The 55,562-nt window shown below is 64.7% G+C and carries 57 protein-coding genes (1 of these 57 cut by a window edge); 26 read left to right on the top strand and 31 right to left on the bottom strand.

Features of this window, described 5'->3' with window-relative positions; all coding sequences use genetic code 11:
* The 4 genes from J2X38_RS14690 to J2X38_RS14675 form a co-directional block, all read right to left on the bottom strand.
* Positions 1-922: the 5' portion of a S41 family peptidase gene (locus J2X38_RS14690; protein WP_310255173.1), read on the bottom strand. 188 nt of this gene lie to the left of the window's left edge; the window shows 922 of its 1,110 coding nt (coding positions 1-922); it begins with the start codon at positions 920-922; its stop codon lies off the left edge, out of view.
* A gap of 82 nt (positions 923-1,004) precedes the next feature.
* On the bottom strand, positions 1,005-1,202 hold the full coding sequence (locus J2X38_RS14685) for a hypothetical protein (RefSeq protein ID WP_058537391.1): 198 nt from the start codon (positions 1,200-1,202) through the stop codon (positions 1,005-1,007).
* A gap of 10 nt (positions 1,203-1,212) precedes the next feature.
* Positions 1,213-2,346, bottom strand: coding sequence for an acyltransferase family protein (locus J2X38_RS14680; RefSeq protein ID WP_310255172.1), 1,134 nt, complete (start codon positions 2,344-2,346; stop codon positions 1,213-1,215).
* A gap of 113 nt (positions 2,347-2,459) precedes the next feature.
* Positions 2,460-3,977 carry a carboxyl transferase domain-containing protein gene (locus J2X38_RS14675; RefSeq protein WP_310255171.1) on the bottom strand — a complete coding sequence of 506 codons (1,518 nt, stop codon included), beginning with the start codon at positions 3,975-3,977 and terminating at the stop codon, positions 2,460-2,462.
* A 20-nt stretch (positions 3,978-3,997) separates the two neighbouring features.
* Between J2X38_RS14675 and J2X38_RS14670 the strand changes: the two genes are divergently transcribed.
* The 3 genes from J2X38_RS14670 to J2X38_RS14660 all read left to right on the top strand — a co-directional run bounded on the left by J2X38_RS14670 (position 3,998) and on the right by J2X38_RS14660 (position 6,410).
* Positions 3,998-4,522: a thioredoxin family protein gene (locus J2X38_RS14670; protein WP_310255170.1), complete on the top strand. Its 525-nt coding sequence runs from the start codon at positions 3,998-4,000 to the stop codon at positions 4,520-4,522.
* A gap of 10 nt (positions 4,523-4,532) precedes the next feature.
* Positions 4,533-5,312: an SDR family oxidoreductase gene (locus J2X38_RS14665; RefSeq protein WP_310255169.1), complete on the top strand. Its 780-nt coding sequence runs from the start codon at positions 4,533-4,535 to the stop codon at positions 5,310-5,312.
* Between the two features lie 195 nt (positions 5,313-5,507).
* The gene (locus J2X38_RS14660) at positions 5,508-6,410 is read left to right on the top strand and encodes a DMT family transporter (RefSeq protein ID WP_310255168.1); all 903 of its coding nucleotides are present in this window, start codon (positions 5,508-5,510) and stop codon (positions 6,408-6,410) included.
* 103 nt (positions 6,411-6,513) lie between these two features.
* On the opposite strand, the gene J2X38_RS14655 is transcribed toward J2X38_RS14660, so the two are convergent.
* Complete coding sequence (locus J2X38_RS14655) at positions 6,514-7,461, bottom strand: L-threonylcarbamoyladenylate synthase (protein ID WP_310255167.1); 948 nt, start codon at positions 7,459-7,461, stop codon at positions 6,514-6,516.
* 51 nt (positions 7,462-7,512) lie between these two features.
* Here J2X38_RS14655 and J2X38_RS14650 point away from each other — a divergent pair, with 51 nt between their 5' ends.
* From J2X38_RS14650 to J2X38_RS14610, 9 genes are all read left to right on the top strand, one after another.
* Positions 7,513-9,255, top strand: coding sequence for an acyl-CoA dehydrogenase (locus J2X38_RS14650; protein ID WP_310255166.1), 1,743 nt, complete (start codon positions 7,513-7,515; stop codon positions 9,253-9,255).
* A gap of 114 nt (positions 9,256-9,369) precedes the next feature.
* Positions 9,370-11,661, top strand: a complete 2,292-nt coding sequence (locus J2X38_RS14645; RefSeq protein ID WP_058537399.1) for an EAL domain-containing protein — start codon at positions 9,370-9,372, stop codon at positions 11,659-11,661.
* Positions 11,662-12,384: 723 nt separating this feature from the next.
* Entirely contained in the window at positions 12,385-14,343 is a 1,959-nt protein-coding gene (locus J2X38_RS14640; protein WP_310255165.1) for a ribonucleoside-diphosphate reductase subunit alpha, read from the top strand.
* Positions 14,318-14,557, top strand: coding sequence for a hypothetical protein (locus J2X38_RS14635; protein ID WP_310255482.1), 240 nt, complete (start codon positions 14,318-14,320; stop codon positions 14,555-14,557). The genes J2X38_RS14640 and J2X38_RS14635 overlap by 26 nt, the downstream gene beginning before the upstream one ends.
* A gap of 28 nt (positions 14,558-14,585) precedes the next feature.
* A complete protein-coding gene (locus J2X38_RS14630; protein WP_310255164.1) occupies positions 14,586-15,650 on the top strand; it encodes a ribonucleotide-diphosphate reductase subunit beta in 1,065 nt (354 codons plus the stop codon).
* A gap of 124 nt (positions 15,651-15,774) precedes the next feature.
* Positions 15,775-15,999, top strand: a complete 225-nt coding sequence (locus J2X38_RS14625) for a hypothetical protein (protein ID WP_039576499.1) — start codon at positions 15,775-15,777, stop codon at positions 15,997-15,999.
* Positions 16,000-16,061: 62 nt separating this feature from the next.
* Positions 16,062-16,886 carry a hypothetical protein gene (locus J2X38_RS14620; RefSeq protein WP_310255163.1) on the top strand — a complete coding sequence of 275 codons (825 nt, stop codon included), beginning with the start codon at positions 16,062-16,064 and terminating at the stop codon, positions 16,884-16,886.
* Positions 16,870-17,766, top strand: coding sequence for a hypothetical protein (locus tag J2X38_RS14615; protein ID WP_310255162.1), 897 nt, complete (start codon positions 16,870-16,872; stop codon positions 17,764-17,766). Before J2X38_RS14620 ends, J2X38_RS14615 begins: the two co-directional genes overlap by 17 nt.
* Positions 17,767-18,046: 280 nt before the next feature.
* Positions 18,047-18,751: a hypothetical protein gene (locus tag J2X38_RS14610; RefSeq protein ID WP_310255161.1), complete on the top strand. Its 705-nt coding sequence runs from the start codon at positions 18,047-18,049 to the stop codon at positions 18,749-18,751.
* A gap of 32 nt (positions 18,752-18,783) precedes the next feature.
* Here the strand turns inward: J2X38_RS14610 and J2X38_RS14605 are convergent, their stop codons facing one another.
* Entirely contained in the window at positions 18,784-19,260 is a 477-nt protein-coding gene (locus J2X38_RS14605) for a hypothetical protein (RefSeq protein WP_310255160.1), read from the bottom strand.
* A gap of 314 nt (positions 19,261-19,574) precedes the next feature.
* On the opposite strand from J2X38_RS14605, the gene J2X38_RS14600 reads away from it, so the two are divergent.
* The 3 genes from J2X38_RS14600 (at position 19,575) to J2X38_RS14590 (ending at position 20,761) form a co-directional block, all read left to right on the top strand.
* Complete coding sequence (locus tag J2X38_RS14600) at positions 19,575-19,850, top strand: hypothetical protein (RefSeq protein ID WP_310255159.1); 276 nt, start codon at positions 19,575-19,577, stop codon at positions 19,848-19,850.
* Positions 19,851-19,926: 76 nt separating this feature from the next.
* The gene (locus J2X38_RS14595; RefSeq protein ID WP_197411555.1) at positions 19,927-20,094 is read left to right on the top strand and encodes a hypothetical protein; all 168 of its coding nucleotides are present in this window, start codon (positions 19,927-19,929) and stop codon (positions 20,092-20,094) included.
* 172 nt (positions 20,095-20,266) lie between these two features.
* Positions 20,267-20,761: a hypothetical protein gene (locus J2X38_RS14590; protein WP_310255158.1), complete on the top strand. Its 495-nt coding sequence runs from the start codon at positions 20,267-20,269 to the stop codon at positions 20,759-20,761.
* A gap of 259 nt (positions 20,762-21,020) precedes the next feature.
* Here the strand turns inward: J2X38_RS14590 and J2X38_RS14585 are convergent, their stop codons facing one another.
* The 7 genes from J2X38_RS14585 to mnmA all read right to left on the bottom strand — a co-directional run bounded on the left by J2X38_RS14585 (position 21,021) and on the right by mnmA (position 25,781).
* Positions 21,021-21,260, bottom strand: coding sequence for a DUF2171 domain-containing protein (locus J2X38_RS14585; protein WP_058539995.1), 240 nt, complete (start codon positions 21,258-21,260; stop codon positions 21,021-21,023).
* 142 nt (positions 21,261-21,402) lie between these two features.
* Entirely contained in the window at positions 21,403-21,954 is a 552-nt protein-coding gene (locus J2X38_RS14580; RefSeq protein ID WP_310255157.1) for a thermonuclease family protein, read from the bottom strand.
* Positions 21,955-22,071: 117 nt separating this feature from the next.
* Positions 22,072-22,392, bottom strand: a complete 321-nt coding sequence (locus tag J2X38_RS14575) for a hypothetical protein (protein ID WP_310255156.1) — start codon at positions 22,390-22,392, stop codon at positions 22,072-22,074.
* Between the two features lie 54 nt (positions 22,393-22,446).
* The gene (locus J2X38_RS14570; RefSeq protein WP_310255155.1) at positions 22,447-23,139 is read right to left on the bottom strand and encodes a DsbA family oxidoreductase; all 693 of its coding nucleotides are present in this window, start codon (positions 23,137-23,139) and stop codon (positions 22,447-22,449) included.
* Positions 23,140-23,643: 504 nt separating this feature from the next.
* Complete coding sequence (locus J2X38_RS14565; RefSeq protein ID WP_310255154.1) at positions 23,644-24,129, bottom strand: NUDIX domain-containing protein; 486 nt, start codon at positions 24,127-24,129, stop codon at positions 23,644-23,646.
* 11 nt (positions 24,130-24,140) lie between these two features.
* Positions 24,141-24,566 carry a hypothetical protein gene (locus tag J2X38_RS14560; RefSeq protein ID WP_310255153.1) on the bottom strand — a complete coding sequence of 142 codons (426 nt, stop codon included), beginning with the start codon at positions 24,564-24,566 and terminating at the stop codon, positions 24,141-24,143.
* 60 nt (positions 24,567-24,626) lie between these two features.
* Complete coding sequence (mnmA, locus tag J2X38_RS14555) at positions 24,627-25,781, bottom strand: tRNA 2-thiouridine(34) synthase MnmA (RefSeq protein ID WP_405053460.1); 1,155 nt, start codon at positions 25,779-25,781, stop codon at positions 24,627-24,629.
* Positions 25,782-25,913: 132 nt separating this feature from the next.
* Here mnmA and J2X38_RS14550 point away from each other — a divergent pair, with 132 nt between their 5' ends.
* From J2X38_RS14550 to J2X38_RS14535, 4 genes are all read left to right on the top strand, one after another.
* A complete protein-coding gene (locus tag J2X38_RS14550; RefSeq protein ID WP_058540000.1) occupies positions 25,914-26,294 on the top strand; it encodes a hypothetical protein in 381 nt (126 codons plus the stop codon).
* 2 nt (positions 26,295-26,296) lie between these two features.
* Positions 26,297-26,596, top strand: coding sequence for a DUF1153 domain-containing protein (locus J2X38_RS14545; protein ID WP_037518529.1), 300 nt, complete (start codon positions 26,297-26,299; stop codon positions 26,594-26,596).
* 78 nt (positions 26,597-26,674) lie between these two features.
* The gene (locus J2X38_RS14540) at positions 26,675-28,138 is read left to right on the top strand and encodes a hypothetical protein (protein WP_310255151.1); all 1,464 of its coding nucleotides are present in this window, start codon (positions 26,675-26,677) and stop codon (positions 28,136-28,138) included.
* 126 nt (positions 28,139-28,264) lie between these two features.
* Positions 28,265-28,552: a hypothetical protein gene (locus J2X38_RS14535; protein ID WP_056368757.1), complete on the top strand. Its 288-nt coding sequence runs from the start codon at positions 28,265-28,267 to the stop codon at positions 28,550-28,552.
* Positions 28,553-28,768: 216 nt separating this feature from the next.
* Here the strand turns inward: J2X38_RS14535 and J2X38_RS14530 are convergent, their stop codons facing one another.
* Complete coding sequence (locus J2X38_RS14530; protein ID WP_310255150.1) at positions 28,769-29,410, bottom strand: GNAT family N-acetyltransferase; 642 nt, start codon at positions 29,408-29,410, stop codon at positions 28,769-28,771.
* Positions 29,411-29,579: 169 nt separating this feature from the next.
* On the opposite strand from J2X38_RS14530, the gene J2X38_RS14525 reads away from it, so the two are divergent.
* The 5 genes from J2X38_RS14525 to J2X38_RS14505 all read left to right on the top strand — a co-directional run bounded on the left by J2X38_RS14525 (position 29,580) and on the right by J2X38_RS14505 (position 34,271).
* Positions 29,580-29,921 (top strand): helix-turn-helix transcriptional regulator, encoded by a 342-nt coding sequence (locus J2X38_RS14525; RefSeq protein WP_310255149.1) that lies wholly within the window; start codon positions 29,580-29,582, stop codon positions 29,919-29,921.
* Positions 29,922-30,164: 243 nt separating this feature from the next.
* Positions 30,165-31,442, top strand: a complete 1,278-nt coding sequence (locus J2X38_RS14520) for a hypothetical protein (RefSeq protein WP_310255148.1) — start codon at positions 30,165-30,167, stop codon at positions 31,440-31,442.
* Positions 31,443-31,518: 76 nt separating this feature from the next.
* Positions 31,519-31,758 carry a hypothetical protein gene (locus J2X38_RS14515; protein ID WP_310255147.1) on the top strand — a complete coding sequence of 80 codons (240 nt, stop codon included), beginning with the start codon at positions 31,519-31,521 and terminating at the stop codon, positions 31,756-31,758.
* 157 nt (positions 31,759-31,915) lie between these two features.
* On the top strand, positions 31,916-33,547 hold the full coding sequence (locus J2X38_RS14510; protein ID WP_310255146.1) for an N-6 DNA methylase: 1,632 nt from the start codon (positions 31,916-31,918) through the stop codon (positions 33,545-33,547).
* Positions 33,534-34,271 carry a hypothetical protein gene (locus tag J2X38_RS14505; RefSeq protein ID WP_310255145.1) on the top strand — a complete coding sequence of 246 codons (738 nt, stop codon included), beginning with the start codon at positions 33,534-33,536 and terminating at the stop codon, positions 34,269-34,271. The genes J2X38_RS14510 and J2X38_RS14505 overlap by 14 nt, the downstream gene beginning before the upstream one ends.
* Positions 34,272-34,301: 30 nt before the next feature.
* Here J2X38_RS14505 and lepA read toward each other — a convergent pair whose 3' ends face one another.
* From lepA to J2X38_RS14485, 4 genes are all read right to left on the bottom strand, one after another.
* Entirely contained in the window at positions 34,302-36,125 is a 1,824-nt protein-coding gene (gene lepA, locus J2X38_RS14500) for a translation elongation factor 4 (protein WP_310255144.1), read from the bottom strand.
* Positions 36,126-36,456: 331 nt separating this feature from the next.
* Complete coding sequence (locus J2X38_RS14495; protein WP_310255143.1) at positions 36,457-37,341, bottom strand: transposase; 885 nt, start codon at positions 37,339-37,341, stop codon at positions 36,457-36,459.
* Entirely contained in the window at positions 37,329-38,399 is a 1,071-nt protein-coding gene (locus J2X38_RS14490) for a HEAT repeat domain-containing protein (RefSeq protein WP_310255142.1), read from the bottom strand. The genes J2X38_RS14495 and J2X38_RS14490 overlap by 13 nt, the downstream gene beginning before the upstream one ends.
* Positions 38,400-38,468: 69 nt before the next feature.
* On the bottom strand, positions 38,469-38,615 hold the full coding sequence (locus tag J2X38_RS14485; protein ID WP_156419673.1) for a hypothetical protein: 147 nt from the start codon (positions 38,613-38,615) through the stop codon (positions 38,469-38,471).
* Between the two features lie 175 nt (positions 38,616-38,790).
* Here J2X38_RS14485 and J2X38_RS14480 point away from each other — a divergent pair, with 175 nt between their 5' ends.
* The gene (locus tag J2X38_RS14480) at positions 38,791-39,741 is read left to right on the top strand and encodes a beta-propeller fold lactonase family protein (protein ID WP_310255141.1); all 951 of its coding nucleotides are present in this window, start codon (positions 38,791-38,793) and stop codon (positions 39,739-39,741) included.
* Here J2X38_RS14480 and J2X38_RS14475 read toward each other — a convergent pair.
* From J2X38_RS14475 to argH, 5 genes are all read right to left on the bottom strand, one after another.
* Complete coding sequence (locus J2X38_RS14475; protein ID WP_310255140.1) at positions 39,738-40,913, bottom strand: aminotransferase; 1,176 nt, start codon at positions 40,911-40,913, stop codon at positions 39,738-39,740. The two genes, J2X38_RS14480 and J2X38_RS14475, sit on opposite strands and share 4 nt — an antisense overlap.
* Positions 40,910-41,680 carry an NAD(P)-dependent oxidoreductase gene (locus J2X38_RS14470; protein ID WP_310255139.1) on the bottom strand — a complete coding sequence of 257 codons (771 nt, stop codon included), beginning with the start codon at positions 41,678-41,680 and terminating at the stop codon, positions 40,910-40,912. The genes J2X38_RS14475 and J2X38_RS14470 overlap by 4 nt, the downstream gene beginning before the upstream one ends.
* 1 nt (position 41,681) lies before the next feature.
* Positions 41,682-42,947 carry a diaminopimelate decarboxylase gene (lysA, locus tag J2X38_RS14465; protein ID WP_310255138.1) on the bottom strand — a complete coding sequence of 422 codons (1,266 nt, stop codon included), beginning with the start codon at positions 42,945-42,947 and terminating at the stop codon, positions 41,682-41,684.
* Between the two features lie 127 nt (positions 42,948-43,074).
* Positions 43,075-43,326, bottom strand: coding sequence for a hypothetical protein (locus J2X38_RS14460; protein ID WP_058539713.1), 252 nt, complete (start codon positions 43,324-43,326; stop codon positions 43,075-43,077).
* On the bottom strand, positions 43,326-44,702 hold the full coding sequence (gene argH, locus J2X38_RS14455; protein ID WP_310255137.1) for an argininosuccinate lyase: 1,377 nt from the start codon (positions 44,700-44,702) through the stop codon (positions 43,326-43,328). The genes J2X38_RS14460 and argH overlap by 1 nt, the downstream gene beginning before the upstream one ends.
* On the opposite strand from argH, the gene J2X38_RS14450 reads away from it, so the two are divergent.
* A complete protein-coding gene (locus J2X38_RS14450) occupies positions 44,662-45,324 on the top strand; it encodes a TlpA disulfide reductase family protein (protein ID WP_310255136.1) in 663 nt (220 codons plus the stop codon). The genes argH and J2X38_RS14450 overlap by 41 nt on opposite strands.
* 78 nt (positions 45,325-45,402) lie before the next feature.
* Here the strand turns inward: J2X38_RS14450 and J2X38_RS14445 are convergent, their stop codons facing one another.
* The 8 genes from J2X38_RS14445 to J2X38_RS14410 form a co-directional block, all read right to left on the bottom strand.
* Positions 45,403-45,741: a hypothetical protein gene (locus J2X38_RS14445; RefSeq protein ID WP_058539716.1), complete on the bottom strand. Its 339-nt coding sequence runs from the start codon at positions 45,739-45,741 to the stop codon at positions 45,403-45,405.
* 112 nt (positions 45,742-45,853) lie between these two features.
* Positions 45,854-46,855 carry an NAD(P)H-dependent glycerol-3-phosphate dehydrogenase gene (locus J2X38_RS14440; RefSeq protein WP_310255135.1) on the bottom strand — a complete coding sequence of 334 codons (1,002 nt, stop codon included), beginning with the start codon at positions 46,853-46,855 and terminating at the stop codon, positions 45,854-45,856.
* A 38-nt stretch (positions 46,856-46,893) separates the two neighbouring features.
* Complete coding sequence (locus J2X38_RS14435) at positions 46,894-47,826, bottom strand: alpha/beta fold hydrolase (RefSeq protein WP_310255134.1); 933 nt, start codon at positions 47,824-47,826, stop codon at positions 46,894-46,896.
* Positions 47,827-47,843: 17 nt separating this feature from the next.
* Positions 47,844-49,112, bottom strand: a complete 1,269-nt coding sequence (locus J2X38_RS14430) for a hypothetical protein (protein ID WP_310255133.1) — start codon at positions 49,110-49,112, stop codon at positions 47,844-47,846.
* Between the two features lie 139 nt (positions 49,113-49,251).
* The gene (locus J2X38_RS14425; RefSeq protein ID WP_310255132.1) at positions 49,252-50,124 is read right to left on the bottom strand and encodes an alpha/beta hydrolase; all 873 of its coding nucleotides are present in this window, start codon (positions 50,122-50,124) and stop codon (positions 49,252-49,254) included.
* A 2-nt stretch (positions 50,125-50,126) separates the two neighbouring features.
* Complete coding sequence (locus tag J2X38_RS14420) at positions 50,127-51,575, bottom strand: DUF3336 domain-containing protein (RefSeq protein WP_310255131.1); 1,449 nt, start codon at positions 51,573-51,575, stop codon at positions 50,127-50,129.
* A 24-nt stretch (positions 51,576-51,599) separates the two neighbouring features.
* Positions 51,600-53,156 (bottom strand): wax ester/triacylglycerol synthase family O-acyltransferase, encoded by a 1,557-nt coding sequence (locus J2X38_RS14415; protein ID WP_310255130.1) that lies wholly within the window; start codon positions 53,154-53,156, stop codon positions 51,600-51,602.
* Position 53,157: 1 nt separating this feature from the next.
* A complete protein-coding gene (locus J2X38_RS14410; RefSeq protein ID WP_310255129.1) occupies positions 53,158-55,497 on the bottom strand; it encodes a glycerol-3-phosphate 1-O-acyltransferase in 2,340 nt (779 codons plus the stop codon).
* Positions 55,498-55,562 lie beyond the last annotated feature (65 nt).

Raw genomic sequence — 55,562 nt, 5'->3', positions numbered from 1 at the left:
AAGTCCGCCCGACCGGAATGAAGGCGCCATAGCCGCCGCCCAGATCCTCGCCGGTGCCGAAGTGATTGGCGCCCGCGGTCGGCGCGCCCACCAGCGTGCCGCGCCCCGTATGCTTCATCGCGAGCGAGAAATGCTCGGCCGCCGACGCGCTCGCGCCCGATGTCAGCACATAGATTTTCGCATCGCGCAGCCGCGTGTCGGCATTCGGCGTCGCCCAATGTTCGCGCGCCACCATGCCCGCGTCGCCCTTCGCCATCCGCATCGAGGCCAGCCCGTCGATCGGCGAGCCGCCGCGCGCATCGACCGAGGCGCGCGTCGCCATCGTCACCAGCCGCGTCGGCTCGGCGAACAACCACGGAAAGATGACATCCATCTGGTCGAGCCCGCCGCCATTATGCGTGCGGATATCGAAGATGATCGCTTTCGCATCGGCATGGTCGGCCATGAATTTCGCGGCCTGCGCCGTCACCGCCGCGTCCATCGGAAAGACGTTGAAGCGAATGAAGGCGATCCCCGGCGCGATCCAGCCCGCCTGTTCGACCGGCACCTTCGGCGGGCGGCGCACGGGCGCGGCGCCACCCGGCGCCGCGGCTGCCGGCGCGCCCGCGGCCTCGGGCGCGCGCAGGCGCAGATGGCCGTCGGGCGCAACCGCATTCACATCGGCATCGATCGCCTCACCCAGCGCCGGGCCCGAAAGCGCCTTATAGCGCCCCGCCGCAATGCCCGCGCGGATCGCCGCGGCATAACGCTTGCCCGTCTCGGGATAGACATAGTCGCGCTCGAGCAAGGCTGCATATTTTTCGGCGACCGCATCGGCGCCCGCCTCGTCCGCGGCATAGGCGGGCGGGGGCGCCAGTACAGGCACGACCACCATCCCGGCAGCGAGCAGCAGCGCGGGCAAAATACGCGAAGAACGAATCATCCTCATCTCCAATCCAGCCCCGGCCGGAGAGGGGTGTATCATATCGGCAATACAGATCAACTACATTTGTAGTCGACTTAGATCATTTCTTCCGCGCGAACCAAAGCAGCACGATTCCGACCACCGCGAGGATCACCCCGTTGCGGGTCCATGTGGTGTCGCCCAGCATGAAGCTGCTCGCCGGCCAGCGCACGATATCGAGCCCCTGCAGCACCCACAGCCCGCCGACGAGGATCGCCGCAATGCCGACGATCGCCAAGACGCCTTTCAATGCCCCCATGTCACCCTCCCTATTTGCGCTGCAATCCGATCAGCGGCCGCAGCCAGCCGATGTTGCGCCCGATCACATAGAATAGCCAGCAGCCGGCTGTCGTCGTCGCAACGAGGACGAGGAACGACGGCAGCGCCGCGACGCCGGCCTGCAGCAGATACCAGCCGACAACGACGATGATCGTCTGATGGATGATGTAAAAGGGGAACACCGCCTCGGCGAGCGTTGTGCGCGACGGGTGATCGCGGTTCCAGTAACGGTCGGCAATCCCGACCAAGGCGACGATCGTCGTCCAGCCCTGCACCAGATGCGCGACATTGAACGGCAGCGTGCCCCAGTCGGCGGGCTGCGCGCCGGTCAGCCAGAGGCACATGATCCATGCGACGACCCCGAACGCGACCACCGCGATGGCCAGCGCCACGCGCCACCAGCGCGCCACCGCGCCGAACAGCTGCGGCCGCACCCGGAGCAGCCAGCCGACAAGAAAGGGGATCAGATAGTGAAGATGCGACGGCCCGTCGTCGAACAGCGCGTGCGTCTCGTCATGGTCGGGGAAAGCGGCATAGATGAGCAGCCACGCCGCGAGCGGCCAGACGAGCAGACCAGCGCCGCCGAGCCACCGCGCCGCGCCGTCGGCGATCCGGGTCCGGATCGCGCCCGGCACCAGCGCCACCAGGATCGCGGCGAGCATCGTATAGACCCACAGATAGACGACGAACCACAGATGCTGCCACGTCGGCAGGACGATCCCGCCCAGCGATCCGAAACGGAAATAGTCGTGCGCCCAGAAATACAGGAAGCCATGGGCATAGCCATGCTGCCCGACGAGCTCGATCCACGGCTGCGGCGGGATGATGACGATGATGCCGAAAGCGAGCGGGATCAGCAGCCGCGCGCTCCGCGACCGCGCAAAGGCGCCGCTGCCGCCCAGCTTCGCGAACAGCGCGGCGCTCGCATAACCCGACACGAGGAACAGCAGCGCGAGCCGCCAGCTGTTCGTCGCGAGCATCGGCAACTGCACCCAGTCGATCGGCTCTGCGATCTTCACATGCCAGCCCCACGGCACGAAATACATGCCGATATGATAGAGGATCAGCAGGCCGAATGCCCCGATCCGCAGCCAGTCCATGCCGTGATGGCGTCCAGCGTTCATGGCAGCCTCTCCCGCCTTCCATTTCGTCATCCCGGCGAAGGCCGGGATCTCACCGTCGCGATCCAAACGCAAGGTCGAGATTCCGGCCTTCGCCGGAATGACGAATAGTTCTGCTATCCCACCACCCGCCACGCCAGCTCGGCAAACTCGCAAAGCAGCGGCCGCGTATCCCTTGGGTCGATGATGTCCTCGACTCCGAATTTCTCCGCCGTCCGGAACGGCGAACGCACACGGTTGAGCCTTTCGCGGATCGCCTCCAGATGCGCCGCCGGATCCTCGGCCGCCTCCAGCTCGCTCTTGTAAGCGACCTCGACCCCGCCCTCGATCGGCAGGCTGCCCCAATCGCCCGATGGCCATGCGAAGCGATACTGGAACCGCTCGGCGTTCGACATCGCGCTCCCCGCGATGCCATAGGCACGCCGCACGACGACCGACGCGAGCGGCACCGTCGCGCGGTAGATCGCGTTCATCGCCTGCACCCCGTACCGGATCGTCCCCGTCCGCTCGGCCTCACCGCCGATCATAAAGCCCGGATTGTCGACAAGGTGGACGATCGGCAGCCGGAACTGGTCGGCCATCTTCACGAAGCGCTCGGCCTTCTCGCTCGTCTTCGCGTCCCACGATCCGCCGAGGTACGACGGATCGCTTGCGAGCACCGCGACCGGATAGCCGTCGAGCCGCGCGAAGGCGGTGATCACCGCCCGCCCCCAGCGCGCGCCCATTTCGAAAAAACTGCCCTGATCGAACACCGCAGCCGTAATCCGCCGCATCGAATAGACCTGCTTCGCCTCGCGCGGCACCGCCGACAGCAGGCTCTCCTCGCGCCGGTCGACCGGGTCGTTGCACGCGGTCCGCAAGGCCCGATCATGGATCGACGAAGGCAGGTACGACAGGAACCGCCGCGCCGCCGCGAACGCGTCGGCCTCGCTCGCAACCTCGTCATCGACGACGCCGTTGCGCGTATGCACGTCGCTGCCGCCCAGCTCCTCGCGGTCGAGCGTATCGCCGATCGCCGCCGCGACCGCGGGCCCCGCCGCGAACAGCTGCGACAGCCCGCGCACCATCACGCTGTAATGGCTCGCCACCACCCGCGCCGCACCCAGCCCCGCGGTCGGCCCCAAAGCCAGCGCCACGACCGGCACCGTGTCGAGGTTCGCGATGATCTCGTCCCACCCCGGCACGTGCGGAATATAGGTGTATCCCATATCTTCCAGCGTCTTGACCGACCCGCCGCCGCCGGTGCCGTCGATCATGCGGATCAGCGGCAGGCGATATTCATGCGCCATCGCCTCGCACTGGACAAACTTGCGGTGCAGCGCCGCATCGGCCGCGCCGCCGCGCACGGTGAAATCGTCGACCGAGGCGACCACCGGCCGCCCGTCGACATTCGCGCGCCCGAAGATGAAGTTGCTCGCAGCGAGGTCTTCGAGCGCGCCATCGGCGCCATAACGCCCGCGCCCCGCGATCTTGCCGATCTCGCGAAAACTGCCTTCGTCGACGATCCCCGCGAGCCGCGCCCGCGCGTCCATCTTGCCGCGTCCGTGCTGGCGCGCGACCTTTTCCTCGCCGCCCATCTTCTCGGCCATCGCGCGGCGCTGCCCGAGTTCGTCGATCTCATTTTTCCAGCTCATGGCGCGAAGGCTATCTGACGTTGACGGAAACGTCATCCGAAACCTATCGTCGTAGCATGAACCGCCCGATCACCCTCGCCTTCACCGCCGCACTGCTCGCCCTGTCGCCCGCGATCGCCAGCGAACCGCGCACGATTCCGGGCGTCGCGGATGCTTACAGAAGCGACGCCTTCGACCCGAACCCGATGGCAGCGATCGACACTGCCCTCGCCAAAGCCAAACAGTCGGGCAAGCCCGTCCTCCTCGTGATGGGCACCGGCGGGTGTCACGACAGCGCGTGGCTCGCCAACCTCATCGCAACCGAGCGCTTCGCTCCGGTGCGGGGGCGCTACGAAATCGTCTATGCCGACATCGGCATGCCGCACATCCGCGGCCTCGGCCGCAATCCCGAGGTCGCGAAACGCTTCCGCTTTAAAATCAAGGGCACACCGACCGTCGCGATCCTCGATGCGAACGGCACCGTGCTCAACCGCAAGGCCGCCCCCAAATGGCGCAACGCCGCGAGCCGCAGCGACGACGAAATCTATAATGAACTGATGGGCTAGGGAGAGACTGATGGCCGACGGGATTCTTGCGGGGCGCGTCGCGCTCGTCACCGGCGCCTCGCGCGGGATCGGCCGCGGCATTGCGATCGGCCTCGCCGAAGCGGGCGCCGACGTCGCGGTCAACTATACCCGCGGCGAAGAAGCCGCCGCCGAAACCGTCGCCGCGATCGAAGCGCTCGGCCGCAAGGCAAAAGCCTATCAGGCGTCGGTCACCGACGAGGCCGCCTGCGCCGCGATGGTCGCCGCGATCGAGGCCGATTTCGGCCCGCTATCGATCCTGATCAACAACGCGGGCATCGCCAGCCGCGGGCTCTCGGTGGCCGACACGACACCCGAAGAAGTCGACAAGCTCTTCGCCGTCCACGCCGCCGGCCCGCACCGCCTCAGCCGCCTCGCGCTGCCCCAACTGCGTAGCCACGCGCGCAGCGACATCATCGTCATCTCGAGCATCGCGACCTATTCCCACTCACCCAACGGTGCACCCTACACGATGGCCAAGGCCGCGGGCGAAGCGCTCGCCTACGCACTCGCCAAGGAGGAGCTCGGCAACGGCGTCCGCGTCAACATCGTCGCCCCCGCGCTCACCGTGAGCGACATGGGCGAGAAATTGTCGCGCGCGATCACCGGCAACGAGGACATCCACCACCTCGACACCCAAATGCCCTTCGGCCGCGTCGCCGTCCCCGCCGACGTCGCCGCGGCGGTGGTGTGGTTCGTCTCGGGCGCGAACAGCTATTGCTCGGGCCAGAAGCTCAACATCGACGGCGCCGGGCAAGCGACGTTTCGGTAGGATTCATCCTCCCTGTCGCGCAGCGATGGGGAGGGGGACCGCTTGCGAAGCAAGTGGTGGAGGGGCCGCGACGTCGCGCCATAGGCCCCTCCGTCAGCCCTTCGGGCAGCCACCTCCCCATGGCTGCGCCACAGGGAGGATCTTTGCCCCATATCTTTCTCCCCCAAGGGGAGAAGGCAAGGTACAGCCCCCGTCATGCGTCCCGATTCGGCCTCTCCCGTCATCCCCTTCCTGATCGCCTGTGCGGGCATCGCGACCTTTTCGGCGATGGACGTGCTGATGAAGGGGCTGTCGATCGACATCGGCGCCTATAACGCCGTGCTCTGGCGCACCGGCACCGGTACGCTGCTCGCGGGCGCGCTCTATTTTGCGAGCCGCCCCAAATGGCCCGGCAAGGCGACGATGCAGATCCATGCGTGGCGCTCGCTGTTCGTCGCGGGCATGGCGCTCTGCTTCTTCTGGGCGCTCGCGCGGCTGCCGATGGCCGAGGCGATCGCGCTCGCTTTCGTCGCGCCGCTGATGGCGCTCTATATGGCCGCGATCTTTCTGGGTGAGAAGATCGGCCCGCGCTCGATCGCGGCGTCGATGCTCGGCCTTTGCGGGGTGATCGTGATCGTCGCGGGAAAACTCGGCGGCAGCGATTATTCGGACGAAGCCTTGTGGGCGGTCGGCGCCGTGTTCCTCTCGGCGATCTTCTACGCCTACAACCTCATCCTCGCGCGGCGGCAGGCGAAAATGGCCGAACCGATGGAGATCGCCTTCTTCCAGAATTTTTTCGTCGCCGCGATCCTGACGCTCGGCGCGCCGTGGTTCATCGCCGTTCCTGCCGCGAGCCACGCGCCGCACATCCTCGGCGCCGCGGTCCTCGCGACCACGTCGCTGCTGCTGTTGAGCTGGGCCTATGCACGCGCCGAGACGCAGATTCTTGCGACGACCGAATATACCGGCTTCCTGTGGGCGATGGTCTTCGGCTGGTTCTTCTTCGACGAGGGGGTCACGCTGCCGACCTTCGCGGGCGCGGTGCTGATCGTCGCCGCCTGCCTGATCGTCGCGCGCAAGGCGCCGCACGGCGACCCGATCGAGCCGGCGGCGGCTTAGTTCCCCTCCCGCTTGCGGGAGGGGCTAGGGGAGGGCCCGTTCCGATGGCCCGCTCCTTAACATGCCCTCCCCCAACCCCTCCCATAAATGGGAGGGGAGCAGGTCACACCGCCGCGCGTGCGAGCCGGTCGTTGATCGCCGCGCCCAGCCCCTCAGCCGGGATCGCCGCCACCGCAATCTTTGCCTTCGCGCTCGCCGCCCCCGCATGCAGCGCATCGAACAGCCGCGCCGCCGCCTCGGTCAGATCGCCCGCCGCGCTCAGATCATAATCGCCCGCGACCGCGCCGAACCCGATGCCATACTCGTCATCGGCAAACTCTACCGCCCCCAGCCGCACCGGCTTGCCCGGCGCATAATGGCTCGCGAGCATTCCGGGTGCGACGATCTCCGATCCCTTCGCCCCGGTCACCGGCAGCCCCGATGCCACCGCCAGCATTTCGCGCGTCACCGGCCCCGGCCGCAAGATCTCGACCGTACCGCCCTGCACCCGCGCGATCGTCGATTCGACGCCCGCCGTCGTCGGCCCGTCGTCGATCACCAGCGCGATCCGCCCATCGAGGCTCGCGAGCACATGGCTTGCCTTCGTCGGGCTCACCCCGCCGCTCGCATTGGCGCTCGGCGCGGCGAGCGGCGCGGCGCTCTCCGCCAGCAACGCCTGCATCGCACGGTGCCCCGGCACCCGCAGCGCGATCGTATCGAGCCCAGCGGTCGCGATACTCGCCACCGGGCAATCCACCGTGCGCGGCACGACCAACGTCAGCGGCCCCGGCCAGAAGCGCGCCGCCAACGCCCGCTCGACCGCACCGAACACCCCCAGCCGCTCGGCGGCGTCGAGGTCCGGCACATGCACGATCAGCGGATTGAAATCGGGCCGGCCCTTCGCGGCATAAATCCGTGCGACCGCTTGCGGGTTGCGCGCATCGGCGGCAAGCCCATAGACCGTCTCGGTCGGCACCGCGACCGGCTCACCCGCTGCGATCAACGCCGCCGCCTCGGCGATAGCTGCGCTATCGAACGGAAGTGCAATTGTGGACTTTGAGGCTTCGGCCATGCCGCGCTATAGCGCCCGCGCAACGATATTCACCAGCAAAGTACCCAGCCCATGACTTACACGCCGCCCACCACCGAACAGCTTTTCGTCCTCAACCACATTGCGCGCGTCGACGCGATGGCCGCGCACGACAAATTCGCTGCTGCGACCCCCGACATGGTCGAGGCAATCGTCACCGGCATCGGCGACTTCGCCGCCGAGGTCTACGCCCCGCTCAACCGCATCGGCGACACGACGAACCCCAAATGGCAGGACGGCAAGGTCACGATGCCCCCGGGCTTCAAGGACGCGTACAAGCAGTTCGTCGAGGCCGGCTGGGGCAGCATCGACGGCCCCGGCGAATATGGCGGACAGGACCTGCCCTTCACCCTCGCCACCGTGGTGATCGAGGCGCTCGGCAGCGCGAACATGGGCTTCTCGCTGTGCAGCATCCTCACCCCCGGCGCGATCCACGCGCTGATGGCCTATGGCACCGAGGAACAGCGCCAGACCTGGCTTCCCAAGCTGATCACCGGCGAGTGGAACGGCACGATGAACCTGACCGAGCCCGCCGCGGGCAGCGACGTCGGCGCGCTGCGCTCGACCGCCGAAAAGGTCACCGAGGGCGAGCATGCCGGCCTCTACAAGATCAAGGGGCAGAAGATCTTTATCACCTTCGGCGAGCATGACCTCACCGACAATATCGTCCACCTCGTCCTCGCGCGCACGCCGGGAGCGCCCGAGGGAACGCGCGGCATCTCGCTCTTCCTCGTCCCCAAATATCGCCTCGATGCGGACGGCAAGCCCGCGCACTCGAACGGCGTCCATTGCGCGTCGATCGAGCACAAGCTCGGTATCCACGGCTCGCCGACCGCGGTGATGGTCTATGGCGAGGACGAAGATTGCCTCGGCGAGATCGTCGGCGACGAAATGGGCGGCATGCGCGCGATGTTCGTGATGATGAACAACGCCCGCCTGATGATCGGCTGTCAGGGGATCCAGATCGGCGAGCGCGCGACGCAGCAGGCGCAGCGCTTCGCCGCCGAGCGCGTCCAGTCGGCGCTCGCGGGCGGTACCGACCGCAACCCCGTGACGATCGACCAGCACCCCGATGTGCGCCGCATGTTGTGGCGGATGCGCGCGCAGACCGAAGCCGCGCGCGCGCTCACTTATTATGCCGCGGCGCAGATCGATTTCGGCAAGCTCGGCGACGAAGCCGCCGCGATGCGCGCCGACATCCTCATCCCGCTGGTGAAGGCGCACGCGACCGACATCGGCTGCGAGGTCGCGAGCCTCGGCGTGCAGGTGCACGGCGGCATGGGCTTCATCGAGGAAACCGGCGCCGCGCAGCATTATCGCGACGCGCGCATCGCCCCGATCTACGAAGGCACCAACGGCATCCAGGCCGCCGATCTCGTCGGGCGCAAGCTCGGCATGGCGGGGGGCGATCTTGTCCGCGGCCTCATCGACGATATCGCACACGGCGCCGCCGATTTCCCCGAGCTGCAGCAGCTCGTCGACGCCTGCCGCGCGGTCACCGACTGGATGGTCGGCGCGAACACCGGCGACCGGCTCGCGGGCAGCTATCCCTATCTCACGATGCTCGCGACGGCGACGTGCGGATGGCTGATGGCGATCCAGCACAGAGCCGCGCGCGCTGCGCTCGAAGAGGGCAATGGCGACCGTGCCTTCCTCGAAGCGAAGATCGTCTCGACACGCTTCTACCTCGAACAGATCGTCCCTGCGGCGACCGGCCTCGCCGCCTCGGCGCTCGCCGGCGACGCGGCGCTGGAGCCGCTGCCTATGATCGCCTGAAACACTTGGAATCCTGCGCCTGATGCTCCGGCGCGCGGCGCAGGATTTCATTCATAATTAACGCGATGATAACCATCTGGGACTAGGCACGGCCGGCAATTGCTGGAGACGTGCGTGCCCATCCCGGTCAAAAGTCTGATCATCAGCTGGCGAACCATCGCACTGTCGCTGCTCATCACGCTGGCGGTGGGCATTTCGTCGGCCGGCGAAATCGCCGACCGGGTGCTCGACGCGGTCGTTGGCCGTCTCGCCAATCGCGCGGTTACCGGGCAGGTCGTTGTGGTCGCGCTCGACGAGCGCACAATGGCGCAATCGCCCAACCGCAACTTTTCGATGACGCAATATGCAAACGTGGTCGACGCCGCGAACCGGGCCGGCGCCAAGCGCCTCCTGATCGATTTCTATTTCGACCGGCGGGAGGCGGACCGCGACTTCCCGCTATTCGTCGATGCGGTCAGGAATATGGGCGACCGCGTGGTGCTCGCCGTCTCGACGCGCCAGGTCCCCGGCAGCGACGAAAAAGTTACGACCTTTCCCAGCAAGCAATTTGGCCCCGATGTTCCCATGGCGAGCATCGCGATCGAAAGCGAGTTTTGGCAGGTCTGGAGCGCTCCGATCGCTTATCGCGCCGAAGGGCGGCTGCTTCCGACATTTGCCGCGATCATTGCCGGCCGGCATAGCGATACGCCGAAGAGCTTTCGCCTCGATCTCGGCTACAACACCCGGACAATCCCGGAGTATAGCGCAGTTGATCTGCTTTCGGGCAAGGTGGGCACGCGTGAACTGGCTGGCAAGGATGTGATCTTTGCCCCGACCGCGCCCAGCTTTCAGGACTATTTCTATCTGCCGGGGCATAATCGCATTCCCGGCGGCTTCCTTCACGTCATCGCCGCGGAAACGCTGAAGCGCGGAAATCCCGTCGACATCGGATGGATTCCCCCGCTGCTATTCGCTGTCGCGGCGATCGGACTGGCGCTGCTCCCCCGCTTTCAACGCGCCTTCGCTCCGATCGCCCTGGGCACAACGGCCACCCTCATCGGCGGCAAGATCTTCCTCGGCACCATGCTCGTCACCTCGTGGATCGGCGCCGCGCTCTTCTTCATTGCCGCTATCGCCGCCAACGTGTCGCGCACCCGCCGCCGCGCTTCGGCACAACGCGAAAATCCGGTCTCGGGCCTGCCGAATTTCGAGGCGCTGCGGTCGCAAGCAGCGTTCGGCAGCGCGACCGTCGTCGCGGCGAAGGTCGTCAATTTCGAGGATCTCGCCGCTTTCATTCCGGGCGACGGTATCGCCAAGCTCGTCGAACAGGTCACACGCCGCCTCCAGCTCGCCTCGCAGGGCACGACGCTGCACCACGATCTCGACGGCACCTTCGCCTGGCTCGTCCCCTATTATCAGCACAGCCAGATCGAAGGGCAGCTCGCGGGGCTTGCCGCGCTGTTCAACGCGCCGCTGACGATCGGCGAGCTGCGTGTCGACGTCGCGATCGCCTTCGGGGTCAACGACGAGTTCGAAGGGTCGAACGCCCAGCGCCTCGCCGCGGCGCTCGTCGCCGCCGAGCGCGCGATCCGCACGCGCTCGCTGTGGACCAAATATACTTCGCGCCAGAAAGAGGACGCCGGCTGGCAATTGAGCTTCCACTCGCAGCTTGAGGACGCATTGACCGGCGGCGACATCTGGGTCGCCTTCCAGCCGCAATATCAGATCGCGACGCGGCAGCTCGTCGGGGTCGAGGCGCTCGCGCGCTGGACGCACCCGACGCGCGGACCGATCCCGCCCGACGAGTTCATCGTCCAGGCCGAAAAGAGCCAGGACATCTATCGCCTCACCTTGTTCGTGATGGATCAGGCGATCCGCTCGGCCGCGCAGCTGCGCGAACGCGGGCTTCCGATCAACATGTCGGTTAACCTGTCGGCGAGCCTGCTCGACCACAGCGACCTCGTCGGCACGATCCGCGTCATGCTCACCGCACATCACCTGCCGCCCGAGGTTTTGACGATCGAGATCACCGAAACCGCGCAGATCGAAAACAGCCGCCAGGCGCGCCAGACGCTCGCCCAGCTCCGCCGCACCGGCATCCGCCTGTCGATCGACGATTATGGCACCGGCCAGTCAAACCTCGAATATCTAACCGAGATCGAGGCCGACGAGATCAAGATCGACAAGCGATTCGTGATGACGATGCGCGATTCGCAGCGGAACCTTGAAGTCGTCAAATCGACGATCGATCTCGCGCACCGCCTCGGCGCCGTCGCGGTCGCCGAAGGCATCGAAGACGCCGAAACCATGGCGCTTCTCGCCGGCCTCGGCTGCGATGTCGGACAGGGCTATCATCTTGGAAAACCTCAACTGTTTTCCGAACTAACCGCAACGCTCGCCGCGCCTCCCAAAGACCGGACCGCATAGCTGCCAAACTGGCAGCAATGCTTATAGTTAAGACTCGATTTACCTTACTAATTAAGGTATATGCTCCGTTAACTGTTCCTCGTGGGCAGTGCGAACAGGAGATTTATCATGGGTTGGTTTTGGCAATTCCTGGGCGGCACCGGTACGGACAGTGCTGGCGGTCAGGCCTAAGCAGAATTAGGTTTCAGGAGGGGCTCCGGCATCGCCGGGGCCCTTTCTTTTTGTCCAAAACCCGCATGACGGCCGACACAGAATGACCGCTTGCCGGTGCGGTGATCCGCACCGGAAGGGCGTCACCGGCGTCGCCATTCGCTCCGGTCTTCCCATTCAAAAAATTCCGCTTTTTGATCCGGCGACGCCAATCGCTCCGCAAACCCGCGGAAAGGCTGGCGCGGCGCCTCGCGCTCGTGCATCTGCCGCGACGAGACGAATCAAATTATCGACGAATTGAGTCCCCAATCTGTCATTTAGCGTCTTGCATCGCGGCGCCGACGTGGCACTATAGGTGGTGGGTCACACACGGGGGCACCCCAAGAAATAGTATTCGGCTGCAACTGGCGGATTTCCGTCGTCCATCCCATATGGACACGGGAAAACCCTCCCTGCGCCCAAAAAAAGTGCCCACGGGGACAGGTTTAGATGCTAAGACCGGGGCTTCGCCCTGAGTCGAACAAGACAGGAACAAAGCGCACCAGTTGCGCGTTCAAATCGGGGGCGAATAAGATGGATTTTCGGGAAACGGAACGGGTGGAGACGAGCGACGTGGCGACGGCGGAACTGACGAAGAATGAAGCCCCCGTGGCACCCGAATCGACGGGTGAATCGGCTCCCGATGCGGCGCCCGCGGCAAAGCTCAACGACAGCAGCGAGCCCAAGGTCCACGCGCGCCGATTCGAGGTCGTGACCGACCGCAGCCGCGACGCGCTGCTCACCGACTTCGGCAAGGAAACGCTCGAGGATCGTTACCTGCTGCCCGGCGAATCGTACCAGGATCTCTTCGCGCGCGTCGCCGATGCCTATGCCGACGATCAGGACCACGCGCAGCGCCTGTACGACTATATCTCGAAGCTGTGGTTCATGCCCGCGACCCCCGTTCTCTCGAACGGCGGCACCGGCCGCGGCCTGCCGATCAGCTGTTATCTGAACTCGGTCGACGACAGCCTCGAAGGCATCGTCGGCACGTGGAACGAGAATGTCTGGCTCGCGAGCCGCGGCGGCGGCATCGGCACCTATTGGGGCGCGGTGCGCGGCATCGGCGAACCCGTCGGCCTCAACGGCAAGACCAGCGGCATCATCCCCTTCGTCCGCGTGATGGACTCGCTCACCCTCGCGATCTCGCAGGGCAGCCTCCGCCGCGGCTCGGCCGCCTGTTACCTCGACGTCTCGCACCCCGAGATCGAGGAGTTCCTCGAGGTGCGTAAACCCTCGGGCGACTTCAACCGCAAGGCGCTGAACCTGCACCACGGCGTGCTCATCACCGACGAGTTCATGGAAGCGGTCCGCGACGGCAGTGAATTCAACCTGCGCAGCCCCAAGGACCAGAGCGTCCGCGGCACCGTCGACGCGCGCTCGCTGTTCCAGAAGCTCGTCGAAACGCGCCTCGCGACGGGCGAGCCCTACATCATCTTCATCGATCAGGTGAACCGCATGATGCCGAAGCATCATCGCGATCTCGGCCTCAAGGTCACCACCTCGAACCTCTGCAGCGAAATCACGCTGCCCACCGGCCGCGACCATCTCGGCAACGATCGCACCGCGGTCTGCTGCCTCTCGAGCCTCAACCTCGAAACCTGGGACGAGTGGAACGGCGACAAGGTCTTCATCGAAGACGTCATGCGCATGCTCGACAACGTCCTTCAGGACTATATCGACCGCGCCCCGCCCGAAATGGCGCGCGCCAAGTATAGCGCGAGCCGCGAACGCTCGGTCGGCCTCGGCGTGATGGGCTTCCACAGCTTCCTCCAGGCGCGCGGCCTGCCGTTCGAGGGCGCGATGGCGAAATCGTCGAACCTCCGCGTCTTCAAGCATATCCGCGCGCAGGTCGATCAGGCGTCGATGCTGCTCGCCAAGGAACGCGGCCCCTGCCCCGACGCCGCCGATCAGGGCGTGATGGAGCGTTTCAGCTGCAAGATGGCGATCGCGCCGACCGCGTCGATCAGCATCATCTGCGGCGGCACCAGCGCGTGCATCGAGCCGATCCCGGCGAACATCTACACGCACAAGACGCTCTCGGGCAGCTTCTCGATCCGCAACCCGCACTTGGAAGCCCTCCTCGTCGACAAGGCGAAGAACAGCGACAATGTGTGGAACTCGATCCTCGAAAAGGGCGGCAGCGTCCAGCATCTCGACTTCCTGACGCAGGACGAGAAGGACTGCTACAAGACCAGCTTCGAGATCGACCAGCGCTGGCTGCTCGAACTCGCCGCCGATCGTACGCCCTATATCGACCAGGCGGCGTCGCTGAACCTCTTCATCCCGGCCGACGTCGAGAAGTGGGACCTGCTGATGCTCCACTATCGCGCGTGGGAACTCGGCATCAAATCGCTTTACTATCTCCGCTCGAAATCGGTGCAGCGCGCCGGCTTCGCGGGCGGGGTCGAGGCCGACAACACCGCCGAAGCGCCGAAGTTCGAACTCTCGGCCGAGAGCACCGATTATGACGAATGTCTGGCCTGCCAATGATGCACCGCGCGGAGATCACGCGATGAATGTGAACGTCACATACATCGCGCTCGCCGCGGCCTTCTTCGCGCTCAGCGCCGTCATGACGGTGTACGCGCGCAAGGCAGCCGAAGAGCCCGGAGCGAAAAAGAGCCAGCTCTCGGGCCTCCTGTTCATGATCGCCGGTACGGGGTTCGTCCTCGCCGGCGTGATGCCCATGCTACGGTCCCTGTGACCGACCGAATTTCTGGAGTGTAACCGCCATGCCTCTTCTCGAAGCCCGCAACACCTACAAGCCCTTCGAATACCCCTGGGCGTTCGATTTCTGGAAGCGCCAGCAGCAGATCCATTGGGTTCCCGAGGAAGTGCCGCTCGGCGAGGATTGCCGCGACTGGGCGCAGAAGATCAGCGACCACGAACGCAACCTGCTCACGCAGATTTTCCGCTTCTTCACGCAGGCCGATATCGAGGTGCAGGATTGCTACCACGACAAATACGGCCGCGTGTTCAAGCCGACCGAAATCAAGATGATGCTGACGGCGTTCAGCAACATGGAAACCGTGCACATCGCGGCCTATTCGCACCTGCTCGACACGATCGGCATGCCCGAGAGCGAGTACGGCATGTTCCTCGAATATGACGAGATGCGCGCCAAGCACGATTATATGCAGCAGTTCGGCGTCGACAATGACGAGGATATCGCGCGCACGCTCGCGATGTTCGGCGGCTTTACCGAGGGCCTCCAGCTCTTCGCCAGCTTCGCGATGCTGATGAACTTCCCGCGCTTCAACAAGATGAAGGGCATGGGCCAGATCGTCAGCTGGTCGATCCGCGACGAAAGCCTCCACTGCGAAGGCATCATCAAGCTGTTCCACACCTTCACCAAGGAACGCGGCTGCCTGACCAAGGCGGTGAAGGAAGACATCATCGACACCTGCCAGAAGACGGTGCGGCTCGAGGATGCATTCATCGACTTGGCGTTCGAACAGGGCCCCGTCCCCGGCATGACGCCGAAGGAGATCAAGCGCTACATCCGCTACATCGCCGACTGGCGCCTCGGACAGCTCGGGTTCCAGCCGATCTACATGATCGACGAGCACCCGCTCCCCTGGCTCGCCCCGCTGCTCAACGGCGTCGAGCACGCAAACTTCTTCGAAACGCGCGCGACCGAATACAGCAAGGGCGCGACGCGCGGCGACTGGAACAGCGTCTGGACCAGCTTCGACAGCCGCAAGAAGGCCAAGAACAGCGAAGACGCGAGCCCCGTGAACGACGCCGAAAGCGACGGCGAAGACATGTTCAAACAAGCCGGCATCGCCGCCGAATAATGTCTTCCTGAAAACCCCTCCCGCCTGCGGGAGGGGCAGCAAGCCCCGGACTTGATCCGGGGCGCCGCGGGGAGGGCAACAACGCCGCCCCACGAGACAAGACAAGAAGTCAGAGGCAACCCAAATGACCGAAAAACAGAAACTCATCATCCTCAGCCAGCCGCAGCGCACGACGCTCGAAGGCCTGTCGAACCGCCGCCCCCAACTCCCCACCGACCCGATCCGCGACGAACTCGTCACGCTGGGACTGGTCGTGAAGCAGGGCGCCAAATGGGCGCTGACCCCGCAGGGCAAGAAGGTGCTGGCGGCGAGCTCGAACCGGCGCAATGCTGGGGGGTTTTCGGTTTGAGATGATGCCAGAGTGAATATGCACATTCGGGATAATTGAGACGGGGGAGTTAGGAGTGCAAATTGGCTATCGAAGGCATGCAAAGAATTGCCAATGAAGAAGGCGATTTTGTAGGGGATCCTATCGATTCCCAAGCTGAGCTTTTTCGCCTCCAGTTGATCACTCGTGAATTCCCTCCCGCTGGCGCTCATATTGCCATGGCGGGACGCGCTTCTAATGGCGCCCACTATTTTTGCAAAAACGACACCACCGGGATTCCCGCACGGATGCGCGAAGCTCTGTATTCAAAATTCATCACACATCTGGGAATTCCAACGCCTGAATTTGCCGCTGTGGAAGATGAAGGCACCGGCGAGACATACTTCGGCTCAAAACGTCATCAATCTACGGCCGACGATATCGAGCGGAAACGCTTCCTTCGAACGGAAAGGCGTGACGAGTTCAATTGCCATCTGCCGTTCCCGAAAAAAATGCTCTCACAACTCTATGCCGTCGACCTTTTCATCGGCAACGTCGACCGCAGCGCTAGCAACATCATCCTTCACCGAGAAGGGCTCCATTCCCGCCGGCTTTGTCCGATCGATTTCACGTTGGCTAAGCTTGGCGAAACGCCAGCAGAAATTTTCCCAGTTGAAAGCACCGAGACAGTTCAGGTAGGGCGGCTATTGCGGAAGGTTCACGGCTTTTGCGATGTCTCAGCCTTGGAGATGGTCGATCACATTTCTGTGATCCCGCCAGAGGTTTTTATGGGATTTTTCCGTGACATTCCTCAAGATTGGATCGACGTACGTGAAAGAGAGGCGCTCAATGAACTCTGGTATGGGCAAGGCCGTCACGATAGACTCCAGCGTCTCCGCGTCGGCTTGAAGGATGGTCGCCTGCTATAAATATTACGTTCTTCAGCTGCCCTCACTTCCCATGAGAGGAGAGGCACTGAATGTCGGCCTTCTCTATGAGACAGAGGCCGGCTTAAGAGTGCGATGTGCTGCTGGACTAGACAAGATTCGTGCTATCTCCGCAGCAATCAATGTCGCCGATCTGCGCAATGACATTCTCGAAATTCCGGCCATGCTTGATAAGTTTTCGACCAGCGGCATGCTGGATGAGAAGGCGAAATCTTTTATCGCCAATGTCACACCCGTGCAGATTGCGGGTCACGGAACTTTCGACGCGCCCGACAGCAATTTTGCCGAAGGTCAGGTCGACAGGCTATTAAGCTTATATGTCGATCCAGAACCGACGTTCAGCAAGCCTGTTCGGAAACGATCAGCAAAACTCCGGTCGAGCGTAAAGCGCGCGCTTCGTGCTGAAAAGATTCTAGCCGGTAAAGATGAAGACTTAAATAGCCATCGGATTCTAACAGACCAAAAACTTGCCGAAGGCGTTGTAATCGACTTCCTTCTCAAAAATGGCGCAATCCATGTTTGTGAAGCGGTAGATGCTTCAGAAGATGATCGTTCTTTCTTAAAATCTCTCAAAGACATTGCTTTATCAGCCCTTACCTTCGAGCATGCTCGGATGAAGTTCGAAAAAGAGACAGTGAAGCCTCGATTGATCTACAGCGCAAACCCTTCAATCGAAAAGAACATCATGCCATCTCTTAGGGCGGCCGAACATCAAGGGGCGGAGCTAGTAAACTGGCTCAGCGAAGATGATCAACGATCATTTATTACTGAAATGGCAAAGCTAGCCGAACCGACAATTGAGAACCCAAAGCAACATACGCTATTTCATTCAAGCAAACTACCATACTCGAAACTAAATTAAATAGCCCATGACTGCTGTAGATGGCGCGGAGATACTGAGGCGTGTCGCCTCAATCAATGCACTATAACCGTCCGCATCACCCCATCCGCACGCGCCACCGCGGGCCGGCGCTGGAATGGATGCCAGATTAAGTCCGGCATGACGAATGAGGGGCTGGCGCTTCATGTCTTCGCGCGAAACCCGATCTCTGCGCCAACCCATGCACCCCCAAATCCTATTTCGCACACCCCACCCCAAAAACCCCTGTCCTACATTATCCGCGTATGCTCCAAACTGGCAGATGAGCCACATCGCACCCATCCCCTCGCCCGACGCGGCCCTCGCCCCCATCGCCGAAACCACCTCCGCGCTCGACGCACACGGCCACGACCCCGCTGCTTACGACTGGGTGCCGGTGCTGAAAAAGCGCCGCAAGGATGGCTGGTCACCCGACAAGCAGCGCGCCTTTATCGAGGCGCTGGCCGACAGCGGCTCGGTCGCCACCGCCGCGCAATGTGTCGGCATGTCCGAATCCTCCGCCTATCGCCTGCGCCGCGCGCCGGGGGCGGAGGCGTTCGACCGCGCCTGGTCGGCCGCGATCGACGCGGCGTCGAAGAAATTGCTCGACGCCGCCTTCGAACGCGCGCTGGTCGGCAGCGAAGAGCCGGTGTTCGACCGCGACGGCAACCGCGTCGGCCGCCGCCTGCGCCAGAGCGACCGCTTGCTGATGTTCCTGCTGCGCGTCTATGGCCCCGACTGTTTCCGCAACGCCGCGGCGCCGCGAACCGACGCAGCTCCGGTGGCCGAGGCACTGGTCCATCTGCACCCCGAACCGCCGGCCGCGCCCGCCGCGCTGATGGCTCCCGACGATCTCGCGGTGGCGCTGGAAGTGGCCGATCTGTGCGACGGGACGCTGCCGCACTGGTATCGCGACGGCGCGGGCGAAGCGGTCCCGGCGTCACCGGCGATGCCGACGCACGATGACGATAGGGCTGAACTTCGCTGAACTTTGGAACCGCCAGAGCGACCCCGCGCCCCTCAATGCACCGTAACCGGCCGCATCACCCCGCCCACCCGCGCCACCGCGAACATCACTCCGTCGCGCGCCACCTCGGGCGGGCCTTCGAGCATATAGAGCTTCACCAGCTCGCGCGTGACCTCGCTGTCGTCGTCGACGACCAGCCGCAGCGACTCCAGCCCGATATTGCCGCGGGCAACCACCACGTCCTTGACCAGCGCGAGCGGCCACTGCGCACTTGCGCCGCGATAGAGCGTCACCCCGTCGTGGCGGAGGTAATCGCCGCGCCGCCGCCACATGCCGATGATATAGGCCCACACGCCGAGCACCGCGGCGATCGCGAGCAGCCGCAGCGGCTGCCCGAATATCATGTTCCAGAAGGCATCAACCGGATCGCCGCCCCAGTCGAGCCGCGCCAGCAAGACGCCGAGCAGCACCGCGCAGACGAACTGCCACCCCACCAGCGGCGCCGCGCGCAGCCGTGCCACCACCACCATTTTCCGGTCCCCGTTTGTCATCGCGGCCTAAATAGGCATCGCCGCCCCGCCGCGCTACCCCGCCCCGGCTTATGTCCTTCCGCGCCGATGCGAAACAGGACCGCGCGCGCCTTTCCTACATTGCCGCCGCGTGCCAGCCTTGCACCCCTCGCTCTTTGAACTTGAAATCCGCAGCCGCTCCGCGGCGCGAAGCATCGCACCCACGCGCGACCTTTGCGACCTTTCGCCCGGCGCTCCGTGGGCGATCTTTGCGATCTTCGCGCCGCCCGCTTTTCCCACTCTCCTGGCGCCAAAAGCGTGCGCAAGGGGAGGCGATGAGCGGGCGCCGCGACGCCGCAAAGGGAACCTACGGGCGCAGCATCCGTAATTATTACAGCACAACACAGATTCGCCCAATCGCCCAAGGAGTCGAAATCATCGAGACCAGAATCCTCATTGCCTACGGCCTGATCCTGTTGCTGGTCGCGGCGGGCATCGCAGGCATCGCGTTCCTGCGCCACAACCGCCACGACCGCAGGATCGCCCGCCAGCGCGCGCGCGAACAGGTGCGCCGCGACGAGCGGCGCGACGCGGCGTCCCGACCGGACTAACCGCCCCTGCCGCGCGACGGATCGCCGCCCCCCGCGCCGGATACTTGCTATACTCCGGCGCGAAAGGAGAAAGCCCATGCAGGCTGTAACCGAAGGCGACCGCCGCAAGGAGGTTCGCATCCTCCTCGATCAGATCCAGGCGCACCCCGAACGCGACTGGACCGCGGCGCGCCAGCGCCTCGCAACGCTCAATAAATTGATCGCGGGGCCGCCCGGAAAACCGCCCCGTCCGCAACCGCATTAGCCACTCGTCGCGCACGCGCGGCGGTCCGTCGCAATGCGCCAAACGCAATGCAACAATCGGACATTGCACAAGTTTCTCCAGCCAAGGCATCGGCGACGCCCCCTTCCCCCCCGCGGGGCGCGCCGATGCCTGACCCAAATCCCCTGACTCAAGTCCCACGACGGAGACAGACATGCGCAAAGCATTTGCCCTTCTGACGGTCGCCCCCGCCCTCCTCGCCTTCCCCGCGCTCGCGCAGACCGCGTCCGCACCGGCCCCCGCCCAGCTCGCCCCTGACGGCAGCGCCAACATCAATCTGGTCGGCAAGGTCGGTCTGAAGGGCGGCGCGGTCGATGGCGCGGTCGATGGCGTCACCAACCCCGTCGGCGGCACCGTCGATCGCGTCGACAGCACGGTCGGCAAGTCCGTCGATGCCGCCAACCTGACCCTCGCGACGCGCGAACAGGTGCGCGCGGGCGCCGAACTTTACGACACCGGCGGCAACAGCCTCGGCACGGTACAAAGCGTCGAGGGCGACACCGCGGTCGTGGTGCGCGGCGGCAAGCTCTACAATGTGCCGATCGCCCAGATCTATCACGGCGCGGTGGGTGCGACCCACGGCCTCGTCACCAAATTGTCGAGCGCCGAAATCCAGGCGCGCACCACCGCCGCGATCGAATCGCGCTGACATACGGGACTAGCCGCGGCGACCCCTTGCAATAAGGGACGTGGCCGCGCTGGGGGAGCCGGGTGCACTCGGCTCCCCGCCTTGGAAATCGGGAGAGACCGCATCGCGCCAGCGATCGGGGAGGGAGCCGGGACACCGGCTCCCTTTCGTCGTTATGCCGCACCCGCAAACGAAAATGGCCCGCCCCAGGGGAGGGGGCGGGCCAGTTCGGTGCCGGCGCGCCCGATTGCGCCGCCGGCCCTCTGTTATCTCGCCTAAACTATTCGGCTTCTTCGAACAGGTCGACCGCGTTCGCGGCGTTCGCCGACAGGCGGACCGTGTCGCCCTCGACCGCCGCGACCAGACCCGCGGGCAGGTAATGATGCTTGCCGTCGCCGCTGTCGGCCTTGGTCAGCTTGATGCGCTCGCCGTCGAGATGGTCAACGGTGCCGACGTGGACGCCGTCGGCGCCGACAACGTTCAGGCCTTCCTTGATCGCGCTATGGTCATGCTCTGCCATGGTCATTCTCCTTGCCGCTCCGGGAGGGGGGAGCTTGACCATCATACGCACAGAAAAGCGAGTCGGCTCCCCTATACTAAGGCAGAGCGCCCGAAAGCCGCGCCCGCTTTCCATCGCGCCGCCGCACCGCTACCCCGACCGATTAGCACCAGGGGCGCCGCCGCCCCTCCCATGGCCGCGCCAGCCCCTCGGCGACCAGCACCGACCCGACGCTCGCCCCGCCGCGCGTGACGATGCGCAGGTTGCGGCCGTAGCGATCGGTGTCGCGCCCGGCGCTTTCGAGGCTGAAGGCGCCGGCATTCAGCCAAGTGCGGAGCCGTTCGGTCGCGGCGTCGCCGAGCGCCGCCTCCTCGGCGCAGCGCGCAGGATGCGTTTCGGGGGTGTCGATATCGGCGATGCGATATTTATCGCCCGCGAACCAGAAGGTATCGCCGTCGACGACGCAATTGCTGCCGCCGCCGCTGTGACAGAGTGCGAAACGCGCCGACAGCGCGTCGCGCGCCGCTGCGCCTTCGCCGCCCGCAAGCACGGATACCGCGGGCGCGGGCATCGCTTCGGCTCCGCCCGGAAAGCCCCGAAAGGTCGCGAGCGCAGCGACGAAGGCGACCGCCATCGCCGGCTTCAGCCACAGCTTCGATCGGGCAGTGCGCCGCCGGCGTACCGGCCGCGGATCGTAAAAATCGGGTCCGGACATGCCGCGACCCTAGCTGTCGGGGCTTGGCAAAATCCCGGCGAGGTCGCACCGCTTTGACCGGCAAAGCAGGTCAATCGCGCCCGCTACGGCACCGTTTTGACTCTTAATCCAAGGAGGTCAGGGCGCGCCGCGCGGCTCGTCGTCCTCGACCCCGCCGGGGCCAAGCTCGTCGTCCTCGTCGTCGTCGCTGCGTTCGCCGCGATAGGCGTCCATGTCGATCACGCCCGACCGCTCCATCTGGTTCATATGATCGACCAGATCCTGCACATCGTCGCTATCGTCACCGCGGCCGACCTTGTCGCTGTCTTCCTGCGGCCGGTCGCGGCGCGCGGCTTCGGCGACGCTTTGCGCCTGCGCGTCCTCGTCATCCTGCTCGCGATTGCGCGCTTCGGGCGCTTCATCGGCTTGGGCATCTGCTTTGCGGGGATCGTCGATCATGGCCGGCTCCTTTCAGGGATAGCCGGGAAACGCGCGGGATCACGCGGCCGTTCCTCAGGCGGCGGCCGCCAGTATTTTCGTCTCGATCACGCGAATGAAAACCTCGGGATCCTGCGCCCCCGGGATCAGCATCCGCCCGCCGAGGATGAAGGCGGGCACGCCGGTGATATTCTGGTCGGCCCAATAGGCTTCTTCGGTGCGCACCATCTCGCCAAACTCGGCCGACGCCAGGATCGCCGCCGCGCGCGCGCGGTCGAGTCCCACCGAGGCCGCGACATCGGCGAGTACCGCATGATCGCTAACGTCGCGATTGTCGGTGAAGTGCGCGGTGAACAACGCGAGCTTCAGCGCGGTCTGCACGCCCGTAGCGGCATCCTGCTCGGGCTCCTCAAGCGCGCCCGCCCAGGTCAGCAGGCGGTGCGCATCGAAACTGTTGCGCATCCGGAACTCCGGCCCGCGATTGAAGGTGAAGCCGAGATCGGCGGCGACCCCCGCCATCCTGCCGCTGTTCGTCCGGCTCTGCTCGGCGCTGATCCCATATTTGCGCATGACATGCGCCGCGGCGTCCTCGCCCTCCGCCGGCATGTCGGGGTTCAGCTCGAACGGATGCCACTGGACGCGGAAATCCAGCCGCCCCGCAAAATGGTCCATGACCTTCCGGAACTTCAGCCAGCCGATGATGCACCAGGGGCACATCACGTCGGACACGATGTCGACGGCGAGGTGCGGCACGCGCGGTTCGGTCAAATTTCTTCTCCTGCCGGCACGCGCCGCCGCACTCAGTCGGAACGGCGATCCTTACCCGTCCGCCGATCGCCCTTTCGGCGATCCGGTCCTTTGTAATTCGGGTCGTCGGTCGTCCGGCGGTCACTCGACCGCCGCTCCGAACTCGCCCTTTTGTCCTCATCGCTTGTCATACGCTTCCTCCCCACCACAAAGGAAAACAGAAGCGACCCGGCGCGCAATAACTCACAAAATGGTTAAAAAGACAAGCAACGGCGGGAATAGGTCGTTTGTGGGTGGGTCAGCTTTGGGGTGGAGAGTTGCCGTTGCTCAATTTTCTTTAGTCATCCCGGACTTGATCCGGGATCCCGCTTTTTTGAGGCACCGACTGGCTTCGACATCAAGCGGGACCCCGGATCAAGTCCGGGGTGACGATGATTGCTGGGACAGCTTTCGGTCGAAACCTGCCCGCGCGCTTACCCGTCAATGGCAGCACCATAATCGACGCTTTACCGAACCATTCATGGATCAGATCATCTGAAACGACCCGCTCTTCTCAAAAGCGGTAAATGCCTCGACACTTCGGCGCATATTCTCAAGCATCGGGGGCAGGTCGTCCGGGCGATACCATTGCAGGTCGAGCGTTTCCGATCCGTCGGCGGTTACATCGCCGTCAAATTCGGTCGCGAAGAACATCATGACAAAGAACTGGCAAACATCGCCGTTCGGGAAGCGCACCGTCTCATATTCCGGATCGCTGCCGAAGCCGAAGGGCACGGGATTTCGAATGCGAAGTCCCGTCTCTTCAAGCGTCTCGCGGACGACCACCTCCGTCAGATCTTCGCCCTCTTCCGCATTTCCGCCGGGAAGGCCCCACACGCCAAAGTCGCTTCGATGTTGCAGGAGAATAGACCCGTCGCTCCGGATTATCACGACGCGCGCGCCCGGGACGAGCAGGCAGCGGCTCCCGACGAGCGAACGCAGCTTTCCAAGATAGCTGTCCGCGAAACTCATTGGACTGCCCGCTATCCAGCATCGACGGGCGCCGCATTATCGACCGCCGCGACCGGCCGCGACAACACCCACCAGCTGCCAACCATCAGCAACACGGTCAGCGCCTCGATGATCATCGCCTGGACGATCCCTGTGTTCACCGTATCGCCGCTCGCCACCCCGAACAACCGGCCGGCAAGCGCGGTGCCATAGAGCGCGGCGGGCACGAGCAGCGCGCGCAGCCAGCCCGGGACCAGCGCGCCGATCGCGGCCGCGCCGGCGGCGACAAGGAAAAAGGCCGACAGGTCGGCGCGGATCGTGTTGGTGGCCGGGCCCTCGACCAAGATGCCAAAGGTCGCGGTATAGCTCGCGGGGTCGAACAACCCGCGCGCGCCGACGATGACGAAGAACAGCGCCCACAGCAGGACGGCGCCGCGCAAGACCCAATTGACCATCATTCTTCTCCCTTGTTGCTCGCAGGCTGCGCCATCGGGGAAGAAAGTTCAATCTATTCCGGGTTAAAGCCCGTCCGCCGCGAACGTCTCTTCGATCCAGCCGCCGCCGAGCACGCGCGAATTGTCGGCGGCATCGTACAGCACCGCCGCCTGCCCCGGCGCGACGCCATATTCGGCCTCGGCAAAGATCAGCCGATCGCCCGCGACGCGCGCGGGCACCGGCTTCGCCATGCTGCGCACCTTCGCCAGCACATCGCGCCCGTCGACCGCGCCCAGCCAGTTCGCCTCGCCCAGCCGCGCGCCCGACACCGCGAGCGCGCGCCGCGGCCCGACGACGACGGCTTTCGTCGCGGCTTCGAGCCGCACCACATATAATGGCTCGGCCTGCCCGCCGATCTCGATCCCGCGCCGCTGCCCGACGGTATAATGAATCAGGCCCTTGTGCGCGCCGAGCACGGTGCCGTCGACATGGACGATGTCGCCCTGATCGTCGGCCTCGGGGCGCAGCTTCCGAACGAGCGTCGCATAGTCGCCGTCGGGGACGAAGCAGATGTCCTGGCTGTCGGGCTTGCCGGCGACGCCGAGCCCAAGGTCGCGTGCGATCTCGCGCACGACGCTCTTCTCGAGGCCGCCCAAGGGAAAGCGCAGGAAGTCGAGCTGGTCCTGCGTCGTCGCGAAGAGGAAATAGCTCTGGTCGCGCGCCGGATCGACCGCGCGGTGCAGCTCGGCGCCCGCGGGACCCATCATACGGCGGACATAATGACCCGTCGCCAGGCAATCGGCGCCCAGCTCTTTCGCGAGCCGGAACAGGTCGGTGAACTTCACCCCCATATTACAGCGCACGCAGGGGATCGGCGTCCGCCCCGACAGATATTCGTCGGCGAACTGGTCGATCACCGTGTCGCGAAAGCGGCTTTCATGATCATAGACATGATGCGCGAAGCCCAGCCGGTCGGCGACCGCGCGCGCGTCGCGAATGTCCTGCCCGGCGCAGCAGGCACCAACGCGCTTCGCCTTGGCACCATGATCGTAGAGCTGGAGCGTCACGCCGATCACCTCGGCGCCCGATCGCGCGGCGAGCGCGGCGACGACGCTCGAGTCGACTCCGCCCGACATCGCGACGACGATTCGCCGGTCTTTCAGCGGCATCGGCAGCTGAAAGTCGGCCTGGGCAAGCCCGGCAGGGGAAGGAATCGTCTCGATCATGATCGGCGCCATCTAGGGATGCGAATGCAAAAAAGCCAGCTTTTCCGCGCAAAGTGTCAAGATATTGACGGGGGTTAAGCTTCGCTAACAGGTTCTGAAACAGGCATTTACGGGACCTTAGCTCCTCTGGCGTAGACGAGTCGCATGAACTTCGTTCCATCCGATCTTCCGCGCATCGCCGGTGCGGCCAAGCTGTCAAAGCCCGGCTTCGACATCATATTGGCCGTGTCCAGCGCACGCCAGGCTGCCCTGCCGACGGTGCGGCAGCTGCGGACGCAGGCGCATCGCGAACGCCATGCGGCGAAGCTTAACGCCGTGCGCCACATATTTTGCGGGACGCGCGCAAGGGCGGAACAAAAAGCCCCCCGCGTCGTTCGTTTCTTCGATTTGTCCGACGATGCGAACGCCCTGCCCGAAACTATGAACGGCCTGTTTACCAGAGGATTTCAGCCGATGTTGAATCCCTCTGTTCTAGATACGAATGCGTCGGACACACCCCCCTCCGACGGTAATAATGTGGAATGAGCATGATCGAGAATCAGAAAATCCGGCCCGCACAGGTTATCGGCCCCCTCGGGGAGCCGTTGACGCTGGACTCGCTGCCGCCCCCATCGACGACCCGCTGGGTCGTTCGCCGCAAGGCAGAGGTCGTCGCGGCCGTTAACGGCGGACTCCTGTCCGTCGACGAAGCGTGCGAACGCTATGGGCTGACCCTCGAGGAATTTGCCGGCTGGCAGCGGTCGATCGACCGCAGCGGCATGCCCGGACTGCGCGTCACGCGCATCCAGCATTACCGCGACCTCTACGAGCGCCAACAGCGCTTCTAAAGGCCGCGGGACCGGACCAGGCATGAGAGAGGGCGCTTCGGGCGCCCTCTTTTTTGCCTGCCGCACATGGATGGATAAGTGCGGCAGCGATCCGGACCGGCCGAGTTAAATATTGCCGTTGCGGAGCCTCCCGATTACTCCCGCCATAAAAGCGGGGGGAATATTGTGAATTCTAATCATCTGAAAAAGATGTTCTTATCGGCTGCGATCGCGGCCCTGGTCGCAAGTTGTGGTGGCGGCGGAGACTCGGGCGGCGGCAATGTCGTCACCGTGCCGCCCACACCGACACCAACGCCGACACCAACGCCGACCCCCACGCCCACCCCGACCATATTTTCGGCCGTCGGTGGCGGCCCGCTGTTGGCGACCGTCTTGATCGATATGAACGGCAACAGCCAGTTCAACGATGCACCGGACGTCATGACGCCGACCTCGATGACGGGAACCTTTGGTCGCGGCGTTACGGTCCCGGGAACGGGAATAGGATCGGTGCCGGGATCACCAGCGCATCGAATGCAGGCGTACGGCATCGATGCCACGACCGGCCTTGCCTTCGCCCAGATGACGGCTCCGGCCGGCGCGACGGTGATCTCCCCGCTCAGCACATTGATCGACGCGCACGGCAACCAGAACAGCGTACGCAATGCGCTCGGGCTCTCGACGGGCGCGGCCGCCCTGCGAAGCGACACGAATTTACTCACATTCAATCCTGTCGACGGGCGGCGCAGCAGCAACGCCATGGTGGCCGAGGACGCGGCGCGAATAACGTCGGTCAACCTTCAGTTGCTGGCATTGGCGGTGGTGACCAAGGACACGAACGGCGATCCGATCGACTCCACCGTCACGCTGCGTGAGGTCTCCCAATATCTAGCCCAACTCATCAACGAGACCGGGAACGCGAGGCTCTCCGACAAGGCGGTCGTCTTGGCGGCACTGAAGAAGAGCCGCGTAGCCGTGGGCTGGCCTGACGCCGGTCTCGATGCGATGGCGACGCTGCTCGTGAAATATCTTGCGGCGATGCCCGAACGATTGTCCGATGACGCCGCGGTCCGCGCTTGGGCCTACGCCTATCGTTTCTATGTCCTCCCCGAACTCAAGATCCTGCACAGGAGCTGGCCCAACGCCGCGTTGGCGCGGATCGAGGCGATAACCCAGGCCGACATCGAGGCTGCGGCGCAATCCTTTGCGACGGTCGTACCGCCGGCCATGACCGCTTATGTCGGGGTAACCGACTATCGCGAACTCGGTCCCGAGGGCACGACTCCCTATCGCATCAGGATGGGCGGGTGCGACACCCAGCCCTATGCGCCTTACTGCAACGACTGGACGCTGTTCGGCGGCTCGTCGTCGCAGGGCAGCATCACGTCGGTCGAGTCCAACGCGCCGGGGGCGCTGTCGGTATTGCTGTCGAGCGACGGTTATGTGACGGTGTCGCGGCGCGGCACCTTCACCGGTCTCACGCATTTCACCTACACCGGACGCTCGCCGGATGGCTTGACGTCGTCGGGTACGGTCTATGTCAGGGTAAGGGACGTTCCCTGAATTCCCGCCCCAAACAACGCCGAATCAAAAGAAAATACGCGCTATTCCAAGGACTTGATAATTTCATTGCAACCCTTGCGTTCACCCCGCGTTAAGCCTCCAAGTCAACTTTGGGAGTCATTCAATATGCGTAAGATGTTCATCACCCTCGCCGCCACCTCGGCCCTCGCGCTCGGCGCCTGCCAGAGCCCGGCTGCCGACAAGGTCGAGGATCAGGCCGAAGCCAAGGCCGACGTGATCGACGAGCAGGCCGACGCCATGCCCGAGGGCGCGGCCAAGGAAGCAACCGAAGCGAAGGCCGACGCTGTCGAAGCCGCCGGCGAGGAAAAGGCCAATGCGATGGACGACAATGGCGAGATCGCCCCGTCGGAAGTCGCCCCCACCACGCCGCCGGCCGACCCCGCCAAGAAGTAAGGGCTGCCTCCCCTAAAGGGCAGGGTGAAGGGCGCCGGTTCATTCCGGCGCCCTTTATCGTGCGCGGCATATTTTCGCGGGACCTGTGATCTCGATCACCGCCGCCCCGCGCAATCGCGGATATTGACCCTGAATGGGACGGGAACTCGCTTTTAAGCGAACCATTTCACGGACCACCCTTCCGCCGCCACCAGCGACCCAGGGCGGCGGGAGGGACTATCCGCCGGCCTCTTCGAGCAGGCGCAGCACATCCTGCACCCCCGGCGCGTCGTCATCGGCGCGCAGCGCCGCGATCCCCGCCGCGACGTCAAGCTTATAGTCGGCGACCCCCGCCGACTCGCCCGCCCACGCCGCATCCAGCGATTTCACCAGCCGCCGCGCCGCGGCATTTTCCGACAGCATATGTACGTCGAGCATGTCGAGCCCCTCGGCATGACAATGGACAAGCAGCGCGGCGGTCATCATCCGCGCCAGCCCTCGCCCCTGGAATGCGTCGAGCACCGCAATCGAAAATTCGCCCACCGGTCCGTCATGCCGGTGGCGCACCGCATGCACCGCGCCGATCGGCGGCTGCCCCGGGCATTCGGTGCAGATCGCGCCCCACGCGATATGGTCGTGCCCGTCGACATCGGCGAGCCGCTCGACCACCGCATCGGGCAGCACCGGCGCGGGCGAGAAAAAGCGCAGATAGCGCGACTCTGCCGACAGCTTCGCAATCCCCTCGCGGATCAGCGGCGCATCGTCGGGGGTGATCGTGCGCAGGCACACCGCGGTGCCGTCGTTCAGCGTGCAGTGCACCGCGATGTCCTCGATCCGCGGCGCCACCCGCGCCCCTGCCTGCTTGTCCATTCCGGTCATCGCGGCCTCCTGCCCGCGCACGATAGGGGCGCCGCGCCCCGCCCGCAATCCACCCGCTTGGCGGCGCGCCCTACGCATTTTCCCCCGCCATAATCGGTGAAATGTTGAAAGCCGGACCGCCCTTAACTTTGGTAATGTTGCACCTCGAAGTCGAAAAGGTTGCACGTCTGTGATCCACGCTCACCCGGACAGCGACGCACGCTATGAAGTGCTCGGCGATCGCCTCGCGCGGCTGCGTCAGGCCAGGGGGCTCAGCAAGACCGACATCGCCGGCCGGCTCGGCGTCACCGTCACCTCGATCTGCTATTGGGAACAGGGCCGCTCGCGCCCGCGGCTCGCGCGGCTGCAGGCGCTCGCCGATCTCCTCGGCACCTCGCCCACCGAACTCCTGAGCCGCGACAGCGCGCCGGGCAGCGACCATTTGTCGGACCTCGTGACCCGCATGCGCGCCGAAATCGCCCACGCCGCGGGCACCACCCCGTCGAAGGTGCGCATCACGATCGAGATGTAGGCGCCCCGCCGCCGCCCCCTCCCCCTTCGTCGCCCCGCCCCTGACACGGGGCGGCGTTGGGCGCGCCTCCTATCCCTTCGTCATCCCGGACTTGATCCGGGATCCCGCTTAGCGACGGTGGATAGCGGGACCCCGGATCAAGTCCGGGGTGACGATACAGGAGGACTCCAATTTTCCCCTTTCCTACATTGTTCCCATATGGTTCGTTCTTAAATCAATAACGAACCACAGGAGCCAACCCCCATGAAGCAAGAAATCCTCCCGCCCCTCCCCGCCGTCATCGACGCAGAGGCCGACCCCGCAATTAACCCCGACGACCTCCCCGAAGAACTCGCCTTCACCCCCGTCGAACAGCGCAGCAAACGATGGACCGGCATCACCGCGCAGAAACAGCGGATGTTCATCGCGCATCTCGCCGCGACCGGCGCGGTGAGCATGGCGGCGAAGATCGCGGGCCACTCGACCTCGGCCTTTTACCAGCTGCGCAAGCGCGACGACGCAGACAGCTTCGCCGCCGCATGGGACCGCGCGGTCGAGGCGGGCGCGCGCCGCGTCGCCGACCTGCTCATGGAATATGCCATCTATGGCGTGCCCGAGACGATCTCGAAGGAGGGCCGCGTCATCCTCGAACGCCGCCGGCCGCACATCCGCGCGATGCAGCATATCGCCGCCAGCCGCTTCCCCGAACGCTTCGGCGGCATCAACCCCGTCGACGGCCCCGCCACCGCGCTCCCGCATGCCATCCGCCGCCTGCGCGAGAAATGGCAGGCCGAGTGGGAGGCCGAGCGCCAGGCAAAGCTGCTCGAACATAACGCGCGCGCGAACCGGCAGGAGACCGACCTCGACGATCGCCTCCGCATCATCCGCACCGCCTATCAGCGCAAGATTTCGCACGACCCGGTCAAGCGCGCCGCGTGGGACCTGCTCACCGGCCCCGGCACCGATTGGGCCGCGGTGCGAAAAGCCGACGCCTATATCAACCCGCAAAAGCACGAATGGCACATGCACCACCCCGACATGATCGTCCCGCTCTCGGCGGGTGCGGGCAATATCGACTGGGAGGAAGCCGAGGGCGGCGACCTGTCGAACCCCGCCCCGCCGCCCGCCGGCCATGTCCCCTGGACCGAGGGCGGCGAAGAGGACGAGATCTGGTTCGAGCGTTACGAGGAGCATATGATCGAGGGCGAAGCCGGCGAAAGCGACCTCGCCACCGGCAAGATCACCCGCGGCGACATGCGCATGGCCGCCCACACCGTGCGCGAACGCGCCGAAGCTTGGCAACAGGCGCGCCAGCCCGTGTTCCAGCACCCCCACGGCTTCCTCGCGGACACCAGCCTCAGCGGCGGCGGCACCGGCCGCGAACGCGACACCGCTCGCCGCCGCATCGAACGCACGATCGCGGCGCTCGAACGCGAATGGAACGCCGCCTATTGCGAGGAAAGCTGGGCGGAGTGGAAAGCGGGAACCCCGGCGCCCGCCGCCTCGCATCAGGCCGAGCACCGGGCGGAGGGCGAAGCATGAGCCTCGAACGCCGCATCCGCGAAGCCCGCCCCCACGAAGCCGGCTCCGCCCGCTTCGGCCGCAGGGTCGAAAGCATATGGTCCCGCCGCGCGAACCCTATGGCGGCTGGGTCTCCTGTGAAGCCTTCCAGCCCGAACAGGTCCAGACCTGCCTATCGATCGGCCGCCTGATCCACGACGACGATTGCATTAAAGTGCTCGCCGGATCGGCAACGATCGTCGGCGACGAGGAACGGCTGATGCTGAGCGGCGTGATCGAGATTCCAGCGCGGTGCGTGGTGCGGGTTGTGCGGTTGGAGGAGCAGATAGCTGGCTAGGACGATCAGATTCTTGTCCGGAATGGCCGGAAACCTGATGCTTTTTCTTGACTTACCTATTGGAACATAGATAGAACAGATAAATTCTCGGAAAACAACCCTGCAGGGCTTGTTCGCGCAAACCGAGTCAAGCAAAAGACCGTCAAGGGGATAGCGCGTGGACACTCAAGAGAACCGGAAATCGCGCGGCGCATTTTTCACGCCGCCAGAAATTTCCCGCTATCTTGCTCGATGGGCTATCCGGTCACCTAACGACGTGATCCTCGAACCCTCATGTGGTGAAGCGAGCTTCCTGCTCGCAGCAGGAGAGCGTTTGCGGGACTTAGATGCCTGTCCCCTCCTGTGGTCGAGCCAGCTACATGGTGTCGAAATACACGAGGATTCAGCCGTCGCGGCTAAATCCATATTGCGCGATGCTAACCTAGACGCATCGGTGACGGTCTCTGATTTCTTCGACTATGACGAACGGCAAAAATTCGATGCCATTGTGGGGAACCCACCCTTCGTACGTTACCAGCAGTTTTCTGGAGCCGCGCGTGCCAAAAGCCTAGAGGCCGCGCTTGCACAGGGCGTTCGCCTTTCCGGCTTGGCAAGTTCATGGGCTGGTTTCGTCTTGAAAGCCTCTCAACATGTTTCTGAATGTGGACGCCTCGCCCTTGTTCTTCCTGCCGAGCTTTTATCAGTCAGCTACGCCGCGGAGGTAAGAAACTTTCTTCTCCGTCGTTTTGCGCATGTTCGCCTGATTATGTTTGAACAACGCGTCTTTCCAGAAGTCTTGGAAGAAGTTGTATTGCTGCTCGCGGAAGGGTCTGGCGGAGCCAAATGCTTTGAAGTCTATCAGACGCGAAACGCACAAACCCTACAGGATGTGGAAGCTGCCGAATGGACAGAACATGCCCCAGCTGTAGGCGAAAAATGGACTCCAGCGCTTGTCGCAAAGAACGCTTTTGCGGCATATCGTGAAATCGCCTCACTCCATTTTGAAGATTTGGGAAGTTGGGGGAGAACATATCTCGGCGCCGTCACTGGAAATAATAAATTCTTCACGTTGTCGGCAAATGACCTTCGCAAACATGGTCTGACGCAATCTGATGTAATTCCTATCTCTCCACCGGGTTCACGCCATATGCGAGGTCTGACCTTCACCGATGCGGCTTGGAGAAAGCTGTCGCAAGATGATTCTCGCACGCTTTTGTTTTACCCCGGTGAACGACCATCAGAACCAGCGTTACGTTATATAAAGCGAGGCGAGGAATCTAGTATAGCGGAAGCTTACAAGTGCCGCATGAGATCGCCATGGTGGAGAGTACCTCTTGTTGAAATACCTGATTTATTCCTAACTTATATGAATCATGATCGGCCGCGGCTGATTACGAACAGCTCGAAGGCACATATTTTAAATTCAATCTACGGTGTGAAATTAAAGGATGATCGTCGGTCGATGGGCAGAGAGTTGCTGCCGATTGCAAGTTTGAACAGCGTCACCTTGCTTGGCGCTGAAATCGTGGGGCGCGCTTATGGCGGTGGGCTATTAAAAATGGAACCCCGCGAAGCTGATTTGCTCCCTGTCCCCTCTTTCATACACATAAGGTCTGTTGAGAAAGAACTGCGCGCAATAAAATCTCAGCTTACGCGCCAGCTTCGGCAGGGTAATGTTGAAGAGGCAGCGGAAGCTGTCGATTCCATATTATTGGCAAATGTTACAAAAAGTGATTTAGAAGCTCTTCGAGCGGCCAGAGACGTATTATTCCAGCGTCGGCGCGCGAGGGGAAAGAATGGCAAGGATTGACGACTCGATAAGTGCAGCTCTTACCGCTGCGGGGGACAGACCGTCAGATGAGGCCGCATCGACGCTGAAAAAGGCATATAGCGAAAAGGTATCTGCGAATATCGCTCTCGCTCTAGCGGAAGAACTACGCCTTCGTGGTTTAAATGAAGCTCGTCCAGCCCTTCCCGGTGAACTCGACGGATCTGGCGCTGAACGCCGGATGGCTGGCGGTATCGGGGCGAAGAAGGTCGATGTGACATGGTCGACAGAAGAAAGTGGTCTAATCCTTGGAGTTTCGATTAAGTCAATTAATTTCAGAGACAAAACTACTAAGAACTATCAAAAAAATTTGACAAATCGGCGAGGAGACATGCTCTTCGAGGCAGTGACACTCCACCGCCGATTCCCTTATGCTGTTTTGGGTGGCCTGTTTATCTTCGGTGCTGGCGCTGCGGAAGATGGCACTTCGAAGCGCCGATCAACCTTTGAAAACGCTCACAATCGGTTTCGGCTTTTCACAGGACGAAGCGATCCAGCAGGGCGTGAAGAGCAATTCGAAGCCTTTTATTTTATGCTCCTCGAAGCTTCGTCTCAGCATGCCGACTATACTCTTTACCGCGTGGGCGATCACAAAAAACAGATTTCGTTTGACGAGTTAATTTGCGAACTTATTCAAACGACAGCAATTCGAAATCCGGACTTTTACGAGTATGACGATGGCCAGCTGCAATCCATGAGAGCATAATAAGCCCGGTTTCCAGACTTCAAAATCCGATCAGGCATCATCCCCCATCCGCAGCGCCGCAATAAACGCCTCCTGCGGAATGTTCACATTCCCATATTCGCGCATCCGCTTCTTCCCTTCCTTCTGCTTTTCCAGCAGCTTCTTCTTGCGGGTCGCGTCGCCGCCATAGCATTTGGCGGTCACGTCCTTGCGCAGCGCGGCGATGGTTTCGCGGGCGATCACCTTGCCGCCGATCGCGGCCTGGATCGGGATCTTGAACATGTGGCGCGGGATCAGGTCCTTCAGCCGCTCGCACATGCCGCGGCCGCGCGTCTCGGCGGTGCCGCGGTGGACGATCATGCTCAGCGCGTCGACCGGCTCGTTGTTGACGAGGATGCTCATCTTGACGAGGTCGCCGGGGCGGTGGCCGATCTGGTGATAGTCGAAGCTGGCGTAACCGCGGCTGATGCTCTTCAGCCGGTCATAGAAATCGAACACGACTTCGTTGAGCGGCAGTTCATAGGTAATCTGCGCGCGGCCGCCCACATAGGTCAGATTCTTCTGCACCCCGCGGCGGTCCTGACACAGCTTCAGGATCGGGCCGAGATATTCGTCGGGCACGTAAATCACCGCCTCGATCCACGGTTCCTGAATCTCGTCGATGCGGTTCGGGTCGGGCATGTCGGCGGGGTTGTGGAGTTCGATCTCCTTTGCCGCCTCATTCTTCGTATGACCAAGCTTCAGCTTGTACACCACCGACGGCGCGGTGGTGATCAGGTCGAGGTCGTACTCGCGGGTCAGCCGCTCCTGAATGATCTCGAGGTGGAGCAGGCCAAGGAAACCGCAGCGGAAACCGAAACCGAGCGCGGCCGAGCTTTCCATCTCGAACGAGAAGCTGGCGTCGTTGAGGCGGAGCTTCTGGATGCTTTCGCGGAGCTTCTCGAAGTCGTTCGCGTCGGTCGGGAACATGCCGCAAAAGACGACGGGCTGGACTTCCTTGAACCCCGGAAGCGCCTTGGCGGCGGGCTTCTTGGCGTCGGTCACCGTGTCGCCGACGCGCGCCTGCGCGACGTCCTTGATCTGCGCGGTGATAAATCCGATCTCGCCGGGGCCGAGCTCGCTGAGCTGCTCGATCTTGGGCGTGAAACAGCCGACGCGGTCGATCAGGTGTGTGGTGCCCGCCTGCATGAACTTGATCTGCTGGCCCTTTTTCAGCACGCCGTCGATCACGCGGATCAGGATGACGACGCCGAGATACGGGTCGTACCAGCTGTCGACGAGCATCGCGACGAGCGGCGCGGTTGCGTCGCCCTTCGGCGGCGGGATGCGCGTGACGATCGCCTCCAGCGCTTCCTCGATGCCGATCCCGGCCTTCGCGCTCGCGAGCACCGCGTCGTCGGCGGGCAGCCCGATGATGTCCTCGATCTCGGCCTTCACCTTGTCGACGTCGGCCGCGGGCAGGTCGATCTTGTTGATCACCGGGACGATCTCATGGTCGTGCTCGATCGACTGATACACATTCGCGAGCGTCTGCGCCTCGACCCCCTGCGCCGCGTCGACGACGAGCAACGCGCCCTCGCACGCCGCGAGGCTTCGCGACACTTCATAGGCGAAGTCGACGTGTCCGGGCGTGTCCATCAGGTTGAGCTCATACGTCTCACCGTCGTGCGCCTTATACTTCAGGCGCACCGTCTGCGCCTTGATGGTGATCCCGCGCTCTTTCTCGATGTCCATATTATCAAGGACTTGCGCGGACATCTCGCGCGCGGTCAGCCCGCCCGTGAACTGGATGAGCCGGTCGGCGAGCGTCGACTTGCCATGATCGATGTGCGCGATGATGGAGAAGTTGCGGATATGCGAAAGCGGGGTTGTCATGGAAGGCCCACTAGCAGCGGAAATGCGCGCTGTCAGCAGGGAGTGGGCGCCCCGGAACGGGCGGTGCAATTTTGATCCAAAGTTCAGCGAAGTTCAGCCCCGTGACGCACCCCTTTTCGGCTTCCGCAGGCGGCCGAGCGCGGGGCGTGCGTGCCGTCCAGGGCGCAAGGTTGCAAAGGTCGCAACAGCCACGACCTTTCGCCACGGATGCGTTGCGGCGGAGCCGCAGATTTCCAACGAATCAAAGAGCCAGCAGAGGGACGCTGGCATGGCGCGATAATGTAGGAAAGGGGTTTCTGGCCGCGAAGACGTGGAGGATCTGGCGGCGAGGTTAGAAGGTCAGCCACCTTTCGCAATCATCGCGCACCCGCGCAGCGCCATCGCGCATCCCCCGCTCCAGCACCGCCACCCTGTCCTCGCCCTCCTCCGCCGCCGCCAGCGCCGCAATCGCGTTCGCGCGCACCCTTGGCACCGGATGCGCCTTGGCAAACTGCTCGGCGACGTCCTTCCCATCCTCCGTCAGATGCACCGCGCAGCGGAGCAGCATTTCGCTACTGGTCAGCGTCGGGCGTTTGGCGATCGTGCCATGCTCGAGATCGACGATATACTGGTCGCGCCATGGGACGTGGTCGCCCTCGTCCATGATGTTGAGGCTGACCGAAAGGCTGGGCGGCGGGAGCTGGCTGTGGATGTCGCGATGGGCGCGGTAGAGCATCATCTTGCCATAGCTTAAGCTGCTGCGCTCGACGAATGTCAGGTTCAGCGACTCGCCGAGGCGGCCGTCGACGGTTTCGGGGTCGTAATCATAATAGTCGCTGACATAGCCGGGGCCGAAATAGCCCGCGGTGAGGAAGCTGAAATTATGGTCGTGCGGGACGCCGTAGGAGAAGGCCGCGGGGCCGCTCGCGGTGAAAGCGGCGTCGCGCTCGGACGGCCACATGTTGGCGCGGAGGTAAAAGCCGCGCGGGCTGCGGTGGATGAGGAAGACCTGCGCCGTATAGCGGTTGAGGGTGAGCTGGTCGGCGTAGCTTGCCTTGAGCGCGGCGATCACGCGGTCGGCGAGAAAGTCGGGGTTGCGGGCGAGGCCGGCGAGGAGGTCGGCGCAGCGCGCAATACTCGCTTCGTCGGCGAGGTCGACGCCGCATTCGTCGAGGCGCGCGGTCACCTCTTGGATATCGAGCGCGGGGCCCGCGGGCGGGTCGATCAGGCGGGGCATGGGGTCGACCCCTTCGCGCGGGGCGCCGGTTTGGGGGTGGAGGGCGCCGGGCTTGTGCAAGGCCCCGGCCCTCCACCCCCCTCCCGCCCCGTCTCACCGGAAGGCAGGGAGAAGAGCCTATGCGTCGCCGCGGCGGCGCTGCGAACCTCGGGATGCGGATCGGTCGCCGCCATCGCGCCGAGATGCGGAAACGCCGCTGCGGGATCGAGCGCGACGAGTTCGCGCATCGCGTTCCAGCGCGCGGCGAAATCCTCGCTTGCCGTCTCGGCGACGAAAAGCGGCGCCGCGTCGGTGCGGCCAAGCTGGCGCAGCAGCGCGAGCGCCATCTGGCGGAAGCTGCTGTCGCGGCGCGAGGCGCTGACGTGGGTCAGGCCGCCGCTTGCGATGTCATAGGCGCGGATCGGGAGACGGGACGGCGGCTGGACGATGAGTTCAAGGAAGAGGATGTCGCTGCTAGCGCCCTGAAGTGTGAAGCTTTGGCGCGCGGTGTCGAGGATCAGCGTCTCGCCAGTCCGCAACGGGCGCGGCGGCGGGCTGTCGCACCGGGCGGCACTTTGGGCAGTGAAGCCGCCGGCTTCCTCGGCCGCGCTGACCGCAACCGCATGCGTGCAAAGCTGTGCACCGCCGCCGTCGAGGACATGGATCGCCGCGTGGCCGGGGACGAAGACCGCGCTGCCGGACGCGGCGCCATTAGCCGTGAATGGCCGCAGCTGGAGCGTCAGGCGGATCGCGCCGCGATCGGCAAGGACCAGCCCTCCGGCACTGCCATCGCCGCCGCCCACCATCCGCAGCGGCGGGCGCGCAAAGGGCTCGGCGGCGAGCAACGTCAGTGCCGCACCGAGCCGGTTGCGGAGCCAGCGTGTGTCGGAGAGCCAGGGGAGAAGGCGCGTTATCGCGACATCGGCGGGGGCGTCGGCGAGCGCCGCGATGGCGGTCAGCAGTCCGTCGGGGGAGCTGTCGGCCGCGCTCCACGCGGCGTCGAGGTCTGCGACCGCGCGGCGCATCGCCCGACGGCGCGCGGCGTCGGCGCGGGGAAAATGGTCGTGGCGGGATGGCATGACGGCACCCTCGAAAAGCGGGGGAACGAAGGGCGCCGGGTTGGTGGCGCCCTCCGTTCCCGCCGCAGCTCAATCGTAGACGATCATCGCGATCGCGACAGCGAGTTCGAAGACCGACGGCCCCGATGATGCGCTTTCGCCCATCAGCGAGCCGAACAATCCGACTGCGGTGTCGAGCAAAGGCAGCGCCTCGATATCGATGGTTGGCAGACCCATATTCCCCCTCCTGTCCTGAACGGCGGCGCGACCTGCCGCCATGAACAGGGCTAGGAAGACGCGGGCGCGCTTCCCAGTTAACTTATCGTAATCGCGGCCATGTCGCTGGTCGAAGCGGGGTTGCGGCGGTGTGCGCCGGGGATAGGCTGGCGCCTTCGAAACCGGGAGACCCGTCATGCGCCACACCATCGCCGCCGTCCTTTGCACGCTGTTGCTCGCCGCGCCCGCGGGCGCCGAAACCTTGCTCGTCGGCAACAAGGGCGAAGATACGCTGAGCGTCATCGCGCTGGCGTCGGGGGAAGAACTGGCGCGACTGCCGACGGGCAAGATGCCGCACGAGATCGCGATCTCGCCCGACGGCAAGCAGGCCGCGGTGGTCGCCTATGGCAGCACGACGATCGACGTGTTCGACGTCGCGAACCGGATCAAGATCCGGACGATCGACCTCAGCCCCAATCAGCGGCCGCACGGGCTGCTGTGGCTGTCCGACGGGCGGCTGGTCGCGACGACCGAGGGCAGCGAGTCGGTCGCGGTGGTGGCCCCCGATGGCAAGCTGACGTCGATTTCGACGGGGCAGAAGGGCACGCACATGATCGTCGTCGCGCCCGACAACCGCACCGCCTATACCGCGAATATCGCAGCGGGGACGGTCAGCGTGCTCGACCTCAAGACCGCGAAGAAGCTGCGCGACCTGACCATCGGCGGCAAGCCCGAAGGGCTGGCACTGACGAAGCGCGGGCGCGAGCTGTGGGTCGGCGACCTCGATGCGCCGCGCGTGTCGATCTGGGATACGAAGACCGGCAAGAAAATCGCCGAGCAGCCGGTCGACCCGGTCGCGATCCGCGTGCTCGCCAGCCCCGACGGCAAGCTGGTCGCGACGAGCAATATCGCGAGCGGCACGATCAGCCTGTTCGACGCCGAAACGCGCGCGCCGGTGAAGACAATCAAGGTGTCGGGCGAGCAGGCAAAGGGGCAGGTCACGCTGCTCTTCAGCCGCGATTCGAAGCGGATCTATGCCGCCGAGACCGGGCACGACAAGGTTGCCGAGATTGACGTTGCGAGCGGCGCGGTGCTGCGCCGGATCGCGGCGGGCAAGAATGGCGACGGGCTGGCGATCGCGCCCTAGGCTTTTTCGGCGCGCAATGTGTCGCGAAAGGCCGCGAGGCGGCGAACGGCCTCGTCGAGTATCGCGCCCTCCTTGGCGAAACAGAGGCGCAGGATGTGGCGCGGGCCATCGCCTTCGAACAGCGCCGAGACGGGAATCGAGGCGACCCCCGCTTCGCGCACTGCGCGTTCGCTGAACTCACAGTCGGAGAGCGCGATCCCCGACGCCGCGAGGTCGATGCACAGGAACCAGGTCGCGGCGTTCGGTAGGACGGTGAAGCCGGCGGCGCTCAGCGCGTCGCCGAGGCGCCGGCGCGATGCGGCCCAGCGCTCGCGCTGCGCAGCGAACCATGCATCGGGGCGATCGAGCCCCTCGGCCACCGCCCATTGCAGCGCGGGCGGCGTCGTGAATGTGAGGAACTGGTGCGCGCGGCCGAGCGCTGTTGCCATTTCGGGCGCTGCGCATAGCCAGCCGGTCTTCCACCCTGTCAGACCGAAGATCTTGCCCGCCGAGCCGATCTTCACTGCGCGTTCGGCCATGCCCGGGAAGGACATCAGCGAACGGTGCGGCACTCCGTCGAAGCGGACATCCTCCCAGACCTCGTCGCAGATCGCGACGAGGTCGTGGCGCACGCAGGCGTCGGCGATCATAGCCAGTTCGGCCTCGCTCGCGACCGTGCCGGCGGGATTGAGCGGATCGTTGAGGATGAGGACGCGTGTGCGCGGCGTGATTGCTGCGGCGAGCTGCCCGGCATCGTAGCGCCAGTCGGGCGGGGTGAGCGCGATCGAGACCGGGATACCCCCGGCGCGGCGCACCATCGGCGCGTAACTGTCATAGGCGGGCTGGAACAGGATCACCTCGTCGCCCGGCGCGACGAACGCGAGGATGGCTGCGGCAAGCGCTTCGGTCGCGCCCGAGGTCACGATCACCTGTTCGCGGGTCAGCGCCAGCCCCTGCCGCCGCGCGTAGAAGGTGCAGATCGCGTCGCGCAGTTCGGGCAGCCCGAAGGCCGGCGGATATTGGTTCGACTTTTCGGCGAGTGCGCGCGCCGCGGCGGCGATCATGTCCGGATGCGGCGGCTCGTCAGGAAAGCCCTGCCCCAGGTTGATCGCGTCATGCGCCCGCGCGAGCCCCGACATATGCTCGAAAATCGTCGGCTCCATAGCAGCATAGAGCGGGTGGACCGGGCTCATGGAGGCAAAAGCCAGAGCGACAGGCCGGGCGGCGGGTCGACGGGGGGTGCATCGGCGATGTGACGCACCGCGTCGGCGCGGGCGCGGTCGAGAATGGCGGCGGGCACGTCCGCCGGGTGGAAGATATGATCGGCCTCGCCGAGCAGGCGCGCGGCGCGGAGCGTGAGGTCGTCGGGATCGGCGCTTGCCAGGACGATGGTTTCAAGGCGCGATGGCTGGCTCGGGGTTTCGCTCGCCAGCCAGCGCTCGACCTTATCCGCCGCATCGGCATCGAGCGGATCGAGCGCGCCGCCGCTCGCGAGCGCGGCATCGATTGCGCGGCGACGGTCGGCGGCGGCGGGCCAGCGCGCCTTCATCGCGCCGCGCGCGGCGTGGAGCGCCGCGGCGAGCGCGCCGAGGCGGGCGGGAAGCAAGGCTTCGATGCGCTGGCGGACGGCTTTTGCGAGGCCCGCCGATGCCCCGCCCGTTCCGATCGCGATCGTCACCGGGGCGCGGTCGACGATCGCGGGGGTGGTGAAATCGCAAAGCGCGGGGCGGTCGACGACATTGACGAGAAGCCCGCGCGTGCGAAGCGCCTGCGCCGCAGCGCGTGCCGCGTCGCCATCGTCGAGCGCGACGAAAGCGATCGTCGCGCCTTCCTCCCACGCCGGCACGATCCGGCCGCCCGCGCGCACGATCAGCCGCGCCTTGGCATCGGCGGCTTCCCCCTTCCCGACCAGCACGACCGTGCGGCCGCGAAGGTTAAGGAAGACGGGAAGCTGTTCCACGTCAGTCGATCCAGTCGGGCACGCGCTCGGCGGCCATGATCGTGCCCGCCGTGATCCGGTCGGCGACAACGGCATAGCGGTCGCCGTCGACGAGCACCTCGGGAACGAGGCTGCGGCTATTGTAGGTCGACGCCATCGTCGCGCCATAGGCGCCCGCGCTGCAGAAGACCGCGAGGTCACCCGCCTCGACCTTGTCGATCAGCCGGTCGCGCGCAAAGGTGTCGCCGGTTTCGCAGACCGGCCCAACGATCGACGCGGTCATCGTCTCGCCCGACGGCTTTACCGCTACGAAATCGTGCCAGGCGTCATAGAGCGCGGGCCTGGCAAGGTCGTTCATCGCCGCATCGACGATGACGAAGGGGTGCGTTGCGCCGGGTTTCACCCACAATGTCTCGGTCAGCAAAACCCCCGAATTGCCCGCGATGACGCGGCCGGGTTCGAACATCAGCGTGACGTCCCAATCGCGCGTTACGCGCGCGACCATCGCACCATAATCGGCGGGCGACGGCGGAATGATATTGTCGCCCGCCCGATACGGCACGCCAAGCCCGCCGCCGAGGTCGACATGGGTGATGCTGTGCCCCGCGGCGCGCAGCTCGGCGACGAGCTCGCCCACGCGCTTGAACGCCGCCTCGAACGGGGCGAGGCTGGTGAGCTGGCTGCCGATATGGACCGCGATGCCGCGCAAGTTGAGCCCCGGCAGCGCCGACAGCCGGGCGAAGATTTCGGGCGCGGCGTCGATCCCGACGCCGAACTTGTTATCGGCCTTGCCGGTCGAGATTTTGGCATGCGTGCCCGCGTCGACGTCCGGATTGACGCGCAGCACCGCGGGCGCGGTCATTTCCTTTGCGAGCGCGATTTCGGCGAGTGCCACACCCTCGGGCTCGTGCTCGATGTTGAACTGGCCGATGCCGCGGTCGAGCCCCAGCGCCAGTTCGGCGCGCGTCTTGCCGACGCCCGAAAAGACGATGTCCTCGGCCGCCATGCCCGCCGCGAGCGCGCGTTCGAGCTCGCCGCCCGATACGACGTCGGCGCCATAGCCCTGCCGCGCGAGAACGCGCAGCACGCCGAGGTTGGGGTTGCTCTTGATCGCAAAAGCGAGATGCTTCCTCGGAACATCCTTCAGCCCGTCACGAAACGCCTGCGCATGACGTTCGAGCGTCGCGCGCGAATAGACATAGACGGGGGTGCCGATTTCCTCGGCAATGCGTGGCAGCGGAATATCCTCGGCGTGCATCACGCCGTCACGAAGTTCAAAATGATTCATTGAAACAAATCCTGATTATCTTTTTCCGTTCGCATCGAGCGACGTCGAGATGCCTCGAAGGGCAACGCCACGCTGATGGGTGTCTCGACTTCGCTCGACACGAACGGGTAGGTATATTCGGTTTCAATCAGCCCGGAGGCGGCAGATCGAAATCGTCGGGTTCGCGTTGTTCGGACCGTTTGAGAAGTTCGTCGCTGCGCGCGGGCCGGGCCTGCGCGTCAGGCGTCGTAAGCTCCTCCGTAGTCGGGGCGCGGGTCGCGCCGACGGGAATCACCGGTGCAGGCTGGCCTGCCACGGGCTTCAGATCTTCCTTGCTGCCGCACGCGCCGAGCAGCGCGATTGCAGCCATGCCAACAAGGATGAGGCGCTTGGTCGCCATCAAATCGTTCCTTCGAGCGCCGCACGGGCCGCGGCGATGGCCTGCCTTACCCGTTCGGGCGCCGTCCCGCCATAGCTCAAGCGGCTGGCGACCGACGCTTCGACGGTCAGCGCCGCGAGCACCTCGGGTGTCACCGCGGCATGGATCGCCGCGGCGTCGGTTGCGGGCAGCGCCGACAGTTCGACGCCGAGTTCCTCGGCGCGCTTCACGCAGGCACCGACGACATGATGCGCCTCGCGGAACGGCAGGCCGTTCTCGCGCACGAGCCAGTCGGCGAGGTCGGTCGCGGTCGAATAGCCCGACGCGGCAAGCGCGCGCATGCGGTCGGTGCGGAAGGTCAAGGTTTCGACCATCCCCGTCATCGCGGCGAGCGACAGCGCGAGCGCGTCGAAGGCGCCGAAGACAGTTTCCTTGTCGTCCTGCAAATCCTTCGAATAGGTGAGCGGCAGGCCCTTCACGATAACCGCGAGGCGCTGGAAGGCGCCGAGCAACAGGCCCGCGCGCCCGCGCACCAGTTCGGCGGCGTCGGGATTGCGCTTTTGCGGCATGATCGAGCTGCCGGTCGACCAGGCGTCGGGCAGGCTGATGAAGCCGAAGGGCTGGCTGGCCCAGATCACGATTTCTTCGGCGAGACGCGACAGGTGGATCGCCGCGATCGATGCGGATGCACAGAATTCGAGCGCGAAGTCGCGGTCGGAGACGGCATCGATGCTGTTCGCCATCGGGCGGTCGAAGCCGAGCGCGGCGGCGGTCGCGTGGCGATCGACCGGGAAGCCGGTGCCCGCGAGCGCGGCGGCGCCGAGCGGCGATTCGTTGAGGCGGCGGCGGGCATCGGCAAAGCGGCTGCGGTCGCGGCCGAACATCTCGACATAGGCGAGCAGATGATGGCCGAGCGTTACCGGCTGCGCGACCTGCAGGTGCGTGAAGCCCGGCATGATGCTGCCCGCATGTTCGTCGGCGCGCGCGAGCAGCGCGGTCTGGATCGCCTGCAATCCCGCGTCGATGCGCTCGCAGGCGGTGCGCGTCCACAGGCGGAAATCGGTCGCGACCTGATCGTTGCGCGAACGCGCGGTGTGGAGCCGCCCGGCGGCTTCGCCGACGAGGTCCTTGAGCCGCGATTCGACCGTCATGTGGATGTCTTCGAGCGCGAGGTCGACGGGGACGCCGTTCGCGGCGAACTCATCGGCGATCTGCGCAAGGCCGCGGTCGATCACAACGGCGTCGTCGGCGCCAATGATGCCCGCCGCACCGAGCATCGCGGCGTGCGCGCGGCTCGCGGCGATATCTTCTTCCCACAATCGCTTGTCGACGGGGATCGAGGCGTTAATCTCTTGCATGATCGCGGCGGGTCCGCCACCGAAGCGGCCGCCCCACATGCTGTTGCTATCCGGAGTATTCGCCATCCGCCGCGTCCCAAATCCGTCCCTTGCGATCCTCGCCGTGCTTCTGGCCGGATCAATCGCCGGCTGCGATAGGGAAAAGCAGCCGGACGGGCAAGCCGGGCAAGGCCAAGCAAATGTTTCGGCGGGCCAAGCGAAGGGGCCCGGGCAGTTCGAGTATATTGTCGATCGCAGTCACAAGGGCGCGCTCGCGCCCACGGCCGGCTTTCGTGGCCCCGACGACGCGCCGGTGACGCTCGCGTCGTTTCGCGGGAAGCCGCTGCTCGTCAACCTGTGGGCGACCTGGTGCGCGCCGTGCGTCGCCGAAATGCCGACGCTCGATGCGCTCGCGGCGCAAAGCGCCGAACGGATGACGGTGATTGCCGTCGCGCAGGATTTGCAGGGGGCGGAAATTGTCGACCCATGGTTCCAGAAGGCGGGACTGAAGGCGCTCCAACCCTATATCGATCCGCAGAACGGCCTGCTCGACGCGGCGAACAGCGCTTTGCCGACGAGCATCTATTATGACGCCGACGGGCGCGAGGTCTGGCGCGTCGTGGGCGCCATCGACTGGCAGGGCAAGGAGGCGAAGGCGCTGCTGGCCGAAGCCAAGTCGTGACACAAGAAAGGGCGGGTGCCCCATGACACCCGCCCTTCCCTGCGACCCAGAGCAAGGCTCCGGGGAACTCGACAGGATTTATCCGCCGACGGTCACGCGGCCGGTGCGATAGCCCTTCTCGCGCATTTCCTTCACATAGTCCTTGTCGGCATCGACCACCTCGGTCTGCCATTCATCCCACGCGTCCCAGCGGTCCTCGCGGTCGGTCGAATGACGAAGGTCGCTGGTCAGCTCCTTCTCCGCCTCAAGAATATCGGCTTTGTAATTATACCATTGCTGGTTGACGATGCCCGCGATCGGCGAGGTGCGGATTTGCGGCGCCTCGAATCCCGGCGGCATTGAGCCATAGGGAACGGCAGCGACCGCGGCCGTGGCGGGGAGAGCCACTAGAACAGCGAGGGTGGTCCATTTTTTCATCGTCCATCTCCTGATTGCCCGCCCGTTCGGGGCGGTCAGGGGAGTCAACGAAACAGATCGCGCTTTTCTTCCCGGCTGAACGCCGAAATGGCACGGGTCGCGGTGGAAACGCTCATCCGGGGTGCGCTTCGTCGCCGACGGCGGAGCGAAGCAGACCCCGAAACACGTCCTGCGCGCTGCGTTTTCCCTGCGTCACATCGAACACATCGCGCGCGATCGGCATGTCGAGGCCATGTTTTTCGGCCAGCGCGATCACCGTCGGCGCGCTCTTCACCCCCTCGGCGACCATGTTCATGCCCGCGATAATCTCCTCGATCGGGCGTCCCTTGCCGAGTTCGACCCCGACATGGCGGTTGCGCGACAAGGGGCTGGTGCAGGTCGCGATCAGATCGCCCATGCCGGTGAGGCCGGCAAAGGTTTCGGCCCGCCCGCCCATCGCGACGCCAAGCCGGGTAATCTCCGAAAGCCCGCGTGTCATCAGCGCGGAGCGGGTGTTGTCCCCCGCACCGAGCCCGTCACCCATCCCGACCGCGATCGCGATGATATTCTTGAGTACCCCGCCGAGCTCGCAGCCGAGCAGGTCGGTGTTGGTGTAGACGCGGAACAGCCCCGAATGGAACACGGGTTGCAGCGCGCGCACGACGATCTCGTCCTCCATCGACAAGACGCTCGCCGCAGCCTGCCCCGTCATGATCTCGCGCGCGAGATTGGGCCCGGTGAGCACGCCGACGGGATGGCCGGGCAGCACTTCCTCGATCAGTTCGGTCATCCGCTTGCCGGAGGAAAGTTCGAGCCCCTTGGTCAGGCTGATGACCGGCACCCATGGACGAAGATGGGTCTTCGCTTCCTCGAGCACCGCGCGGAAGCTGTGCGAAGGGACCCCCATCACGAGCACGTCGGCGCCCGCGACGACTTCGGCCATGTCGTTCGTGGCGCGGAGGACCGGCGGCAGCGCGATGCCGGGCAGATATTTGCGATTCTCGTGATGCGTGTTGATATCGTCCACGGTCTCGGCATCGCGCGCCCACAAGGTGATCGGCGCATTGCGCGATACCACCGCCGCGACCGTCGTGCCCCAGCTACCCCCACCGAGCAGGCCGACCTTCAACCGCATGTGTCTCTCCCTGTTTTCAGGAGAGACTGGCGATCATTTCAATGCTTGGCAAGAAAGCCCTTCATCACCGCGGCGGTCGCCTTCGGATCCTCGATCATCGGGACATGGCCGACATGGTCGAAGATATGCGAGACGCTGCCGGCGATGCCCGCTTCGAGTACGGGAACGCAGCTGACGTCGAGCAGTTGGTCGTGGCGCCCCCAGATGATCAACGTCGGCGCCTTCACCTCGCCGAGCCGGTCGTTGAGCGGATGGTCGCGGCCCTCGGTCGCGATCACCCAGAAGATCGTGTCGAGCTGGTCGCGATATTTGAGCGCGTCGGCATAAAGGACCGGCTTCAAACGCGACGGGATATAGGGCGGCTTGTGGACCACCATCGCCACCAGCCGGTCGGCATCCTCAAGGCCAGCGAGGACGAGCGGGTTGTAGTCCTCGCTCGCCGCCAGTTTTTGAAGCGCGCTCTCATTCGCGCCATTGACCCCGGCATTGTCGAGCAGGGTCAGGCTGGCGAGCGCGTCCGGATAGTCGATCGCGTAGCGAAGCGCGATCCAGCCGCCCATGCTGTTGCCGGCGACGTGCGGGCGCTGGAGCCCGAGCGTGTCGGCAAATGCCTTGAGCCGCGCGGTTTGCGCCTGGAGGTCATAGGCGAGGTCGGGATTGCGCTCATTCTCGCCAAACCCCGGCAGGTCGGGCGCGATGACATGGTAATCGCGCGTGAGGTACGGCGCGATCATCGACCAATTATCCTTGTCACCGGCAAAGCCGTGGACGAGGAGGACGAGCGGCTTCGACGGGTCGCCGCCCTCGAGATAGGGCCAGATGCGGCCGTCGACGGCGACGCTCTTCTGCACCATTCCGCCGCGGCGGCGGAGCAAGGCGCGCCCGAGCGCGACGAGGCGGCCGGGAAAGATGAAATACATCAGCGCGAGCGCGATCAGCGGCGCGAAGATGAGCACGAGGAGGATTCTCATGGCCATGATCCTGCCATTTATTCCGTCGGTGTCGACCCCTGTGACGCCGCAAGCACCGCCTTGTTATCCTCCGATGCCGCGACGGCGGGCACGCTCCTGGCGACGGGCGCGGGAACAGTGTCGGTCACGCCCGGGAAATCCATGCGCGTCATCACCTGTCCGGCGCAGCTATAGGTCGCAAGATTTTCGATTCTGGCTTCGGCCATCCGCGCAGCCACATCGGGCTGGAAACCCGCCATGGCGGCCTTGGCCTCGTTGAAATTGCGCGCATAGCCCATGCCGGTATGCCGGCGGCCCGTTGCAAGCGCAGCGTCCAGGAAGGGCGTCGCGTCGGCGAGATACGCATATTCGCCCGCCTTCACCTCGAAAGCCGGCGCGCCAAAGCAGTTTGTCGTGTTCGGCGGAACCATGCCCACCGCATCGGTTTGCAAAACATACCAGCCGGGCGTCAGCTTCACGACTTGCAATTCATAAGCCGCCTTCTTGTCCTTGCTGACAAATTCGCTGGCATAGGTCGTGCGATCGCCCTTTTTCTTCCAGTCGCGGGGCTGATAGAAAAGGTCCCCATTTTCTCGATCGAAGCGACGGATCTGAACGCGACCCGAGCGTCCCGCACTTCCGGCATCGTTGCGCCGGAATGCAACGACCAGACCGCCTTCATTTTCCCCGAGCGCAAATGGGGCTGCGGGATCGACTTTCTTGCCCAGAAACAGCGACGCCGGGCCGGCAAGCGCGCCGTTCATGTTCAGCCTGTCATCGGCCACCGGGGTGAAGCTTGTCATTTCGGTGATGGTGCCGTCGACCGTCTGGGCACCGACGACGGTCTCGAAATAGCTTTGCCGTTCGGCGTCGGACATGGCGGCGACCTTCGCCGATTGCGCCGCAGGCAGCTCGACCAGGCGCCACCCTTTGATCAGCAAGCAGTTCCGCCGGTTGGCCCGGCGCATCTGGCCCTCGACGATCGCGGCGCCGATGGCCGCGCCGATCCCGCCTCCGATACCCGCCGCAAGCGGTGAGATCGCTGGATTATACATCGCCGGATTATAGATCGGAACCGATCCGGCTGGTGTCTGAGACCCGCGCGCGATCAACCGGCAGCTTTGCCAATCGGCATCATATTCCGCCCGGCTGGCGCCGGGCTTGTTGTAAAAGCGACTGTCCTTGAGATCGCGCGCCGCATCTTCGGCTATCTCCTCGGGCGTGTCCCCGTTGGTCTCCGCCGCACGCGCCGCGACCGGCTGCGCGAACAGCGCGCCAGCCGTCAAGAGCCATATCGCCTTTTCCATATCCCCCCCAATATTCCCCCGAGCCGAAGCTCACGCCTTTTGTGATGGGATCGGTGAGCGTGGTCAATCGGTTTAATCGGCGGCGGCTATGCGGCCCGGTCACCCTTGCCGTCCGTCCTGCTCGGGCCTGCCCCACCCTTCAGCGTGAAAGGGGCGGCGGAGAAACATCCGGGACATGTGTGTCGAACCAGTCGATCAGATCGCCCAGCACCGCGTCGCGTTCGGGCTCGTTGTAGATTTCGTGGAACAGGCCGGGATAGATTTCGAGGCGCTTGTCGGCCGAGCCGACATTGTCGAACAAATAGCGCGACCCCGCCGGGGCGGTGAGCCGGTCGGCCTCGCCGTGCTGGATCAGGATCGGCAGCTTGATCTTTGGCGCGTCGGCCTGCGCGACCGCCATCGCATCCATGAACTCCTTGCCGAGCCTTGCGCCGATCTTGCCCTCATAGACGAGCGGATCGGCCTGATAGGCGGCGACCACTTGCGGGTCGCGGCTGACGCCATTGGCATCGAGCGACAGCACGCCGAGGCGCGGGAAGAAGCGCGAGAGAAAGCGGCTGATCCAGACGGTGAAGCGCGACGGCGGTTCGGCGGGCAGGATCGCGGGACCGGACACCGCGGCCGCGACAAAAGCATTTTGGCGCTCGACAAGGAACAAGGTCGCGATCAGCCCGCCCATGCTGTGGCCGAGCAGCAGGCGCGGCGTATCGGCATGGTTGATTTCGACAAGCGTCAGCAGTTCGGCCATGCCGTCGAGAAAGGCGGAAAAGCGCGGGACAAAACCGCCCTCCCCATCCGAATTGCCGTGCCCCCAATGGTCAACCGCATAGATGGCATAGCCTGCGTCGATCAGCCGCTTGGCGACATATTCGTAGCGCCCGGCATGTTCGGCATAACCATGCGCGAGCAAGATGATCGCGCGCGGGCGGCCTTCGGGCAGCCAGTGGGTGACATGGAGCTTTGCCCCCGCGCCCGCAGATCCGGCCGGCAGGATCACCGCCCCCGCCGCCATACTCAGCGAACCGCTTTCTGCAGCGCCGCGCTGCGATGCCCGGGGCCGTCGTCGCCCGTCTTGTCGATCTTCGCCAATATGGCTTCGAGCGCACGGCTGATCGCGGTCTGGGTGCGCACCATCTCAACCTTCGGCCATGCGGTGCGTTCGCCCGTGTCGATCAGTTCGTCGATATCCTCCTGCGCGAGATCGGACAGGATCTTTGCCGGTGACCAGAATTTCGGCGGGCGGATAATGTTGATGTCGCCGGTATATTCCTGGTTGATCACCGACCGCGCCATGTTTGCGAGGCTGTTGAGCGGGGGGACCCATTCGAGCGGCTTCTGGAAGATCACCATATTCGCGTTGAGCCACGCCTTGAAGGTCGCCATCGATGCGTGCTGGATCGCCTCGATCGGCGCCATCTGCTTGCGCGTGTCGGTCGCGAAGGGCAGCGCGATCGGGTTCGCCTGGCTGACGATATGATGGTTGACCCCGTAAAGGCGTTCGAGCCGCTTGGTCGGAATGTCGTGCGTCACCGAGCCGTCGACCCAGCGCCGGTCGGGCTGATACGGGATGCGCTCGCCCTTGTCGTCGCGCGCCATCAGCATCACCGGCGGAAAGACGCCGGGCACCGCGCACGACGCGAGCACGGCTTCGCGGATCAGCACGTTCGGCGCGGTGATCGCGTTCAAAAGCCGGCCGTTCTGATGCTTTTCGGCGGGCGCGACCGAAACGTTGAGATGGCGGCCGCTGATCTCATAGGCTTCCTGAAAGGTCAGGTCGGGGATCAGGTCGGCGAGGCGTTCGCGCACCTCGTCGGGCGCGAGGCGCCTCTGTTCGGGGTCGCGAGCGGGATTGGCGAGGCGGTTGCTTTCGAGGAAGGCACCGATGTCCGCGCTCTTGCGCGTGCAGACGATGGCGGCGACGATCGACCCGCCGCTCGCGCCCGACATGATCGCGGGCAGCACGCCTTCTTCCCACAAAGCCTTCACGACGCCGATATGGAAGAAGAGGAAGCTGCCCGAACCCGAGAGCAGCAGCGCCGAGCGACCGTAGCAATGCTGGGCGCGGCGGAAGAAGTCGCGCTTTTCCTCGCGGGTGATGCTGCGCGCGGCGGCGATCTTGTCGAGCGATGCGACGACCTCGGCGACATAATCCTCGACCAGCTTTTTCGTCCCGAAGCGCGCCTTTTGATACAGCCGCTCGTGCCCCATGCCGTCGATATTGCCGTGGATGCCTTCGTTGAGGACGAAGAGCAGCCCCTTGACGTCACCCGCCGCCGACAGCTTGCGCAGCTTTTCGAGCCGCGCGCGGATCGCCCTATAATCGAAATGCTTGCTTTCGTCGGCGTCGCGCCACGCCTGCAATCCCGATTTCCGGTCATGTTCGCGTGCCGCCTTGGCCCATGCGATATAGTCGGGTGCGGTCACAAGATCGTGGTCGGCGCTGAGCGTCGGGGTGAAAAGCATTCGGTAATCCTGCGAGAGCATGGTCTATTTTCTGCGAGTCTTGCCGGTTGCGTTCGCTTTAGCAACCGGTTTCACCTTGGGCTTCGCGGCAGGTTTCTGGACGGCTTTCGGTTTCGGCTTGGGCTTGGCCACGGGTTTCGGCTCTGCCGTAGCGGCTTTGGGCTTTTCGGGCTTCGGCACCGCCGCCATCAGGTCGGCGAAACTTTCCTCGATGCATTCACGGAAAAAGGCGATGTCAGGCATCACCGCGCGTTCGGAGATGAGCGAGAAAGCGATGCGGCCGTTGTAGCTGGGGGTCGCGACGAACAGCCCCATATTGTTCGCGAGCGGCGCCATGCCGTGCTGCTGCACAAGCTGCGCGCCGGCGAGATAGAGCGGCACCTGCGCCCCCGGCACGTTCGAGATGAACAGGTTCGTGCCGCGCACCGCGAAGCGCTCGCTGGTGACGAGCCGCGCGACCGCGGCCATCGTCGCGCCGGGGATATGCTGCGACAGGTCGGTCATGATGCGCGCGCTGACGCCGGCCTTCGCCTCCTTCGCTTCGACCGTATAGTCGCGGATCGCCGCGAGCCGCGCGAGCGGATCGGCGATGTCGGTGCGGATCGGCACGCTCATCGCCGACACCTGGTTTCCCGGTTTCGACGCCTTGCCGCCTTTGCCGCGCAAATTGATCGGCGCGACCGCGACGAGGCTGTCCTTCGGCAATTCCTTGTGCTTCGCGAGATATTTGCGCAGCGCGCCGCCAACGGTGGTCAGCACGACGTCGTTGACCGTTGCGCCGGGCACCTTCTTGCGAATCTCGGCGACATCGGCGAGCGCCACCGTGGTCGCGTCGAACATCTTGTGCGGGCCGACGGGCACGTTGAAGCGCGTTTCGGGGACGCCGGCGGTCATACCGCCCTCGGCAATCGACCGCCTCGCCGACGAGATAATCGCGGGCGACATCTTCATCAGCGCGTTCATGAACTTGACCGGCGACTGCATCGACGCCGACCAGGCGCGCGAGATCGTTTCGGCGCTCGACGGCGCCTTGCCCAGTTCCTCGACCGGCGGCGGTTCGGCTATCGCGGGGGTGCCCTTCGCATCGATGTCGCTCATCGCGATGAAGGCATGCGCGCCCGACGCGCCGTCGACCGCTGCGTGGTGGACGCGGTGGAGCATCGCGAAGCTGCCCTTCGGGATGCCCGGGATGCGGTCGAGTCCCTCGATGATATAGATGTCCCAGAGCGGCCGATTCATATCCATCGGCTTCGAGAACCAGCGCGCGACCGCGATGCAGAATTGCCGCCAGTCGCCGGGCTCGGGCAGGCGCGCGTGGCTCATATGCGCCTCGATGTCGAAATGCTCGTCCTCGACCCAATAGGGGTGATCCATGTCGAACGGCAGTCGATGCAGGCGGCGCTTGAACAAGGGCGAGGTGTGAACGCGGCTTTCGACGTGGCGGATGATGTCCTTGAAGCGCACGAAGCCGCCGGGCGCGGTCGCGGGGTCGTAGATATAGACCCCCATGATATGCGTCAGATAGTTCGCGGTCTGCGTGTAGAGGAATTGGGCGTCCTGCGCGCTGAGCTGTTTGAGCATCCTATCCTCCTGAACCGGGCAACCGGTCGGCAAGCGCCACGGTCGAGAGGCGCATCGTTTCCATGACGTTGGCGAGACCGCGCAGTTCCATCAGCAGCGCGCGGCGCGCGGCGAGGTTCGGCGGGGTCGCGTCGGTTGTCAGCCCCATATGGCGCATCAGCGACAGGCCGTTCGCGAAGAGCAATTTCCCGATCGCCGCCTCGCTGCTGATGCGGCGCAACAGCCAGGCCTGTTTGCCTTCGACGAGGGCGGCGTCAAGCAACGCCTGTTCGTCGACGACGTCGCCGGGCTTCGCGCGCGCGAGCAGTTCGGCGACGACCGAGTAAGCCTCGGCGAAGGGAAGCAATATCGCGTGACCGACGACCGGCTGACACCGCCGGAGGAGCTGCGCGATGCCGCGGTCGCGGCTGGCAAGCCGGCGATCCCAGACGGGATCGATGCGCGTCAGTTCGGCCTCGATCGCGGCAAGATGCTCGCCCCGCGGCGGGTAGAAGAATTCGAATTTGAACAGGTCGCGCAGCCGGTCGATCCTGGCCCAGAAGGCGGCGGTCGCATCGCCGCTGTCGCCGTCGCGCAGCTCGAACAGCGCCAGCTCAATCATCGCGCGATCGAGGAAATGATGCGCGATGATGTTGCGGTAATAGCTCGCCATCGGATGTTTGGCGGGATCGATCGAATAGACATTCTCGCTGCCCGCCTCGTAGCGCGTCAGCAACCCGCTTGCGACGAGCGTGTCGACCGTCGCCGAGAGCGCAGCATCGTCGCCGCTTTCGAGTTCGCTGCTGAGGCGGATATCGCGGGCCCGCGCCCAGTCGGTCACCGCGCCGATCGCGCCGAGCAGTTCGGCGGCGGTCGCGCCGCGCGGCGCCATGCCGAGCAGGATCAGGCACATCACCGAGGTGACGGTCAGCGGCGTGACGCGATTGGCCTCGACCGCGACGGCAAAGGCGATTGTTTCGAGCGCGCGTTTGTCGTCGGGGGCCGGCGCGGCGTCGATCACCACAGGATTGCCGATGTCGAGCCGGATGCGGCCCGAGGGTTCCTTGAGGCTCTTCATATAGCCGAGGAACCACGACAGGCTCTCGGGCTTCTTGTTCCGGCCGGTCTGTTCGGCGGCATATTCCTCGACGTCGCGGATCAGGTCGAAGCTGGTGACGAACGGCACGAAATGGACACCGCGCGTCCCGGTCGCGTGCGCGGCGTCGAGGACATATTTCATCAGGCCGTATTTGGGCGGCATCAGCTTGCCGAGGCGCGAACGCGTCCCCTCGAACGCCCACGACAGCGGGAAACGCTTGGCGAGCAGCCAGGCGATATAGTGGCGCAGCACGAGCTTGTAGACCGGCTGGTCCTGGAAGCTGCGCCGGATGAAGATCATTCCCGAACGGCGGAAGAATTCGCCCATCACCGCGAAATCAAGATTGGCGCCGCCGAAGCTGTGCAGCATCGGCAGGTCGTTCTCATAGGCAAGCCGGCTGGGTGTCGCGCCGTCGATATAGGTTTTGTGCGTGAAGAGGATCGCGGTCGGATGCTCGCGCAGGATCGAACGCAGCTTGGCAAGCTCCGTCGCGTCGATTTCCATTTCGGGCGCGTAGCCGCCGAACATCATGCGATCGAGCCGGGCGCGCAGGTCGAGGAACAGCGCCGAGGGCCGCGCGATCACTTCCTTCATCAGTGGCCGCGCTTCGCGGAAGAGATCGGCGACCGGGCGCCCGGTCTTCTCTGAAAGCTCGGCGAGCGCGGCGCGGAATTTGGGGCTGGTGCGCAGGCCATCGGCGACGAAACGCGGGACCTTGTAGCGCGTGCCGCGAATACCGCGCTCGGCAACGTCGAGCGCAAGCGCGGCTTGCCGCGCGACGAAGCCCGCAAATTCAGGGCTCTCGGCGCCTTCGCCATCGCCGCCGCCGGTCTGCGCGCAGAAACGGTCGCGCAGCACATCGAGCGTTGCCGCTTCACCGACCAATATCTGGGCGCGGCGACGATCACGAAGCAGGATCAACCGCGACCGCAAAGGACCCGGATGACGCGGATCGCCAAAGATCAGGTGGCGGAATTTGAGCGCGCGCTCCTTGTCGAAACCCGGAATGCGCCACGCGACGCGCAGCGGCACGATCTGCCGCGACGGCGCGCCGCCGAGCCGCACCCGCAGCACGTCGACGGGCAGCGCATGATCGCCGTCCTCGATGTCGAGGCTCGCCCACGCCGGCTCGTCATCGCCACTCGTCGCATGAATCCAGTCGAGCAACAGACGCTGCTCGACCCCATTGCGCGCGTCGATGATATAGAGCCGGTCGGCCGCCTGCTCCGCCACGATTGGGGTGCGGGGCGTTCCGTCGGCCACCGTTCAATGACGCTCCGCCAAAGGCCCGTTCGTGTCGAGCGAAGTCGAGACACCCCGATAGCAAG

Source organism: Sphingopyxis sp. BE235, from assembly GCF_031457175.1.
In the GTDB taxonomy this organism is placed as follows: domain Bacteria; phylum Pseudomonadota; class Alphaproteobacteria; order Sphingomonadales; family Sphingomonadaceae; genus Sphingopyxis.
Note: the sequence above shows the minus strand (reverse complement) of the source record. Positions and strands in the feature narration are given on the sequence as shown.

What these genes read in the sequence shown, in the direction of transcription:
- J2X38_RS14535 (WP_056368757.1), top strand. Translation starts at nt 28,265, where the DNA reads ATGCGTAAGATGTTCATCACCCTCGCCGCCACCTCGGCCCTCGCGCTC.
- J2X38_RS14630 (WP_310255164.1), top strand. Translation starts at nt 14,586, where the DNA reads ATGCCTCTTCTCGAAGCCCGCAACACCTACAAGCCCTTCGAATACCCC.
- J2X38_RS14650 (WP_310255166.1), top strand. Translation starts at nt 7,513, where the DNA reads ATGACTTACACGCCGCCCACCACCGAACAGCTTTTCGTCCTCAACCAC.
- lysA (WP_310255138.1), bottom strand. Translation starts at nt 42,947, where the DNA reads ATGAATCATTTTGAACTTCGTGACGGCGTGATGCACGCCGAGGATATT.
- J2X38_RS14460 (WP_058539713.1), bottom strand. Translation starts at nt 43,326, where the DNA reads ATGGCGACCAAGCGCCTCATCCTTGTTGGCATGGCTGCAATCGCGCTG.
- J2X38_RS14440 (WP_310255135.1), bottom strand. Translation starts at nt 46,855, where the DNA reads ATGCGGTTGAAGGTCGGCCTGCTCGGTGGGGGTAGCTGGGGCACGACG.
- J2X38_RS14560 (WP_310255153.1), bottom strand. Translation starts at nt 24,566, where the DNA reads ATGATGGTCAATTGGGTCTTGCGCGGCGCCGTCCTGCTGTGGGCGCTG.
- J2X38_RS14675 (WP_310255171.1), bottom strand. Translation starts at nt 3,977, where the DNA reads ATGAGCTGGAAAAATGAGATCGACGAACTCGGGCAGCGCCGCGCGATG.
- J2X38_RS14495 (WP_310255143.1), bottom strand. Translation starts at nt 37,341, where the DNA reads ATGCCCCGCCTGATCGACCCGCCCGCGGGCCCCGCGCTCGATATCCAA.
- J2X38_RS14425 (WP_310255132.1), bottom strand. Translation starts at nt 50,124, where the DNA reads ATGGCGGCGGGGGCGGTGATCCTGCCGGCCGGATCTGCGGGCGCGGGG.
- J2X38_RS14430 (WP_310255133.1), bottom strand. Translation starts at nt 49,112, where the DNA reads ATGGAAAAGGCGATATGGCTCTTGACGGCTGGCGCGCTGTTCGCGCAG.
- J2X38_RS14610 (WP_310255161.1), top strand. Translation starts at nt 18,047, where the DNA reads ATGAGCCACATCGCACCCATCCCCTCGCCCGACGCGGCCCTCGCCCCC.
- J2X38_RS14515 (WP_310255147.1), top strand. Translation starts at nt 31,519, where the DNA reads ATGGTCCCGCCGCGCGAACCCTATGGCGGCTGGGTCTCCTGTGAAGCC.
- J2X38_RS14640 (WP_310255165.1), top strand. Translation starts at nt 12,385, where the DNA reads ATGGATTTTCGGGAAACGGAACGGGTGGAGACGAGCGACGTGGCGACG.
- J2X38_RS14485 (WP_156419673.1), bottom strand. Translation starts at nt 38,615, where the DNA reads ATGGGTCTGCCAACCATCGATATCGAGGCGCTGCCTTTGCTCGACACC.
- J2X38_RS14505 (WP_310255145.1), top strand. Translation starts at nt 33,534, where the DNA reads ATGGCAAGGATTGACGACTCGATAAGTGCAGCTCTTACCGCTGCGGGG.
- mnmA (WP_405053460.1), bottom strand. Translation starts at nt 25,781, where the DNA reads ATGGCGCCGATCATGATCGAGACGATTCCTTCCCCTGCCGGGCTTGCC.
- J2X38_RS14550 (WP_058540000.1), top strand. Translation starts at nt 25,914, where the DNA reads ATGAACTTCGTTCCATCCGATCTTCCGCGCATCGCCGGTGCGGCCAAG.
- J2X38_RS14475 (WP_310255140.1), bottom strand. Translation starts at nt 40,913, where the DNA reads ATGAGCCCGGTCCACCCGCTCTATGCTGCTATGGAGCCGACGATTTTC.
- J2X38_RS14615 (WP_310255162.1), top strand. Translation starts at nt 16,870, where the DNA reads ATGGTCGCCTGCTATAAATATTACGTTCTTCAGCTGCCCTCACTTCCC.
- J2X38_RS14545 (WP_037518529.1), top strand. Translation starts at nt 26,297, where the DNA reads ATGATCGAGAATCAGAAAATCCGGCCCGCACAGGTTATCGGCCCCCTC.
- argH (WP_310255137.1), bottom strand. Translation starts at nt 44,702, where the DNA reads ATGTGGGGCGGCCGCTTCGGTGGCGGACCCGCCGCGATCATGCAAGAG.
- J2X38_RS14420 (WP_310255131.1), bottom strand. Translation starts at nt 51,575, where the DNA reads ATGCTTTTCACCCCGACGCTCAGCGCCGACCACGATCTTGTGACCGCA.
- lepA (WP_310255144.1), bottom strand. Translation starts at nt 36,125, where the DNA reads ATGACAACCCCGCTTTCGCATATCCGCAACTTCTCCATCATCGCGCAC.
- J2X38_RS14435 (WP_310255134.1), bottom strand. Translation starts at nt 47,826, where the DNA reads ATGAGAATCCTCCTCGTGCTCATCTTCGCGCCGCTGATCGCGCTCGCG.
- J2X38_RS14520 (WP_310255148.1), top strand. Translation starts at nt 30,165, where the DNA reads ATGAAGCAAGAAATCCTCCCGCCCCTCCCCGCCGTCATCGACGCAGAG.
- J2X38_RS14590 (WP_310255158.1), top strand. Translation starts at nt 20,267, where the DNA reads ATGCGCAAAGCATTTGCCCTTCTGACGGTCGCCCCCGCCCTCCTCGCC.
- J2X38_RS14480 (WP_310255141.1), top strand. Translation starts at nt 38,791, where the DNA reads ATGCGCCACACCATCGCCGCCGTCCTTTGCACGCTGTTGCTCGCCGCG.
- J2X38_RS14600 (WP_310255159.1), top strand. Translation starts at nt 19,575, where the DNA reads ATGAGCGGGCGCCGCGACGCCGCAAAGGGAACCTACGGGCGCAGCATC.
- J2X38_RS14415 (WP_310255130.1), bottom strand. Translation starts at nt 53,156, where the DNA reads ATGCTCAAACAGCTCAGCGCGCAGGACGCCCAATTCCTCTACACGCAG.
- J2X38_RS14580 (WP_310255157.1), bottom strand. Translation starts at nt 21,954, where the DNA reads ATGTCCGGACCCGATTTTTACGATCCGCGGCCGGTACGCCGGCGGCGC.
- J2X38_RS14530 (WP_310255150.1), bottom strand. Translation starts at nt 29,410, where the DNA reads ATGACCGGAATGGACAAGCAGGCAGGGGCGCGGGTGGCGCCGCGGATC.
- J2X38_RS14680 (WP_310255172.1), bottom strand. Translation starts at nt 2,346, where the DNA reads ATGAACGCTGGACGCCATCACGGCATGGACTGGCTGCGGATCGGGGCA.
- J2X38_RS14625 (WP_039576499.1), top strand. Translation starts at nt 15,775, where the DNA reads ATGACCGAAAAACAGAAACTCATCATCCTCAGCCAGCCGCAGCGCACG.
- J2X38_RS14685 (WP_058537391.1), bottom strand. Translation starts at nt 1,202, where the DNA reads ATGGGGGCATTGAAAGGCGTCTTGGCGATCGTCGGCATTGCGGCGATC.
- J2X38_RS14605 (WP_310255160.1), bottom strand. Translation starts at nt 19,260, where the DNA reads ATGGTGGTGGTGGCACGGCTGCGCGCGGCGCCGCTGGTGGGGTGGCAG.
- J2X38_RS14565 (WP_310255154.1), bottom strand. Translation starts at nt 24,129, where the DNA reads ATGAGTTTCGCGGACAGCTATCTTGGAAAGCTGCGTTCGCTCGTCGGG.
- J2X38_RS14655 (WP_310255167.1), bottom strand. Translation starts at nt 7,461, where the DNA reads ATGGCCGAAGCCTCAAAGTCCACAATTGCACTTCCGTTCGATAGCGCA.
- J2X38_RS14665 (WP_310255169.1), top strand. Translation starts at nt 4,533, where the DNA reads ATGGCCGACGGGATTCTTGCGGGGCGCGTCGCGCTCGTCACCGGCGCC.
- J2X38_RS14595 (WP_197411555.1), top strand. Translation starts at nt 19,927, where the DNA reads ATGCAGGCTGTAACCGAAGGCGACCGCCGCAAGGAGGTTCGCATCCTC.
- J2X38_RS14490 (WP_310255142.1), bottom strand. Translation starts at nt 38,399, where the DNA reads ATGCCATCCCGCCACGACCATTTTCCCCGCGCCGACGCCGCGCGCCGT.
- J2X38_RS14445 (WP_058539716.1), bottom strand. Translation starts at nt 45,741, where the DNA reads ATGAAAAAATGGACCACCCTCGCTGTTCTAGTGGCTCTCCCCGCCACG.
- J2X38_RS14660 (WP_310255168.1), top strand. Translation starts at nt 5,508, where the DNA reads ATGCGTCCCGATTCGGCCTCTCCCGTCATCCCCTTCCTGATCGCCTGT.
- J2X38_RS14450 (WP_310255136.1), top strand. Translation starts at nt 44,662, where the DNA reads ATGATCGCGGCGGGTCCGCCACCGAAGCGGCCGCCCCACATGCTGTTG.
- J2X38_RS14635 (WP_310255482.1), top strand. Translation starts at nt 14,318, where the DNA reads ATGACGAATGTCTGGCCTGCCAATGATGCACCGCGCGGAGATCACGCG.
- J2X38_RS14575 (WP_310255156.1), bottom strand. Translation starts at nt 22,392, where the DNA reads ATGATCGACGATCCCCGCAAAGCAGATGCCCAAGCCGATGAAGCGCCC.
- J2X38_RS14585 (WP_058539995.1), bottom strand. Translation starts at nt 21,260, where the DNA reads ATGGCAGAGCATGACCATAGCGCGATCAAGGAAGGCCTGAACGTTGTC.